Genomic DNA, 45110 nt, shown 5'->3' with positions numbered 1-45110 from the left:
GTTCGATTCCGTCCCGAGCCACCATTTATTTTAATAAAATACGCCGGCTTAGCTCAATTGGTAGAGCAACTGACTTGTAATCAGTAGGTTGGGGGTTCAAGTCCTCTAGCCGGCACCATGTAAGTTTCGGAGGGGTAGCGAAGTGGCTAAACGCGGCGGACTGTAAATCCGCTCCTTCGGGTTCGGCAGTTCGAATCTGCCCCCCTCCACCATTTACATAGGGGCATAGTTTAAAGGTAGAACTGAGGTCTCCAAAACCTCCAGTGTGGGTTCGATTCCTACTGCCCCTGCCAAATATATTTACACAACATGGCGGTTGTGGCGAAGTGGTTAACGCACCGGATTGTGGCTCCGGCATTCGTGGGTTCGATTCCCATCAGTCGCCCCATTTTTATTTTAAAAATTACAAATAATTTAATTGATACTTACATATAATTAAGTAAGAATTCGATGGGCTATAGCCAAGCGGTAAGGCAACGGACTTTGACTCCGTCATGCGCTGGTTCGAATCCAGCTAGCCCAGCCATTTTTGCGGAAGTAGTTCAGTGGTAGAATACAACCTTGCCAAGGTTGGGGTCGCGGGTTCGAATCCCGTCTTCCGCTCCAATAAAATTTAATATGGCGGCATAGCCAAGTGGTAAGGCAGAGGTCTGCAAAACCTTTATCACCGGTTCAAATCCGGTTGCCGCCTTTTCTTTTGTGCCGATGTGGCGGAATTGGCAGACGCGCACGACTCAAAATCGTGTTCCTTCGGGAGTGTCGGTTCGACCCCGACCATCGGTATCATGAACGGATTAAGAGAAGAGATGAGTAATCATCTCTTTTTTTGCGTTTGTAAGCGGACAATATGCGAGAATACTACGAAATATCAAGCGTTTCCTACTGCGGTGGGAGACGCTTTTTTTATGCCCTAAGCGCTCTATTTATGCTCTAATACTTCTCCGTCAATCGTGTACACTGATTATCCCGCAACGATAGGAGGATAGGCGTTTATGAGTAGACGTAAAAACGTATTAGATGATAGTGAACTAGCTATTCTGCGTCGGACAACAAAATCGTATGTAGAGACGTTTGAGGATGCGATATTGTTATTTTTAAAAGACTGCGAAATCCGTAACCTTAGACCATACACCATGAAATTTTATCGAAGTGAATTAAATACATTCCTTAATCAATTAAATGAGCAAGGTATAAATCCTAGCATTTTAAAACCAAGTCATGTAACAGAAGAGCATATTAAAGAGAATGTAATTTTATATCTTCGAAATTATAAGGGAGCGCGCATAGTTACAATTAATACACGACTAAGGGCTTTACGTGCGTTCTTTAATTTTCTATATAAGAACAAACATATACCGAAGAACCCATTTGAAAAAGTACAACTTTTAAAAGATCGTAAGCATGTAATTGCAACATTTACAAAAGAACAGTTAGACAAGCTATTTGGACAACCTGACTTAAAAACGTTCACAGGGGTTAGAGATTACACAATGATGATGTTATTACTGGAAACAGGGGTAAGGGCTAATGAATTAATAGGTCTGTCCTTAGCGGATATTCGATGGGAAGACAATTTACTATGCGTACGTAATGCGAAGAGTTATCGGGAGAGATTAGTTCCGTTTCAATCGAATATGAAGAATCAGTTAAAGAAATATATTGCGATTCGTGGTTACGTAGAAGAGGATGCATTGTTTGTAACAGTGGATAATTCACGTTTATCTAAACGAGCATTACAAAATCGTTTACAAAAGTACGGAGAAATGTCGGGTATAAAAGGCGTTAGATGTAGCCCGCATACTTTCCGACATACATTTGCGAAGCTATCTGTACAACAAGGAGCAAATATATTCGAGTTACAAGCGATCTTAGGTCATACGAGTATGGAGATTGTAAAAACGTATGTTAATTTATTCGGTAATGACGTAAGAGAAGCGCATAAAAAGTTTTCACCGTTAAAGGTTTTAGAAAAACGGTACGTTTAAAAAAGGTAACGAAAAAAGTCCCCTGACGGCAATCAGAGGACTCAAAACATTCAAAATTAAAATTAAAAACTAAATAACGGACATTCCGTACATTCAGTACCCCCATTATAAATTTTTTTAAAATATAATGCAAGGGGTTTGGTTTCTTATTGTCTTTTTTAGCTGATTAGAAGCGTTGGTGTGCGGTAATTCCGAACGTGGAATTGCCCGTAAACCACGCTAAAAACTGATTGGCTTGCTATCGGTCGTGCGGAGAGTCCTCGAAGGCTCTTACAAGGATAGCGCCCCGTAGTGTATTCCTATTCGTATGCTGCGGGAAGGTGAGAACTTACCTAGGCGTTTAGTCTAAAAGGTTCGGGAGGTTATCGTTAGCATTACGGTGCTAGGGAGCGCATTCAGCTTGTCGTGTAGGGACGATATTACAGGGACAAGCCTACGTTAAAGGGTGCGTGCGGTGAAAATCGCTGAGTGAATGGGGTCTACATACGGAACACTGACGAAGCAAGCCATGTTATTAACCGTAAAGTCGCTTATCTCTCTAGCTTTCTTAGTTTTTTAACTTCGAAATCTAGGGGATAAATCTGTCTGCCAGCCGTTTTCCTAACTTCGCTGCGCCATGATAAAAACCGAAAACCTTAAAGGTCAAGAGATTAAGGGAAAAAGAAAACTACCACTAACCACGGATAGAGGAAAATATAGAAGAGTACCACTAACCGCGAGACGAGAAAAGTGGATTTAAACAAAATATAGAGTAAGATCTATAAGAGAAAAAATAAAAAAGATAAAAGAGAAATAAGAGGATACAATTTAATTAGATGTTAGGGGAGACGTGCCCATAGCGGGAGGCGGCAAGGTTTTTCGCTTTTCCCTTTAAGATAAACGTAGATATGCGATAATTAAACGATAGAAAGGGGATTCGCAAGGATGAGGAATAGAAAGAACGATAACAACGGCGATAAGAAACGAGGAAACAAGCTAAGCGAACGAAATAAAAAGAGATTAGTATTACTAGTAACATTCGCTATGCTTTATATAACTAAGGCGATTACAATCGCAACGGGTAACGTTTATATCGGCGCGCTAGGCGTTGTTTTAGCTCTATCGGTTGGATTCGCGTTTTTAACTGAGATTATAGGCAAACGCATTCGAAAAAGGAAAGAATCGGAATAGAGTTGCTTATTATATCGCAGACTTGTCATGTTAACGGCGTTTCTATATAATGTTAACGACATCATGACGCGAAGGGGGTACAACATGTCAAAAAGAGACGAAGCATCGTTATTACAATGGATCTCGACCATTAAACGCGATCATACGATATTTATACCAACAACACGCGAAGAAGGTGGGTTATATACAATTGGTACGCCGCTAAATCTATACGAATATACGAAGATCGACGGTTTCAAACCTGACTACATTCACCTTTATATGGTAATAGCGAAATTGTATAACGAAAAATATGGCTGTTCAGTCGGAAAGCTAGACGAAATCGCCAATAATTCGGGGAAGAGCCTCCGATCTATCCAACGCGATATAATTATGTTGGAAAAGGTCGGCTTAATGTACTATACGAAGTCGGTCGATAATAAGAATTATTACATTTGTATAACGCCGAAAAGTGCCGATCAGGTTAGAACAATGAAAGATATTCTAAAATAGGACGTCCCTTGAAATTCTGCGTCAATTCAACTATACTTTTCATATACCTTTTCATAGAGGTAGATGGTTGAGCGTGGAAATGATCGGGACTAACTACCCCGACATATGTTTCCATGCTTTTATTATGTTATTTAATATAAATTTATATTTTTTTTGATAAATAAGTTGACGCCATTTTGGCGTATATGTTAAGATTAAGTCAGTTGATAGCGAAACAATAAATCAACGAGGTGAGCCTAGTTAACTCACTTTTATTTGAACAAGATTTAAAAACCATCTACTAATTATGAGAGAGGTAATCAATTATGTTAAAAAGTACAGGAATCGCACTATTTACAGGTTTTTCAATCGTAGCGGCTGCGTTTAGCCCTTTTGAAAATGGCGGAATCGCCTTAGGCTGCGCAACTTCTATCGATGAAAATGGAAATATCGAAGAGGTTACGACGATCGACGCAGCAAGCGACGTATTAAAAGCGTCATTTTACGAGGCTATCGATCAAGTTTGTGATAAAGTCGATGCACATTTGAATGTTAATAAGAAAGATCTACTTATCGCTAATCTATCAGCAGTTTCGGAAAAGAGCGATCGATACGAAAAAGAAATTTACGACGATCACGTTCTTATGACGAAGATTCCGATTGAGTTGCTATTTGATCGAGAATATTTAGAGGATTACATGTATAGCACGTATGAGTACGAGAATCAATGGAATGGTGGTCGTAACTAAATGAGCGCTATACCGTATGAACTAGAAAGCCCACGCATTAAGGGGGCGTTAAACCGTAAATTTGCCGCTACTACAATCGATCTATACGGCGACAGTAAGCGAGAGGACATTTTAACAGTTATCACGCTAAAAGCCGAATGGACTAGCGGAGAAATAGACGCGCTATTTGAAGAATACGACTATTGCTATAATGCGGGCGAAATTGACATAGCATTTGTGGAATGGCTCAAACTAGATAAGGGCGTCGAATTTATTACGCTATAATGACTAATGTACGTTGAAATATACGGCAGACTAACCAACTGCTATGAGGCGGACACCACACGCGGGCGTACAATAGAAAATCCTCACCACACGATATATAAATTTACTATAGAAGATATTACCTTTTGAAGAAATGGGCGGATCATTACGAATAATCTGCGGACACCACACGCGGAGAAGGTACGGCATAGGTCGGAAATGTCCAACGGGATTAACCACCTCAGCGACATAGAACGGAATCCGACGACACCACCTGCCGCATAAAATTGACGAGCGAAGGCACCATATAACAGGCGGGCTAACCAACCGCTATAAGGCGAACACTACGTGACAGGTAGACACCACACGCCGATATTATATAATTCACCACATACCTAATTATATAGATTCACATTAATGGCGCTAGGGCTAACCCTCCTAGCGTTTTTGTGAATACGTATTGTAGCAAATACGGAATGACTTACTATGCTTTAAAGCGTGGAAATGGTATAATAGTCTTCTAATACTTCTATTAGCGTCTGTACGTCTGACAGAAGCGGTCTACGTAGTTGTGGAAATTCTGCGTAGGCTATGGGGTTGTGCTCCGACGCTCTTACGTTGGATATAGCGCAGCTCCTTTTTATTTATATAATATATCGCATAATTTAAATATTGATGTAAACACGTGTAATAGTCCCAATGAAACGGCGATCCCTTGCGGCACTAGGGTTCCGTGTAACTAAAGCAGTTACACCCATTTACATATATACGACCTCATAGCGATCGGTACACTTCGCTACATTTCGGTATTGATCGCTAGTAATTTATGATAGATTGCGTATCGTGATCGTTGTACATCGATACATATATGTAGTACTTCGTATAGATCGATAGGATTATCTGCGCATTTTTCTTCGCTACATCAGCAGAATTCGATCGGAAGGGGCTATTTGAAATATCAGGGGGTTGCGATTTCCTGCGCATAATCTTAATTTATTTTACGATAGTCATACAATTAGCTGCGTCATAGAGATCTAAGGATTTCGGCGCATACAAAAAAGACAACGCCACTCAAAGCGCTGCCTCGTATTCTTTTACCTTCTTATAGAATGTCGCCTTCTTCATATTAACCGCTGCCATAAACTCGACTGCCATGATCTTCTTCGCTTTCCATTCGCCATATAAACGATCCCAGTCCGCAGGAAGTTCCATAACAGGGCGACCGATATGTTTTCCTTTTTCCTTCGCTGCGTCGATGCCCTCACGTTGACGCTCTTTGATCGTACGGCGTTCTTGCTCGGCAATTGACGTATAAACTTCGATGATAATGTTATTAATCATATCGATAACCCAGTCTTGACCTGCGGGAACGTCCGTCATTGTCGTAGGAAGGTCTATAATTTTAACGCGAATCTTCTCTCGTTTGAAGTATTCGAGGTACTCTTTAATCTGCGCTTTGTTCCGACCGAGACGATCGATCGATTTAATATATAATGTATCTCCTGCGCGCATCGCTTTAAGCATGTTCTGAAAGCCCTCACGATCCATATCCTTTCCGCTAGCCTTATCACTGTATATATATTTCTCCTCCGTTACATAAGGTTCTAGTGCCTTGTATTGTCGATCTAAGTTTTGATCCTTTGATGATACGCGTATATATGCAAAGCTGATTGCCATAATGAAAACCCCGTTTCTTTTTATCGTTAACTTAAATATACACGTATAGTCTATAAAGGTCAAATGTTTAATGTACGTACAAAAAGGTTTATGTTTCTCTATTAATAGACACGTATCTGATTGTTTTCTAGGCGTCTACAAACGTGTACCTTTTTAGACTGATAACCACGGGACGCATTGTATATCGAATAGGGCGCACCATATGTCGTATTTTCTAACGACCACACCGCAGTATGTATATTTCACAAGGGCGGTATATATCCGACCAATAGCCCGCACCATAACGCTAATCCCCCGATATGACCTACCGATATATAACAAGGCGCACATTTGTCCGCACACATAGTCGATATAGGTTGGTGCTCATTCTTTCTATATAATCGTTGCCGCTGCTCTTTCTGCGCTCACATCGGAAGACTACACGCTAATAGATCGATACGTCTACACGACTACACCGTACGCCACCACGACACCATATCATACCACCACACGGTCATAACGCCTCACGTAACGGCTGCTGCCTCTACTGTATGTATTTGTATTCGGATCTATTTAAAAGCTGCGAGAAAGAATTTAGAGAAGAATTATAAAAACGTTGTCTTCGTTCTTCTTTAATCGTTGTCTTCGGAGTGATTCGAGTATCTTCGTTCATCTTTCTTCTATTTAAAAGAATAAAAGAATTTAATTAAACTTCTTTCTTCGTTCTCTCTTCGATTAACAAGCGAATTAACAAAACTATTAACAAAGACTTGTAACAAGCGAATGAAAGAGTCGAAGTGTTTGTCGTGAATGTCTCGCAGCGATTCAGAAGGATCGAGAGCACGCCACGTCGCCGCCCATTCGAAAAAAAAATCTCGTGACCCCCATGCCGCCCCGTCGAAGCCTCTCAACAGTAGTATTCACCTAGCGCGTTTCATTTTTACCTTAGGGGGTTTATTCGCAGCAACTATCGATTTCACCAACGCCACCCGAAACCCAGCGATCACACTTCGTAAAAAATTCGCTCACATATTTTATACTCAAGGCGTCATATGCGTCATCTAGCGGCTTGTATACGGTTTCTGACGTGTTTCTTCCTATATGAGATATTCGAATTATTATCGCAGCCCTATCGACCTTTTAACGAGGTTTCACGTACCTATATAAATATAATCGCATAATTAACCTAAATTATAGAGAGTTCGCCTTTATTCGATTGTATGAGCGTTTATATAAGTGTCAGGGAAAACGAGCGAGACGGTAAAACGAAATTATCGACGTTAACCCAAAACGAGAAAGCACAAGCGTCAGCAACAAACGCATAACACGACGGCGGGGATATATTATATAAATTCTCTTCGCTATTAAATTACTTACTACCTTATATGCGTAACTGTAAGAATTCGGTTTTTGAATTCGAAGCAGAGATATATTTTAAAGTTCTATTTTAAAGATTTATTTAAAGATATATTACGTATTCGGAAAGATACCTAACTGGTATTCGGAAAGATACCTAGTAGTATTCGGCACGATACTTAGTAGTATTCGGAAAGATACCACGTCATAAGGAGAGATTAAGAATGCAGGACAACAAGAAAAAGAAAATCGAATCAGCATCGGAAATACTAAAAAAATACGCAGCGCAGCCGACATTCAACAAGGGAAATTTTGGCGACGGTATTCGTTGGACTCGTATCCCTAGTGATCTAAGAAATTACTTATTCTTATCGGACTACGGCGTCAGGGAAGCGACACTAATGCTTTATATGATCCTAATTGAATATTTCAACGAAGACGATGGATGCGCCTATCCTACGCAAAGTCAACTTGCATTACAAATGAATAAGAAGCCCAACGCGATAAAAGGTTACATCAAAACGTTAAAAGACGTCGGACTAATTAAAGTCACATCACGCGGAAAAGGTTTTTCTAATCGCTACCTTCCGTTACAACCGCTAGAAAAAAGTGTCCTATTATCTCGATTCACGTCAGCAAACGAGAGATATACGAAGCTATGTGCGGAATTAAAAGATCACGATATGCGCGATATGAAGCGAATGCCTGATCATATGAAGGCGAATAGAGAACGAAGAGAAGGCGAAGGCATAACGATTTAATCGAATTATATGAAGAAAGAGGGATCGATCATGGTTGAGTATGCGAATAGTAGACGACTAAAACAAAAATTCGGAGGTAAGAAAATGAGAAATAAAAAACAATGTTCATATTGCAGAAAAGTTAAATGCCTAGAGGATTTCCACAATCACGCGAGAACGCCCGACGGAAAACAAACACGATGTAAACCATGTAATGGAGCGACAAGGACTACATACGCATTTACAACGCTAATTCCAATCGAAGTTAACGGAGAACTTACATATCACCGCGAGTGTAGAGACTGCGGCGAAATACTACCGCTAGATCGGTTTCATAGGAATGGTCGTGGCGGTCACATCCCGCGATGCGCAATGTGCCAAAACACTAGGGTAGGAAAATCGAAGGCTATGCGTCAGGCGTTAAACGGCGAATAAAAATAATAAAAAATTAGATTGCTAGTACAATATTAGGTCAATTAGGGGTACATATAGTATGAAGGAGTAAAGACAATGATCGCTCTAAACGTACTAATTCTTCCGATTCCCGAATTAGAAATGATAAGGACATGTGAAGTTATTAGGTGACAGGAACTTTCCCCTTGTTACCTCTCTTTTGGGCGTTTGCCAGACGCCACCTTATGATAGTAATTCTTCGAAGATCTACCGTTACGTATTCGCCTTCCTGCACGATAGCGTAACGGCGGATCATTTTTTTTAAAAGTAAAACTAATCAATGACAGGGAGCTAAAAGAATGAATCCTAAAGTATTACTATTATTCCTGCAATTATCGAGAATCACACAACATCAACTAGCGAAGATGTTAAACGTATCGCAAGCGACTGTATTCAATTGGACAAGGGGAATACATGAAATGAAGTATACGCATTACGAATCACTCGTTGATCTCATCGGTGAGCATAACGTTTTCCTACTTGAAGCACAAGCGGGATCGAATGAAGTGATTGCAGCGGATCTCAAAAAACGATTAAAGGAGCGGTTATAATGAGCAATCACGAAAAACTTTTAGTTTCGAATTGCCACGAACTACATGGAAAGAAGTTCTTCCTAACAGTCTTATACGTCGATGGTCAACGCGTTAATGAGTACCTACAAGCCGAAGAGGATATCACGAACCTTAACGAAAGATATCGTGAGTATGTTACAGAAAGCGGCTATGAATGCGATAAAGTTATTGACGTTATGACATCTACGGAATACGTATATATATCGACATTGGGCGATAGTAGGTTATCAGGTCATATCACATCTGCCGAAGAAACATGCGAAACTAAGCGCTTATTCGAGACAAAGATGGTACGTGATACGTTAATCGACCTATATAACTTGGTAGATCCTGCGACACTACCAAAAAAGATTAAAGATCCGAACAGAGTGGAAAAGATATTAATAGCAGTTCTACTAAAGATCGCGAGCGGACTAAATAACTTATCGATGAAATTACAAACGAAACTAGGGGGGCGCAAAATATGAAGTGGGATCTATACAATAAATTCAGGGTTCAAGACAAGGAAGCGAACGAATTTATCGCAACATATCAAGAAAAGGTACAAGCTGCAAAAGAAAAAGTAACGGTTGCTACAAAGGCATACGAGACAACTCTACAACGAGAATTCTCGGGCGAGGACGTCAGCACCGAGAAGCAGAGAGCACTAGATAATATCGAAAAGGCACAAGCTGCGGTAAAAGTTGCCGAAGGGGAACACAGTAAGGCACATGAATACGCCATCGCGAATCTATCGGGAACAATTACCCTCGACGATCTCGTGGGTGACTGGCGTAACAATGTTGTACCAACGGTGCGTAGGGAGAAAGTGGATCCCCTTAGACAAAAAGCGCAACAAGGATTAGCGGATTACTATGATGCAATCCAAGAAATACTCCGTATAGAAGACGACCATATGTGGGTGCGTGAGCATCTGAATGAAAAACTTAGAAAACGTAAGGGCGAAACACACATCCTACTAGGCGTCACAGGTATTGGGGATATTCCCGAACACCCATCGGATCAGGACTGGTACAACATTGTAAAATATAGGCAAGTACCCGCAAGATTTAAAAATAAATAGTTTAAAATGTCAAGTCACCTATTAATCAGGTGACTTTTTCTAATTACAAGGAGGAAATAAAATGACAGAAACATATTCTAATAATCTTATCGGTGTAAAAGAATCCGTAACAGACGAGTTTTTATTATTAAATCCACTTCAAACACCTATGTTAAATCTGTTAGGTTTCGGACAAGCAGTTACGAACGTAGAGCACGTTTGGTTCGAAGATGAAATGTTCGATCAAGGAAGTACGTTAACGAGAGCTTTAACGGCTGGCATGAAATTTATCGATGTGGAAGAAACAGACGCATTCCGACCTAAACAAGTGATCCGAATCGGTGAGGAATTAATTCTAGTCACTAAAGTAGAAGGATCTAAAAAGTTAACGGTAGTTCGTGGATATGCGGGAACAGAGGCGGAAGCGCACGAGGCAGACGAAACTGTAGAATTCATGTTCGTAGAGGGTGCGGAAGGCGCGGACGCTCGCGACTCCCGTTACAAGCCACGTAAGCGTGTTTCTAATATCACGCAAATCTTCGACGATTCTGTAGAGTTGACGGGTACGGCGCAAGCGATCGCTCAATACGGTATCAATGATGCATACGAAATGGAGAAGCAAAAGAAGCAGCTAGAGTTAGCGTTACAACTAGAAAAAGCAGTCATTAACGGTGTTCGTTACGAGAGAGGCAATACACGTATGATGCGTGGTGTTCGTTCATTCATTCATTCAAACAAACGTAATTAAAGCCGACGGTGCGGCAATTTCAGACGAGCATTTAGTCGAAGCATTCCGTGCTATCTTCGAGAAAAGCGGTTCTACTGCTAGCGGTAACTATAAGATTATCGTAGGAGCTACGCAAAAGATCGCAATCTCGGCGTTTGACAATGCTCTAATTAGATTATCTCGCGAAGATAACGGACGCGGAAACGTAGTAGATCACTTCGTATCTGACTTCGGTAATGCGGAAATCGTTCTTAACAACAACTTACGAAGCGACGAGATCTTCGTGATCGATGCGAATCGCTTATCTATCCGCCCACTACAAACGCGTGAATTCGCTCACACGTTCTTAGGCAAGACAGGCGATTACATGCGCGGAATGTTAGTAGGCGAGTACACGCTAGAATTACTACAAGAAGCGGCACACGCTAAAATCATAGGGCTTGCGTCCTAGATTACCAACTAGGCTTACAAATAAGTATAACGAAACGGCGAAAGACGCTACTCAATTGAGTGGTGTCTTTTTGTCTTACATAAAAACGAAAAAAGGGTCGTGATCGAATGGCAAATGCAGGAGAAATAAAAGCGAAACTCGTCCTCGATAATGCGCAATTCAAACGAGGAATGCAAGAAGCACAAACACAAATGCAACAAACTTCAAAGAGTTCTAAAAATACATCGGATGGTATGTCAGCATTAGGTAAAGCATCAGCAGTAGCGGGGGTTGCTATCGTGGCGTCGGTCGGAGCTTCCGTAAAAGCTGCGGCAAACTTCGAACAAAGTATGGCGAAGGTTAAAGCGATCAGCGGCGCGACAGATTCCGAATTTAAACAATTAGAAAATACGGCGAAGCATTTAGGTGCTACGACGCAGTTTAGCGCCTCACAAGCGGCGGACGGACTCGCCTTCCTATCGTTAGCGGGATTTAAAGCACAAGACAGTATTAACGCGATGCCCGCAGTATTAAACCTAGCCGCAGCAGGTGCGATCGATTTAGGTACTGCCGCTGACATATCGAGTAATATAATGACGGGGTTTGGAATTGCCGCTACTGATACAGGAAAAGCGGCGGACGTTCTAACGAAAACCTTCACTACTGCGAACACTGATATGAGTCAACTGGGCATGGCTATGAAATATGTGGCGCCAGTAGCAAAGTCCTTAGGGTGGGATATTACCGATGCCGCGACGGCAGTAGCGAAAATGTCCGACGCGGGCATACAAGGAAGCCAAGCCGGCACTAGCTTACGTGCGGCGTTACTATCGTTAGCGAATCCGACAGGACAAACGCAAAAGGCATTCGAAAAACTAGGAATTTCCGTAGTAGATGCGAACGGGCAATTTAAACCACTTCCCGAATTAATCGGTCATATTAGTTCAAAAATGGACGGAATGACGGACGCACAAAAAACTGTTACTGCGGCTCAATTAGTAGGTACGGAAGCAAGCGCAGGTTTCCTCGCATTATTAGCACAAGGACAACCCGCATTACAACAATACAAAACAACGTTAGAAGAATCGGGCGGAACTGCGGAACGTGTCGCACGTATTCAACAAGAGACGTTATTAGGCGCATGGAATCAATTAAAGTCTGCGGCTGAAGGGCTGGCGATCAATCTAGGACAATCGCTATTACCTGCATTTACTGCGGTAGCACAAGGCGCAGCGGCGCTAGTTGGCGGACTGGCACAATTAGATCCTGCATTTTTAGCGGGTGGGCTAGCAGCAGCGGCATTCGCAGCGGGCGCAGTATTGGTTTATAACAACATAGGAAAAATAACGACTGCAATGCGATTACTAGGCGCTACGCTTATTTCAAATCCTGCTACGGCATGGATCGCGGGTGTATCATTAGCGGTTGGCGCATTAACGACTGTACTTATGAAGGCTTCAGGATCCGCACGAGAGTACAAAGAAGTATCGTTAGACGCTTATAAGTCATTGGGAGAGCAAGCCGACGGAATGTACCAATTAGCGGACAGACACGACGCGTTAAAGAAGAAAATTAATCTAACCACGGATGAAATGTTACGCTATCGCGATCTAACTACCGAGATTCACAAGGCGGAAGAAGGCGATTCTAAGCAAAAACTTATCAATGAGTACGAGCAGTTAGGTAAAAAATCAGGCGCTACAAAAGAGGAATTAAACGAATATCTAGAAGTTAACGCGGAGATCATAGCAAAAGCACCCGCGACAGAACAAGCCTTCGACAAAAAAGGAAATGCAATCGCTAAAACTTCTGACGAGGCTAGAAAGTTAGGCGATTCTTATAAAGAAATGCAGCGCATTGAACTAGAGTTACAACAAACTCAACTTATGATTAATCAGAAAAAAGATTTAGAAGATATGGTCGAGGCTTCGAAGAATTATAACGAAGCGTTAAAAGATCGCGCAGGACTTGTTAAAAATCAAGCGGACGCACAAAAAGGCTATGATAAAGCACGACGAGAGTATAATGACGCCGTAGAACGTGGGGACGAGCGACAGATAGAGAACGCGAGCCAATATCTAGCACGTAAGCGAGAAACGTTAACGGCAGCAAATACGGAATTAGCCGTAAATAAAGCTGCGGGAACAGAGCTAAAAGGTCAAATGAATGCAGCGCAGCAACGTTTACAACTAAGCGAGAAAACTACGAATGCAGTTATCGAAGAACATGCGGCAGCCGTAGGAATTACGGGCGCAGTTGGCGAATTGTCAGGGAAAGTTAACGAGAGACTAAGCGCCGAACAAAACGTACTATCTGAATTAGATAAACAGAAAAAATCAGGTGAAGGTTTAAGCAAAGAACAGGAACAACAATACGAATCTGCGTCGAAGCAAGTCGAGAAGCTAAAGGAAGCGAAGTCGGCAATCGATCAGGCTAAAGAGAATCACGCATCATATAAACAAGGTGTCGATGAAACTACGGAATCTATCGAATTAATGAATGACGCACTAGAAAAGCCGACCGATAAAAAGGTTAAAACGAATATCGACGAAGAGAAGAAGAAAGCCGACGAACTTCAAGAGAAGTCGGAAAAAGAAGCCGTTAAAAAGACGAAAGGCGACACGTCCGATTTCGATAAAAAGAATGCCGAAGCGGATAAAAAAGGATCTAAAGAAAATACGAAGAAGACGAAGGGTGATACGGAAGACTTCAAGAAGAAGAACGCCGAAGCCGATAAAGCAGCGCAGAAAGAAAACACGAAGAAGACAAAAGGTGATATTTCCGACGCGCAGAATAAAAACATGACAATCGAAGAGGAAATGCGACGAGAAGTACAAAAGAATCTTAACATGGACGCTTCACAAGCTAAACGAGAACTAGACGCAGTTAAGAAAGAGGCGACCAAAGCCGAAACAAAGCCGCTACATATTCGTGTAATGGAATCGGTAACGCGTACAGTATCGGAAATATTCTCTAGTAGGGAAAAACGTCATAACGGCGGTACATTATCGCAGACTATGAAAAAGCCGAAGTATCATAATGGCGGCTCTCCATACGGACTAGCTGCGCACCGACCGAAATTCGACGAAGTAGATGTGCGTCTACTCAAAAACGAAATGGTCTTAACACAAGCGCAGCAGGCGAATTTATTCAAAGCGCTAGAGACGGCGAGTCGTCCGAGCGTCGGTCATGATTTATTCGGCGCTAAAAGTAACAGAGGCACAGGCGGTAATACGACCGTGAATGTTAATTTAAGCGACGTTAGCATTCGCGATGATCGCGACATCGATACGTTAGCGGATCAACTAGTGGACAAAATCGACGTTAGACTTCGACATAAACAACGATCAATGGAGCGAGCACGAGGATATTAATAGTTATCGGAAGGACTGGCGATGCTTAAAAACGGCGTCGCCTTTTCTTTGTATTAACTATATTCGAAAACTACGATACCGAGAGACGCAATTCTAGGCGATTAGATTTAATGTGATGAACAGTTTTATACGCCCATATGCGTTATATGATGTTTAGTGTAGCGTAAGAAAGTAAACGAGCATGAAAATTATATCGCTATATAATAAGGAAGCTTTTTTTTCTAATTGCGATCTTTAGCGTGATATAGTACAATGAATTTAATAATAAATAATCGTGTGTAACGATTTGAACGGAAAAGCAACTGCGGTACAATTAGCGCTGAATACTTCGATAATATCCCGCATATTAGGCGGCTTACAAATACTTATCTACGACTCAAAATCGTGTTCCTTCGGGAGTGTCGGTTCGACCCCGACCATCGGTATCATGAACGTCGTAAAAAAACTCTATACAATTAGTATAGAGTTTTTTTGTGTTTTCTTTTCATTACATGACAAAATAAGCGCAAAAAGTGTACGGTGAGTAAACTGTGAAACATTAAAAGGATAAAAACAAACATTCAATTTTATCTTTTTAATTGCGGTATTCTACAATATTCCCTTCGAGCACTCTAGAGAGAATTTCTCCACCCCGGTGACATGAAGTTAAATCCGACACCACCAGTAGATATTAGTACATTATCAACGGTTAAGTTTGTAATTTCTAAAAACTTCTTTTTAAACTCTTCTCTGTTGTACTTATACATTGTTGAGTGGCACGCCCACATTTGCATTGAAGTACTTAACCAATCCCCTAATTCCTTCAATTCAGGAAACGCCTCAAATTGGATTGGTTCATCTAATTTCATGAATCTTACTTGATAGATAGTTGGGTTTAACTTTTCTCCTATTCCTTTAAGAGTATGTGTGTTTTTTTCGTTTGAATGTGTCATAATTCTCCCCCATTTCCCCTTCGAATTTTTTCCTATTTTAATTATACAACAATAGAAAGTAATTGTAGGAATATTATGGAAATTGTTATCAGCAATATAAAAAGACTCTAACAGAAATGTTAGAGTCTTTTTTGTTAAATTATATTATGTGATGCTAAAATTCGTAATAAACTTAGGAATTCATGTATAATATAACTTGTCGAAAGAACAAAATGATAGTGATTTATATTATGTCTGTAATATGAATCAAAAATGAACTTTTTATATTTCTTTTAAAAATGTGTTGAACACACATTATATTTCATATTAATATTTTTATGTAGATTTAAAACGAGAAAGAGAGTGGAAAGTATGGGCCGTAAATGGAACAATATTAAAGACAAAAAAGCATCAAAAGATGCAAATACAAGCCGTATATACGCGAAATTTGGACGTGAAATTTATGTGGCGGCAAAACAAGGCGAGCCAGATCCAGAATCAAACCAAGCGCTTAGAGTCGTATTAGAACGTGCGAAAACATACAATGTACCAAGAACAATTATTGATCGTGCAGTTGAAAAAGCAAAAGGCGGTTCAGAGGAAAATTATGACGAGCTTCGTTATGAAGGATTTGGACCAAATGGAGCTATGGTTATTGTAGATACACTTACAAATAACGTAAACCGTACTGCAGCAGATGTACGAGCTGCATTTAGCAAAAACAGTGGTAACATGGGTGTAAACGGTTCTGTAGCTTACATGTTTGATGCGACAGCTGTTATCGGCCTTGAAGGTAAAACATCAGATGAAGTTCTTGAAATTTTAATGGAGGCAGATGTAGATGCACGTGACATTCTAGAAGAAGAAGATGCTGTTATCGTGTATGCTGAACCAGATCAATTCCATTCAGTACAATCTGCACTTAAAGGTGCTGGCGTTGAAGAATTTACAGTTGCAGAATTAACAATGCTTGCACAAAGTGATGTTACACTTCCTGAAGATGCTCAAGTACAATTTGAGAAAATGGTTGATGCATTAGAAGATTTAGAAGATGTACAACAAGTTTACCACAACGTAGACTTAGGAGAGTAATACGATGAAAGCCCCTATTCGTTTAACGAATAGGGGCTTTTTTTATGAAGTTAATTAAGGTGATGAATTATTAAAGGTATTTTGTTGTAGATAGGGAATATGCTTATAGGGATATATGAAATAACCATTATTTCTAGGAGGCTTAGTATGGAACATAAGACACCAAAGCATATAGTTGCCGTAGCAGGTTATTTAACAAATGAAAAAAATGAAGTGTTATTAACAAAGGTACACTGGCGAGCTGATACGTGGGAAATGCCAGGAGGACAGGTAGAAGAAGGAGAAGCACTCGATCAAGCTGTCTGTAGGGAAATAAAAGAGGAAACAGGGTTAACGGTGAAGCCTATCGGAATTACCGGGGTTTATTATAATGCCTCTATGCACATTCTGGCTGTTGTTTTCAAAGTAGCATATGTGAGTGGCGAAATAACAATTCAACCTGAAGAAATACAAGAGGCTAAATTTGTTGCTTTAAATGAAGAGAACATAGATGAGTATATAACGCGTCCTCATATGAAATCTAGAACACTTGATGCAATGAGAGCAACACATTGTATTCCATATGAAACGTGGGAAGTGCAGCCATATAATTTAATAGGAAGAGTGTAAAGAAAAGAGTGGCTGATTTGAGATACATTCAAATCACTACTCTTTTTTGTATATTGTTTAAGAAAAAGGTCAAAATAATAATAGTGTTAGTATTGATTTCAAGAACGTTTGTTCTGTATAATGTATATGTTATATACATTAAGATTACTAGATACTCAAAAGTACATATATTTGTAGATGATATAATTAAAGTATAAAGTGAAAATATAATAGCCTTAAGGCTTACTCTGTGATTGGTTATTCGTGCATTAACATAATCTACATTCAATATTTCAGATGAATAGTAGATAAAAAAGGACTGTGATACAATACTTTTTTACCCCGCTATTTGCCGGGAACGTGATTGGTGAGGGCTGAGTAAAGTTTCACTTTATACCTTACAATGATGTAAGGTACGTGTAAGAGAAATCGATGGGATATTTTTTTACAACAAGGTATTCTTAAAGTAAGAGTTATACGCTGTGTGGAAAAGAGGTGTTCAAGATGAAAGAACGAGTATTATCTAGGGTGAACTATCATCAAAAAGTTGCATTAAATCCAATGACTAAACTTTTTTATAAAGCCATTATATTATTATTATTGTTAAGTTGTACGTTATTATTCATTGGAAATGTAATGATCGAGCAAAGTGATATTAGTAAATTACATGTACCGGCTAAGTTAGAGGTGCCAGAATCATTAACACATGCATTTATTGCGACAGAAGATAAAAGATTTTATCATCATAACGGTTTAGATTATATAGCAATTATTAGGGCCTCTGTTGAGAATATAAAGGCTGGTGGTGTCGTGCAAGGAGGAAGCACGATTACACAACAGCTATCTAAAAATGCTTTTTTAACGAATGAACGTACATTTTCTCGTAAGTGGAAAGAGATTTTTTATACGAAAAAAATTGAACGCACATTTACGAAGGATGAAATTTTAAAATTATATGTAAGTAACATTTATTATGGTGAAGGAGCATGGGGAATTGAAAAAGCAGCAAACCTTTACTTCGGTAAAAAGGTGAACCAATTAACGTTGGCTGAAAGTGCGATGATGGCTGCTGTAGTAAAAGCACCTGCTTATTACTCACCTGCCCAAAATTATGATAAAGCAGTAGAGAGACGAAATGTCGTTTTGAGATTAATGGAGAAAGAAGGCTATATAAGCCATGATGAGTATGTTCAAGCAGTTAGTGAGAAATTAGTAATTCGTCATGATATAAAAATAGAGCAGTCGATGTTAAATAGTGCGCGTAAAAAAGCAGTAAGTTAAGAGAAGTTCCTACAGAGGAGCTTCTTTTTTTGAATAATTTGTGACAATTTGTGACACAATATCGTCACAAATATTGTATTTTTGTAATTTATGTGAGCGTGTTCATTGCGTGACGTATATAAGTGTTGATATTATGTGTATTGTGTACAATGCTGTATACAGAATATGAATTTAAAGAGGAATGTATATGAAATCAAATAAACTCATGGCTCTTGGGGTAGTTTTTTCTATCGCAGTATTGATTGTAATCGGAACAATTGCGTATAGCATCATAAATGACAAAAAAGATAAAGGGAATGAGATGTTTGCTTATTCTACGCAACAATCTTTAGGGAAAGATGATGCTCCGGTTAAGGTAGTTGAATTTGGAGATTTCAAATGTCCTGCTTGCCGTACTTGGGATGTAACCGTATTACCTCGATTAAAGGAAGAGTATATTGATAAAGGTAAAGTGCAGTTATATTTTATTAACTTCCCATTTATCGGAAAAGACTCGGATTTAGGTGCAGCAGCTGGTGAAGCAATTTATAAACAAGATAAAGATTCATTCTGGATCTTCTATGATGAAATTTATCAAAATCAAAAGAAAGATACGGAAGAATGGATTACAGAAGATTTGCTTCTTAGCATTGTGAAAGAGAAACTTCCAAAAGTTGATGTAGCGCAATTTAAGAAAGATTTACACAGTAAAGAAATTACAGAAAAAGTACGTAAAGACTCAGATCGTGCTCAAAAATTAAAAGTTCAAGGTGCTCCTTCAGTATATGTAAACGGAAATCTTGCAAACCCTGATTTCGATAGTATGAAGAAGGCAATTGATAAGGAATTGAAAAAGTGATGAGGTCTCTCATCACTTTTTCGACTTTTTTCGATAAAATTCTTGCCTCTATTTTTTTAACATGCTATACTACTTTACATAAGTTATTCTAATATCTTATATGTAATTCATATTTGCGGGTGTAGTTTAGTGGTAAAACAAGAGCCTTCCAAGCTCTGGTCGAGAGTTCGATTCTCTTCACCCGCTCCAAATTTTATTAAATGTTTTTCTATAAATTGTGATCAACGCAGTGTTTCGTTTCCGAGATAAACGAGGCATTGCGTTTTTTAATGTTTGAAAAATATAATTACATGCGAAAATAGAAGTAAATAATAGTATTCCAAAAGTGAATTACTAACCAATAGAGTCGTTACATAAGGGATGGATTCATCTGAGGAGGCGATTAAGAGTGGATTTTGAACAATTAAAGCAAGATGTAATTGCGTATAGTAAAACAATTGGTATAGATAAAATAGGCTTTGCAAGTGCTTCTCCTTTTGAGGAATTAAAGCAGCGCTTAATCCAGCAACAACAATTAAATTATCAATCTGGATTTGAAGAGCCTGATATAGAGAAGAGAACGAATCCGCAACTTTTATTACCGGGTGCTAAATCAATTATTGCGATTGCTTTAGCATATCCTTCAAAATTAAAAAATGCACCATTAAGTAAGCGTGGAGAACGCCGTGGAATTTTTTGCCGTGCTTCTTGGGGACAAGATTATCATCTTGTTTTACGAGATCGTTTGCAAAAATTAGAAGCATATTTAATTGAAAAACTTCCAGATATAGAAGTGAAGTCCATGGTTGATACAGGTGAATTAAGTGATCGAGCTGTATCAGAGCGTGCAGGCATTGGCTGGAGTGGGAAAAACTGTGCTATTATTACACCTGAATTTGGTTCTTACGTATACTTAGGGGAAATGATTACAAATGTTCCATTCCCGCCAGATAAGCCGATAGAAGATCAATGCGGGGGCTGTACGAAATGTATCGATATTTGTCCTACAGGTGCTTTAATACAGGGGGGACAGTTAGATTCGAAGAAGTGCATTGCGTTTTTAACACAGACGAAAGGATTCCTACCTGAAGAATATCGCGATAAAATAGGAAATCGTATATATGGATGTGATACGTGTCAGACTGTTTGTCCGAAAAATAAAGGAATGGATTTTCATAATCATCCTGAGATGGAGCCGGATCCTGAGCTAGTTAAACCATTATTAACGCCACTTTTAACAATTAGTAATCGTGATTTTAAAGAGAAATATGGGATTATGTCAGGGTCATGGAGAGGGAAAAAGCCACTGCAAAGAAATGCGATTTTAGCATTAGCACATTTTAAAGAAGCATCGGCAATTCCTGATTTAATTGGTGTTATGAAAGATGACCCAAGACCGGTATTGCGTGGAACGGCAGCATGGGCACTTGGGAAAATTGGCGGAGATGGAGTAGGCGAAGCGATTGAAAAAGCGATGGAACGTGAGAAAGATGAAGAAGTGCTTCATGAAATGAATCGCGGGCTTGAATTGTTAGCACAGAAAAAAGAGTAGATAATATTTCCCTTTTTCATATTGTAATATGGGAGGGAAACGAAATGGCTGTAAAAATGAATATTGAAAAGCAAGTACAACAGTTTTTAGCATATATCACAGAGAAACGAACAGACGTGGATGGTATTGCTGAGGATTTACTACAAATGGCACAGAGAAAGAAACAATTGTTTCAAAGGCGTAGTGCACATATAGTGAAAGCAACTGCGGATGTTTCTTTCATTAGGCAATTAAATAGTAATGACCATCAAGAAATTGATTATCAAATACATTTTAAATATTTAATTAAGCATAAAGAATTATTTTATATTGAAGAGGAACAATTAAAACGAAGAGTTTGTTTAAATAATAGTCGGATTATAAGCGATTATGATATTGAAGTGTCAGAAGAAATTAGAATGGGTGAGACATTAGAAAGGGAAATTACGAAAGAGAAGTACGGTTCTTATCAATATAATCGTTTAGAGGCAGTGAAATATGCAGAGCGTTGGTGGGATGACCGAAATCCTATGTATCGTAATTTCCCTGATAATTGTACGAATTTCATTTCTCAATGTCTTCATACTGGAGAAGTACCTATGAACGGATATCCTAATATTCGTAAAGGATGGTGGCAAAGGGAGAATCAGTGGAGTTGGAGCTGGGCTGTTGCACATTCTTTTTATTGGTATTTGTCAGGTGCTACAACAGGACTTCGAGCAGAGGCGGTAGAGAGGCCAGAAGAACTTATTCTTGGAGATGTTATTGCTTATGATTTCGAGGATGACGGAAGATGGAATCATACGACGATTGTAGTAGCAAAAGATGCAGATGGTATGCCGCTTGTAAATGCACATTCAGCGAATAGCCGTCGACGTTATTGGAACTATGAAGACTCTAGTAAATATACACCACAAATGAAATATAAATTCTTTCATATTATTAATGGGTAGAGATTTTTCGCTCAAGTGGTATAATACGTAGTAGACAAAAAACAGAGGTGAATATCGCGTGGGAGTACATGTTGTTTTATATCAGCCAGAAATTCCAGCAAATACAGGGAATATTGCTCGTACTTGTGCAGCAACTGGAACAGAATTACATTTGATTAGACCGCTTGGATTTTCAACGGATGATAAAATGTTAAAGCGTGCCGGATTAGATTATTGGCAGCACGTGAAAATTACGTATTATGATTCAATTGAAGAATTTTATGAAAAAAATAAAGATGGTGAATTCTTCTATTTAACGAAGTATGGCGAGAAAGCTCATACAGCGTTTGACTATAGCAAGCGCGAGAAGGATTACTATTTTGTATTTGGAAGAGAAACAAACGGCTTACCAGCTAATGTAATCGAAGAAAACTTTGATCATTGTTTACGTATTCCAATGACAGATAAAGTACGTTCATTAAATTTATCTAATACAGCAGCAATTTTAATTTATGAAGCATTCCGTCAACAAAATTACCCTGGATTAGATTTAGAAATCGTTTATTAAAAGTCGCCATATGGCGACTTTTTTTTATAAAATAAAAATAATATGTAATCATACATTTAAAAGAGAGGACATAATCATATAGAATGGGATATATGATTAAAAATAGATAAGACGGGTTGAGATAAATATGAAGGAAGAATATAGTAATCAAAATACCTTTTTAAGTATGATAGATATGGATTTAATTAGACAAGGGTTATTACATGCTATTCAAGATTTAGTATTTATATTGAAAGTTATTGATGATGAAACGTTTAAATATATGTATGTGAATAAAATAGGAATGGATTATGCTAGGTTAAGCGAAGAGTGCTATGGAAAAACTTTTGCAGAAGTATTACCAAAAGATATAGCGGGGATATTGCAAAGGCAATATGAAAAAGTAGTGAGAGAAGCAAAAGCACACACTTTTTGTGATGTAGTCAAATTACCAAAAGGTGAGATACATTATGAATCTTCACTTAATCCTGTCTGCGATGAAGAAGGAATATGTCAATTTGTTATTTGTATTACAAGAGATATTACAGCTCAAATTGAGGAGAAGACAGAGATAGAGGAAAAACAAATGTTATTTAAGTCGTTACTGGAATATAATAATGACTCAATTATATCTATAGATTCTATAGGGAGAGTTACATATGCAAACCCGGCAACGTATGAAATATTTGGATACCGATATGAGGAATTAAATAATAAATTTATTTTTGAATTCATTAATAAAGAATATGAAAAAGATTTTCAAATTATATTTAAGGGATCAATGCAAGGAAAAGCAAAACAAATTGTTTCAAAGAAATATATTCATAAAGAAGGGTACGAGCTATATATTTCTTTGAGAACTATCCCGATTATTGTGAACGGTGAAATTGTTGGAGTTTATATTGTTACGAGAGATGTTACAAGGCAAGTATTAAACGAAATGCGAACAGAATATTTAGCTTACTATGACCAGTTAACGGGATTAATGAATAGAATTTCATGTGCAAATAAGTTAAATACTTTTTTAAATGAGAGTATAAATTTTGCGCTTGTATTTATAGATTTAGATGAGTTTCATCGTATTAATGATACATTTGGTCATAAAGAGGGAGATAAAGTATTACAAAAAGTTACAGAATGTTTAAGCAATCTAAAAATAGAAGGTATGCACTTATTTAGAGAACACGATGATCAATTTGTTATGTTAATAGAAAATATAACGAAAGAATGTGTAGAGGAAGTTGCAAAAAGCATACTGAAAAATATTAGTGAATATTTCGTAATCGAGGAAGAAGATGTATATTTAAGTGCGTCAATTGGAATTGTAATGGCTCCAGCAGATGGAGAAGATGAAAAAATACTATTTCAGAGGGTCGATGCTGCTTTAGAAAAAGCAAAAGAAAAAGGAAAAGGACATTATCATTTTTATTGTAGTGGATTAGACTGTGAGCGTGAACAAAGGTTTATAATAGAAAACCAGTTACATCGTGCTATAGAAAAAAACGAGTTTTTCTTATATTATCAGCCACAAATTAATATTGAAACGAAAAAAATAGCTAGTATGGAAGCTTTAATAAGGTGGGAGAATAAGGAATTAGGATTTGTTTCTCCAAACCAATTTATTCCGTTGGCAGAAAGAACAGGATTTATTATTAAGCTCGATGAATGGGTAGTAAATCAAGTGTGTCAGCAACTGCGCGAATGGTTAAATAAAGGATATGAAGTGGTCCCAATTGCAGTTAATATTTCAGCTAGACACTTTCGCTCTATTACATTAATAGAGATGATTACACGGGCTTTAAATAAGTACAATGTACCAGCTCATTTATTAGCGATAGAGGTTACAGAAGGAGCTCTTATACATAAAGATATATCGAAGAGAGTGTTACTACAATTAAAAGAACAAAATTTAAAGATTCATTTAGATGATTTTGGAACAGGCTATTCATCTTTAAGTTACTTAAAAACATATCCAATTGATACTTTAAAAATTGATCGTTCTTTTATGGAAGGTATACATATAGATGAACGTGATACGAATATTACAGCTGCAATTATTCATTTAGCTCATACTTTAGAATTGAATGTAATTGCAGAGGGAGTAGAAAAAAAGGAGCAAATACAGTTTTTGAAAGAAAAGAATGTGAAGCTTGTACAAGGTTATTATTATAGCCGACCACTATCCAAATATGATATAGAAAATATGTATTATAAATAATGCATAAAAAAATGATGTGCTAAAAGCACATCATTTTTTATGTGTACCTGGTTTGTCATTGTAACCGGATGTAAAAATAGCGGTAAGAAATGTGAGTGATACACCTAAAATTAATAATAATTTCATACTAATATCCTCCTTACTTTTTTCGGTTCACGAGTTTTATTTATTACCCAAAATGTATGTAAGGTTCTTAGAAGAAAAGAATTTATTTATAATGAATAGCAGTGTAAAAACGTTAATACCTATATTATACAGAATTTTCTTTGAATTTTGGAGAGAATTTTAGCGTGCTATTATATATTTCGTTTTGATTTAAAGAATGTTTAAGGACATCCTAGCATACCTTTTATAATAATCCGATTGAACAAGGAGATGGGGGAGGAGCTATAATGGATATTCTAAAAAAGATTGAACAGCATCGAGCAGCAGAAGAACGTTTACAATGGGAAGGTACGTTTGCGGAGTATTTGGAGCTTGTGAAAGAAAGACCATGGGTGGCTCAAACAGCACACTCTCGCATTTACAATATGATAAAAGATGCCGGAATTGAAGAAGTTGATGGTAGAAGAAAGTATAACTTCTTTAGTAATCAGCTCTTTGGATTAGAGGATGCTCTAGAACGTCTTGTAGAAGAATATTTTCATCCATCTGCAAAACGATTAGATGTTAGAAAAAGAATTTTATTATTAATGGGTCCTGTTAGTGGAGGGAAATCAACGTTAGTTACGATGTTGAAACGAGGATTAGAAACATATTCAAGAACAGATCGCGGAGCAATTTTTGCAATTAAAGGATGCCCAATGCATGAGGATCCACTGCATTTAATTCCACATCATTTACGAGATGATTTCTTTGATGAGTATGGAGTTAGAATTGAAGGGAATTTATCACCACTAAATGTCATGCGTTTAGAGCAAGAATACGGATCAAGAATTGAGGATGTAGTTGTAGAGCGTATTTTCTTCTCTGAAGATCGCCGTACAGGGATTGGTACATTTAGCCCGTCTGATCCAAAATCACAGGATATTGCAGATTTAACAGGTAGTCTGGACTTTTCTACGATTGCAGAATATGGTTCAGAATCAGATCCGCGTGCGTATCGATTTGATGGAGAATTAAATAAGGCAAACCGAGGAATGATGGAGTTCCAAGAGATGTTAAAATGCGATGAGAAGTTTTTATGGCACTTATTATCGCTTACGCAAGAAGGGAATTTCAAAGCGGGAAGATTTGCGCTTATTTCAGCAGATGAATTAATTGTAGCGCATACAAATGAAACAGAGTATCGCTCATTTATAGCAAATAAGAAAAATGAAGCATTGCACTCAAGAATTATTGTAATGCCAGTTCCTTATAATTTACGAGTAAGTGAAGAAGAACATATTTATGAAAAAATGATTCGTGAAAGTGATGTGTCGAATGTTCACATTGCACCACACACACTTCGCGTTGCAGCAATGTTCACTATTTTAACTCGTTTAAAAGATCCGAAGCGTCCGGATATTGATTTAATTAAAAAGATGCGTTTGTATGATGGAGAAACGGTAGAAGGTTATAATGCGATTGATGTAGAAGAATTACAACGCGAATATCAAGATGAAGGTATGAAGGGTATTGATCCTCGTTATGTCATTAACCGAATTTCGTCTACAATCATTCGAAAAGAGGTACCATCTATTAACGCGTTAGATGTACTTAGATCTTTAAAAGATGGGCTGGATCAGCATCCATCGATTAGTAATGAAGACCGTGAGCGTTATATGAATTTCATCTCATTGGCGAGAAAAGAATACGATGAAATCGCGAAGAAAGAAGTACAAAAAGCGTTTGTTTATTCATATGAAGAATCAGCTAAGACGCTTATGGATAATTACTTAGATAACGTCGAGGCGTACTGCAATAAATCGAAATTACGTGATCCGTTAACAGGGGAAGAAATGAGTCCAGATGAAAAATTAATGCGCTCAATTGAAGAGCAAATTGGAATTTCAGAAAATGCTAAGAAAGCATTCCGTGAAGAGATTTTAATTCGCATTTCTGCTTATGCCCGTAAAGGAAAACGCTTTGATTATAATTCACATGAACGTCTTCGTGAAGCGATTCAGAAAAAACTATTTGCTGATTTAAAAGATATAGTGAAAATTACAACATCAACGAAAACACCGGACGAAAATCAGCTTAAGAAAATCAATGATGTTGTTGCGCGTTTAATTGATGAGCATGGCTATAATTCTTCTTCAGCAAATGAATTACTACGCTATGTAGGTAGCTTGTTAAACCGATAGTTTGATAACAAAACGCTGTCTCTTGTATTTTGCGGGACAGCGTTTTATTATCCGTTCATATGTGTGTAAAGTGTCATACCTTGTCCAAATGTAATAAATTAAGATGCAATTTCATGAATTTATTGTCAATTATTTTTACAATATGCATATGATAGAGTAACCAACCATTCATACGAAAAAAGCCAACACAATACAATATGTTGCAAAGTAAAAATGTGTGCAACAATGCATTGTGTTTCTTTCTTATCAGTGGCTGAATATTTCTTTCTATTATGTGAGTGGCAAAATTTTGTTTAGGATGCTCGGGGTATTGTATGAAAAACGTTATAAATGTTTATGGGATGATTTTCTATGGGCAGTTACCTTTCAAATATTCTAGCTTGCACATTACAGAACAAAATTTGTAGCTTGCTGTTCATACAGGAAGACAATTACAGTAAGGAGGGAAAGGAATGGGCGAAGAAAATCAACCAAATTATACGATTTCACAGGAAAACTGGTCCCTCCATCGCAAAGGATATGACGACCAACAGCGCCATCAAGAAAAAGTACAAGAGGCAATTAAGAATAATTTACCCGATCTTGTAACAGAAGAAAGTATAGTTATGTCTAATGGCAAGGATGTTGTAAAAATACCAATTCGTTCTCTAGATGAATATAAGATTAGATACAATTATGATAAAAATAAACATGTTGGGCAAGGAAACGGTGACAGCAAAGTTGGTGATGTCGTTGCGAGAGATGGATCAGGTGGTCAAAAACAAAAAGGGCCAGGAAAAGGGCAAGGAGCAGGAGATGCAGCTGGGGAAGATTACTATGAAGCTGAAGTCTCTATTTTAGAATTAGAGCAGGCGTTTTTCAGAGAGTTAGAGCTGCCTAATTTAAAGAGAAAAGAAATAGATGAAAACCGGATTGAACATGTTGAATTTAATGACATTAGAAAAACAGGATTGTGGGGAAATATCGATAAGAAACGAACAATGATATCTGCATATAAACGAAATGCGATGCGTGGTAAAGCATCTTTCCATCCAATTCATCAAGAAGATTTAAAGTTCCGCACTTGGAATGAAGTATTAAAGCCAGATTCAAAGGCTGTTGTGTTAGCGATGATGGATACGAGTGGATCGATGGGAATGTGGGAGAAGTATATGGCACGTAGCTTCTTTTTCTGGATGACAAGATTTTTACGCACAAAGTATGAAACAGTTGATATTGAATTTATTGCTCATCATACAGAAGCGAAAGTCGTTACAGAAGAAGAATTCTTTTCAAAAGGAGAAAGTGGTGGAACAATCTGCTCCTCCGTATACAAAAAAGCACTCGAGCTAATCGATAATAAATATTCACCAGATCGCTATAATATTTATCCATTCCATTTTTCAGATGGTGATAATTTAACATCAGATAATGCTAGATGTGTAAAGCTTGTGGAAGAATTAATGAAGAAGTGTAATATGTTTGGGTATGGGGAAGTGAACCAGTACAACCGCCATAGTACACTCATGTCAGCCTATAAAAATATTAAAGATGAAAACTTTAGATACTATATTTTAAAGCAAAAAGCAGACGTATTTCATGCGATGAAAAGCTTTTTTAGAGAAGAATCAGGTGAGAAAATGGCATAACCTCTTTTAAAGAGGTTCTTTTTTTGTAAACTTTTTATTTTTTTAATTGACAATGATAATGAAAATCATTATCATTTATTCGAGAAATGATTACATTTCGAATTATATATTTCGGAGGAGATGTAAAGTTGAAACAAAATAAAAGAAAACGTATAAATGCAATGATTATAGCGGCGACGTTATCACTTCCGTTTGCTGTGTATTCGACACCTGCTTTAGCGGCAGTAGCAATTGAGACGAATAAAACGGGACAAGGTTTAGAAGATGGTACATATGACGCTGTTATTAAAGCGTATAAAGATAAAACGAATGAAGAGTCTATGGCAGCTGTTTATATAAAGGATCCGAAATTAACAATTGAGAATGGAAAGAAAATTGTAACAGCAACATTAAGTGATAGTGATTTCTTTCAATACTTGAAAACAGAGGATATTCATACTCCAGGTGTGTTTCATGATGTGAAAGTAATATCAGAAGATAAAAAGAAAAATGGAACGAAAGTGATTCAGTTTGAAGTAGGGGAATTAGGAAAAAGGTATAATATGCGAATGCATGTTTATATTCCAACAATGGCCTATGATAATAAGTACCAAGTACAGTTTGAAGTAAATACATTGAATTTAGAGAACAATGTTCCAGAAAAACAAAAGGAAAATAAAGAGGAGCGACAAGATGAAAACGGAAATGTAATATTAGATAAGCAATTACAAAAATATATTAATAAATATAACTTAAATAGAGATAATGTAGATGCGCCAATCACAAAGAAAGATTTATTACAAATTAAAACATTATCCATTTATTCAGGCAAAGGAATAACTGAAATAACTGGTTTAGAGTATATGACAAACTTAGAGAAGTTGACGTTACGAGAGTCTAATGTAAAAGACATATCAGCCATCTCGAAATTGAGAGGTTTGAAGTACGTTGATTTAACGTCTAATTCAATTGAAAGTATTCACCCAATTGAGCAGTTAGAGAATATTAATATGCTTTTTTTAAGAGATAATAAAATTTCTGATCTTACACCATTAAGTAAAATGAAAAAAATTAAAACATTAGATTTAATCGGTAATAACATTAAAGATATCCAGCCATTATTTACATTATCAACTATGAAACAATTATACTTAGCAAATAATCAAATCAGTGATCTTACGGGAATTGATCGATTAAATAATGTGGAACTATTATGGATAGGGAACAATAAAATTAATAATGTTGAATCTATTAGTAAAATGAGTAATCTTATTGAACTAGAAATTTCTGATAGTGAAATAAAAGATATATCATCACTATCTCAATTAGGAAATTTACAAGTGCTGAATTTAGAAGAGAATTATATCTCTGATATATCGCCGTTGAGCACTTTAACAAATTTACATGAGATAAATCTTGGAGCAAATGAAATTTTTGACGTAAGGCCTGTTGAGGAATTAGGTAAGCGAATTTCAATTGACATTCAAAGACAAAAAATCTTTTTAAATGAAGCAAGTGTAGATGAAGAAATAAAAATCCCAGTATACAACCTTAAAGGAGAGCCACTTCAAAATATTAATCTACAAAGTGAGGGGGCTACTCTGAATAACGGATTTATAAAATGGAATAGTCCTGGAGAAAAAATATATGAATTTAAACTAGATACTAATTCTACTGAAAGTAAAATAAGATTTAATGGCACGGTTATACAGAATATAGTTGAAAAACAAAAAGAAAGTCAAAATGTAATTCTCGATAAAACTTTACAACAACATATTAATAAAGAGAATTTAGGTAGAGAGAATGTAAACGCTCCTATCACAAAAGAAGATTTATTACAGATTAAAAAATTAGAGATATTTAAAGAAAAAGGAAATGAGATAAAAGATATAACAGGTTTAGAATACATGACGAACTTAGAAAAACTCACTTTAGAAGGAGTAGGTCTGAAAAATATTGAGTTCATCTCAAACTTGAAACAATTGAATAATGTGAATGTATCTCATAATCAAATTGAAGATATAACACCACTATCTTCATTGGAAAATTTACAGTGGTTAAATCTTGCGGACAATCATATTAAAGATGTAACGGTTATTGGTTCCATGCTAAACTTATTTAGCTTAAATTTAGCTGGAAATGAGATTCGTGATGTAAGGCCGTTAATACAATTAGGTCAGTGGTTTACAATTGACGTGGGAAGACAAAATATCATTTTAAATGATGTAAAAATAAACGAAGAAATTCAAGTTCCTGTATATGATTTAGAGGGAGAAAGTATTGAAAATATTCAATTGGCAAGTGAGGGAGGGACGTTTAATAACGGAGTAATAAAATGGAGTACCCCAGGTGAAAAGGTGTATAAATTTGATTTAGATTCTGATGAAATTAGCATAAGTTTTAACGGAACGGTAATCCAAAATATAGTTAAAAAAGAAGAAGTGACAGAACCAACAAAAGAAGTTGAAGAAGCGAAAGAAGAAGTAAAAGAGCCAACAAAAGAAGTTGAAGAAGCGAAAGAAGAAGTAAAAGAGCCAACAAAAGAAGTTGAAGAAACGAAAGAAGAAGTAAAAGAACCGGTAAAAGAAGTTGAAGAAACAAAAGAAGAAGTAAAAGAACCGGTAAAAGAAGTTGAAGAAACAAAAGAAGAAGTGAAAGAACCGGTAAAAGAAGTGAAAGAGGAAGTAAAAGAGCCAACGAAAGAAGTTGAAGAAGCGAAAGAGGAAGTGGACGAGCCAACAACAGGAGTTGAAGGATCGAAAGCGGAGGTAAAAGAAACAGGAAAAGAAATTGAAGGTTCAAAAGACGCGGTAAATCAATCAGCAGTAGTCCAAGAACAAAACGTGAATAATCAAGTTGTGAAAGAAAATAAACCAGCTGTTAATAAGCAAGAAGAAAGTAAGAAATCATTAGGAGCAACAGGTGGACAAGAGAATACATCAACATTACTTTCAGGCATAGCGTTAGTTCTTTCAGCACTGAGTATGTTTGTATTTAGAAAGAGATTATTTAAGAAATAAAAAAACGTTTTATCTTATTATAACGTAAGATGATTATACGAGTTTTTGAGAAGACATTATCATGGCGATTTCATTTTGAAATATGCTTATGGTGATGTCTTTTTTAGAAGGAGATAAATGTAAAAGGTGTGAATATATTAGTGAAGGAGGAGAGGTTATGTATATCAGTTCTATTTTGAAAATTGAAGAGGTGGCAGCATTTATTGCGAATATGAATAAAGATGCTACTCATCATGTTGGCTATTGTGGAGATGAGAAAGAGGAGTTGTTACAGACAATTATTCATGATTTTTCAGATATAGGCTGGGAACAATCTTTTGTTGCTACTTATGAGAATAATAATTTAATAGGTTTATTAGGATTTGATGTGGATGAAGTAAAGAAATGTGCAGAGATATGGGGACCGTTTATTATCGCAGAGAATTGGGAAGAAGTTGCTTTACATATGTGGAAGGAACTTATAGAAAAGGTGCCTTTTCATATTGAGAGATTTTATGGTTTTTATCATGTGGAAAATAATAATTGTGCCCGTTTAATGAGAAATTTACATGCAAAAGAACAAGGTCGACATAGTATTCTCGTTTTAAATAATATTGTGGAGCACCGTATTATATGTAATGTAGAAGAGGCTTTACCACAAGTGTTTGAGCAGTTTATCGCTTTACACAATCATGTGTTTTCTAATACGTATTATGACGGAAACGAAATTATTGAACGTTTAAGTAAGACGAATAAATTATTTGTAAGTATGAAGAATGATAAGTTAGAAGGTTATGTATATGTGGAAGTAAATCCAGAGTTTCAAGAAGCGAATATCGAATTTATTGCAACCGCTGAAAATAGTAGAAGAAAAGGTGTCGGAGAGCGGTTATTACAAAAGGCAATTCAGTATATTATTTCCTTCCAAGGAATGAAGGAGATAGAATTATGTTTGAATACGAATAATGATCGTGCGATGAAATTGTACAAGAAAGTAGGATTTGAGGAGAAGGCATGTTTACAACACTATATAATAGAGTGAAAACCCATTCGTATGAAAATTATATTTCATACGAATGGGTTTTATTAATCTACTTTTCCCTCAGTTGTTACGGATTCAGAAGTAATTTGAGGTGCTAATCGTTACATAACTTTTTTTACTTTTTGCGTAACTTCTTTCGTTTGCAAATTAACATCTTCTTTTCGTAGCTCTTTAAAGAGTGAAGTAACCATAAGAACGACTACAATAGAAAATGGTAGCGCAGCAATTATAGCTGCTATTTGCAGTGCATTTAATCCTCCAGCTTGTAATAAAATAGCGGCAATTATCGCGATTGTTAATCCCCATATAAGTTTTAAACTATTTTTCGGTGATAAGCTTCCGTTACTCGTTTGCATGGAAACAACAAATGTTGCTGAATCAGCAGAAGTAACGAAAAATGTGGCTACTAAAATTAACCCGATAATCGTTAAAAATGTAGAGAATGGTAGATGTGAAATAACAGCAAATAATCCAATCTCTGTACCATTTTTTGCAATTTCATCAGCTATTCCAAGCGATTGGAACATTTCCATATGAATTGCGGTACCACCAAATACTGCAAACCAAAATGTACAGATAAGAGTTGGGACTAATACAACTCCAAAAATAAATTCTTTTATTGTACGCCCTTTAGAAATACGTGCGATAAATGTGCCGACGAATGGAGACCAAGAAATCCACCATCCCCAATAGAAAATAGTCCAGTTTTCAATCCAAGAAGAAGATTTTTCATTAAATGCTCCTAAATTTAATCCCATACTAGGCAAAGCTCCAATATAAGAACCGAGTGTAGATGTGAAATATTTCATAATAAATACGGTTGGCCCTAAAAGTAAGAAAGAGATGAGTAAAATACCTGCAAGAGAGAAATTCAAGTTACTCAAATATTTAATCCCACGATCTAAGCCAGTTTGTGCACTTGTTAAATATAAAACAGCGAAGATAGCTATAAGTACGAGCTGGGTAAGTAAAGTGTTATGAATGGAAGGGAATAAATAGCTTAATCCTCCAGCAATTTGTTGAGCACCAATCCCAACAGATGGTACAATGCCAAACACTGTGGCTAAAACAGCTAAAATATCAACTGTTTTTCCGATACGAGAATTTTTCGATCGATTAAATAATGGAGTAACTGTAGCCCCGATAGTGCTACCTTTTTGTTTGCGGAATGTGAAATATGCAATTGTTAAAGCGACCATTGCGTATAGTGACCACGGAAAGAGTCCCCAGTGGAAAAATGAATATTGCATAGCGAGTTTGGCGCTTTCTTCTGTACCTGCTTTTCCTGTTAATGGATCTGTAAAATGTGAAATCGGTTCAGCGATTCCATAAAAGAGGAGTCCAATTCCCATTCCTGCCCCAAACAACATGGATAGCCAAGATGGATAATTATATTTTGGCTTTTCTCCATCTTTACCAAGACGAATAGAACCGTACTTAGAAAATGCTAAATAAGCAGCCAAAATAATCATTGTAGTCATAAGTAGAGAGTAAAACCACCCAAATTTATTGAGGATAAATGAGTTTAAAGAAGATGTAACACTTTGTAAATCGTAGCCTTGTATCCAACTTGCTGGGGTAATTCCCCATATAATGAATAATGTTGTTAGCAAGAAGGAGATATAAAATACACTGTTTTCTTTTTTTATCATAGAATCCCACCTTTATTTAATAAAGTTAACAATTATAATAATCATAACAATTAAGTTTTTAATTGTCAAAAAATTCCCTTTTTATAACGTGAAAGGATGTAATTTGTTTTAGGGAGGTAAAGAGCAATGCGTTCACGATATGTACAAATTATAGGAAGAAATAATATGAAATATTGCATTTTATATTGTTACATCCAGATTTTATGTTAAATTCTTGAATGGAATATTAAAATAGGGGGCAAGGATATGAACAAGAAATCAAAGATCAATAAAGTGATGCTTAGCATTAGTACAATGGCTTTATCGTTAGGGGCACTTCAAACTCATGCAGCAGCGGAAGAAAAAGTACCATATAACGTGTTGAAAACGAAACCGGTTGGAATTGAAAAGCCGGTAGATGAAGTTGGACATATTTCAAAAGTGGATGAAACTTTATCATTTCAAGAACGTTTAAAAGTAGGAGATTTTTCACAGCGACCAGCATCTATTACGAAGAAAGCTGCAGTAAAGCAAGTTAAAGACAGCTATTCAATGGCTGATTTAAACAAAATGAATGATCAAGAATTAGTTGAAACGTTAGGCAGTATTAAGTGGCACCAAATTACAGACTTATTCCAGTTTAATGAAGATGCAAAGGCTTTTTATAAAGATAAAGGAAAAATGCAAGTCATTATAGATGAATTAGCTCATAGAGGTAGTTCATTTACGAAAGATGATTCAAAAGGAATTCAAACGTTTACTGAAGTGTTGCGTTCAGCTTTTTATCTTGCATTTTATAATAGTGAATTAAGCGACTTAAATGAAAGAAGCTTCCAGGATAAATGTTTACCTGCTTTAAAAGCAATCGCAAAAAATCCAAACTTTAAGCTTGGTACAGTTGAACAAGATACAGTCGTATCTGCATACGGTAAATTAATTAGTAATGCTTCAAGCGATGTTGAAACGGTTCAATACGCATCGAATATTTTAAAGCAATACAATGATAATTATACTACTTATGTAAATGATCGAATGAAGGGACAAGCAATATACGATATTATGCAAGGTATTGACTATGATATACAGTCGTACTTAACTGAGGCTCGTAAAGAAGCGAATGAAACGATGTGGTATGGAAAAGTAGATGGGTTTATTAATGAAATAAATCGTATTGCTCTTCTAAATGAAGTAACGCCAGAAAATAAATGGCTCGTTAATAATGGCATTTATTTTGCTAGCCGTTTAGGGAAATTTCATAGCAATCCGAATAAAGAATTAGAGGTTGTTACACAAGCAATGCATATGTACCCGCGCTTAAGTGAACCGTATTTTGTTGCAGTAGAACAAATTACAACAAATTATAATGGTAAAGATTATAGCGGGAATACAGTAGATTTAGAGAAAATACGTAAAGAAGGAAAAGAGCAATACTTACCAAAAACGTACACATTCGACGATGGATCAATTGTGTTCAAAACAGGAGATAAAGTATCAGAAGAAAAAATTAAGAGACTATATTGGGCTGCGAAGGAAGTAAAGGCACAGTATCACCGTGTAATTGGAAATGACAAAGCGTTAGAGCCAGGAAATGCGGATGATGTATTAACGATCGTAATTTATAATAGTCCAGATGAATATCAGTTAAATAGACAATTGTATGGATATGAAACAAACAACGGTGGAATTTATATAGAAGAGACAGGTACATTCTTTACATATGAGCGTACACCAGAGCAAAGTATTTATAGTTTAGAAGAGTTATTCCGTCATGAATTTACTCATTATCTGCAAGGGAGATATGAAGTTCCTGGTTTATTTGGAAGAGGAGATATGTATCAAAATGAAAGGCTAACTTGGTTCCAAGAAGGAAATGCAGAGTTTTTCGCAGGATCTACTCGTACGAATAACGTTGTACCAAGAAAGAGTATAATTAGCGGATTATCATCTGATCCTGCAAGCCGTTATACAGCAGAGCGTACACTATTTGCTAAATACGGTTCTTGGGATTTCTATAATTACTCGTTCGCATTGCAGTCTTACTTATATACGCATCAGTTTGAAACATTTGATAAAATTCAAGATTTGATTCGTGCGAATGACGTAAAAAATTATGATGCATATCGTGAAAATCTAAGTAAAGATCCTAAGTTAAATAAAGAGTATCAAGAGTATATGCAGCAGTTAATTGATAAGCAAGATACATACACTGTACCAGAAGTAGCTGATGATTATTTAGCTGAACATGCAACGAAGTCGTTAGCAGCGGTGAAGAAAGAAATTAGTGATACGTTGCCTATGAAAGATACAAAAATGACAAAACATAATTCTCAATTCTTTAATACATTTACATTAGAAGGTACGTATACAGGTAGTGTCACAAAAGGTGAATCAGAAGATTGGAAAGCGATGAGTAAAAGAGTAAATGAATCTTTAGAACAATTGGCGCAAAAAGAATGGAGTGGCTACAAAACTGTTACAGCATACTTCGTCAATTATCGTGTGAATAGCTCAAATGAATTTGAATATGATGTAGTCTTCCATGGAATCGCAAAAGATGATGGAGAAAATAAAGCTCCAACGGTTAATATAAATGGCCCTTATAGTGGTCTTGTAAAAGAGGGAATTCAATTTAAAAGTGATGGCTCAAACGATGAAGATGGAAAAATTGCTTCTTATTTATGGGAATTTGGAGATGGAAGCACAAGTGCAGAAGTGAATCCAGTACATGTATATGAAAGAGAAGGTTCTTATAAAGTATCGTTAAGAGTAAAAGATGATAAGGGAAAAGAGAGCAGAAGCGAAACAACTGTTACGATTAAAGATGGAAGTTTAACAGAATCAGAACCAAATAATCGTCCAGAGGAAGCAAATCGTATCGGGCTAAATAGTACTATAAAAGGTAGTCTTATTGGCGGGGACCACACTGATGTTTATACATTTAATGTAGCATCAGCGAAAGATATCGACATTTCTGTTTTAAATGAGTATGGAATTGGGATGACATGGGTACTTCACCATGAATCAGATATGCAAAATTATGCGGCTTACGGTCAAGCTAATGGGAACCGTATAGAAGCAAAATTTAATGCAAAACCAGGTAAGTATTACTTGTATGTATATAAATATGATAATGGCGATGGAACATACGAATTGTCGGTAAAATAAGCTCTTTTCCAATGTATGTTTAACTTTACTTTTTGTGGAAAATAGTATATTATATAGATATATAATATATCGGTTATTTTCTAGGAGGAGCCTGTCACAATAGGTTTCTCCTGTTCTTTTTTAGAGGCCTGTCTTACAGGCTTTTCTTTAAAGGGTAAATAACTGAAAATTAAGAACGATAATCTTTGAAAGAGGTGGGGCATACACATAACAAAAAAGGGATTGTTTAAGAAAGGGGGATAAGAAATGGTCTTGTTTGGTTATCCACTTGAAACAATTTATTTATATGGATTTATTATTGCTACTATACTCACTGTTATTTATATCTTCTTTGGAGATATATTTGAATCGATATTTAGTTTTGGGGGCGGATCTGTATCCGTTGTTACTTTATTACTTAGTTTTTTCGCTATGTTATGTGGACTTAGTTATATAGGAGAATATTTATTTTCCTTTAATAGCATTCTTATTTTCGGGGCTGCATGTGCTATATCCTTTATTGGTGTATTTATAATGAAAATATTAATTTTAAAGCCGATTGCAGAAGCAGAACAAAATACCGTACAACGTATGGATGAATTTATCGGTTGCAAAGGAGAAGTCATTACGACAATTCCTACAGAAGGATTTGGTGAAGTATTAATTTCATCCCAATTTGGAAGTAATGCAATCCCAGCTAAAACAGTTGGAAAAAAAGACATTTCGCAAGGAACAGAGGTTATTATCGAGGGAGTCCAAGATGGTGTTTTACTTGTACAAAACATCGCTTATTCTTTAAAGAAACCAAAATTATAAGGGGGAATTTACATGACGATTCCATTAATTATCGGTGGAGTTTTACTCGCAATTTTAATTCTACTCATTTTAGTATTTATTACGAAGTATCGTACGGTTGGTCCGGATGAAGCGTTAATTGTTACAGGGAACTGGCTTGGTGGAGGAAAGAATGTAGTTACCACTGATGATGGAAAGAAGATTAAGATTATTCGTGGGGGCGGTACTTTCGTAGTTCCAATTATGCAAAGAGCAGAGCCTTTAAGCTTATTAAACTATAAATTAGAAGTTGGTACACGTGATACGTATACGAAACAAGGTGTACCGATCACAGTAAACGGTGTTTCTATTATTAAAGTGGGATCAACAATTGAAGAAGTTTCCACGGCAGCTGAACAATATTTAGGAAAAGAAACAGAAGAGTTAAAAATAGAAGCAAAAGAAGTTTTAGAAGGGCATCTCCGTGCTATCTTATCTTCTATGACAGTAGAAGATGCGTATAGTAATAGAGAGCAATTTGCTCAAAAGGTACATGAAGTAGCTTCTACAGATTTAAAGAAGATGGGACTTCGCATTGTTTCCTTCACAATTAAAGAAATAATGGATAAAAACGGATACTTAGATGCGCTTGGTCAGCCACAAATTGCGACAGTTAAGCGTGATGCAACAATTGCGAACGCAGAGCGTGAAAAAGAAGCACGTATTGAAAAAGCACGTGCAGAAAAAGAAGCAAAAGAAGCAGAATATCAACGTGATGCACAGATCGCTGAAGCTGAAAAACATAAAGAATTAAAAGTACAGTCCTATAAGAGGGAACAAGAGCAAGCACGTGCAGATGCGGATCTTTCTTACGAATTACAACAAGCGAAAGCACAACAAGGTGTTACAGAAGAGCAAATGCGCGTTAAAATCATTGAGCGTGAGAAACAAATTGAATTAGAAGAAAAAGAGATTGCGCGTCGTGAAAAGCAATATGATGCAGAAGTTAAGAAAAAAGCCGATGCAGATCGCTATGCTGTTGAGCAATCAGCGGAAGCAGAGAAAGTAAAACAAATTAAAAAAGCCGATGCGGATCAATATAAGATTGAAGCAGAAGCGAGAGCACGTGCAGAAGAAGTACGTGTAGAAGGTTTAGCGAAGGCGGAAATTGAAAAAGCACAAGGTCAAGCGAAAGCGGAAGTACAAAAAGCGCAAGGTACAGCAGAGGCTGATGTTATTAGGTTAAAAGGTTTAGCAGAGGCAGAAGCGAAACAAAAAATCGCAGAAGCATTTGAATTATATGGTCAAGCGGCAATTATGGATATGGTTCTTAAAATGCTTCCAAGTTATGCGAAGGAACTTGCAAGTCCGCTTAGTAATATTGATAAAATCACAGTTGTCGATACAGGCGGCGGTGGTAAAAATAGCGGGGCCGGAAAAGTCGCGGGTTATGCGACTGATTTAATGGCAACGATGCAAGAAACGTTAAAAGCTTCTTCTGGCATTGACTTAAAAGAGCTATTAGAAGGATTTGCAGGAAAAGGAGCGGTACAACAATTATCAAGCGATAAACCTGTTGTATCTGTAGTAGAAGATGGGAAAAAAGAAGTAGAAAAAGATAAAGATAAAGAATAATAAGGTGGAAAGAACCTCTAGTAATTGAAATACTAGAGGTTCTCCTATGAATTATAATATTTCGAATAATATACATTTTTATACATTGTTTTAATTATTTAATTTATATAGAATGAAAAAGATATGTATCAATTCTTTAGATCTATAAAAAGATAGAGAGTCTCATCGATACATTTAAATCGTATTATTTTCATAGAAAGATTAAATGTTAATTAATTACATTTAAAACGGTATGGAGGGGTAGAAGTATGTTTCAAGGGAAATTAAGGAGTAGTAGTTTAAAAACAAAGTTACTTGTATCATTTATTATTATTTTAATTCTTCCAAGTATTGTAATTGGTTGGACGTCTTATCAACAAGCGAAGAAGAATTTTAATGAAACAATTTTAAACTCGGCGAAAGATAATATAAAAATTTTGGATAATGTAATTAATAAGGAATTGGATAGTAAAAAAATAGATGCAACTTATTTTACGAAATTATTCACACAATCAAGTTACCAAGCAGATCAAATTCAAAACATACAAAATAAACTAGAAGAATACAACAAACTACATCCAGAAATGGAAGCAATCTATACAGGATCTAGTAATGGACAGTTCATTCAATCACCAGCTATTCAGATGCCAGATGGATATAATCCTACAGAAAGAGATTGGTATAAAGAGGCAGTGAAGAAAAGCGGAGAAGTAATTGTAACTGCTCCATATAAGTCAAAAACGACAGGGAATATTGTTATTACACTAGCAAAACAAAACGAGGATAAAAGTGGAGTTCTTGGGATTGACTTAATCATTAATGATATTGTTACTACTTCCAAGATGGTTAATATCGGTAAGGAAGGATATGTAGCGATATTTGATCAAGATAAAAATGTAGTAGCGCACCCGAAAATGAAGCCAGGAGAGAAATTAGAAGAGAAACTTAGTAAAGAATTGTATAAACAGGAAGCTGGGGATTTTCATTATTCATTAGATGGTGAAGATCGCAATATCACTTTTAAAACGAATAAGAAAACTGGATGGAAAATAGCAGGAATTATGCCTTCCAAAGAAATTATCGAAGCGGCTGAACCTATTTTCTATAAAACAATAACTGTTCTTGGAATTTCACTAATAATCGGTGGGATTGTAATTTACTTCATAATTGCGTCTATTATTAAACCGTTAAAACAACTTGTCATATCATCGAAGAAGATTAGTGAAGGTGATTTAACAGAATCAATTACAGTTCATTCTAAAGATGAAATTGGACAGCTAGGAGAAAGTTTTAACGAGATGGCTGCATCGTTACAAAGTGTCATTTCCAATATAAACACTTCAGCAAGTCATGTAGCGGCATCTTCAGAAGAATTAACAGCTAGTATGAAGCAGACAAGCGAAGCAACGGAACAAATTACACAGGCTATAGAGCAAGTATCAAGTGGTGCAGAAATACAAACGAAAGAAGTTGAAGAAGGAGCAACATTGTTAGAAGAAGTTACAGAAGGAATTCAGCGTGTTGCAGATAGTTCTTCATTAGTATCTACAGCCTCTATGTATACGAAGAAAAAAGCTGAAAATGGTGGGAAGTTAGTTGAACAAACTGTGAATCAAATGCAATTAATTCATGAGTCTGTTTCACAGTCAGACAAAATCATTGGTTTGTTAGATGATAAGTCGAAACAAATTGGAGCAATCCTTGAAGTAATTCAACATATTGCAGAACAGACAAATTTATTAGCGTTAAATGCGGCAATTGAGGCTGCAAGAGCTGGAGAGCAAGGTAGAGGATTTGCAATTGTAGCAGATGAAGTGCGAAAGCTAGCAGAACAATCAGGACAGTCTTCTACGGAAATTGGGAAACTAGTGAAAGAGATTCAATTTGATATAAAAGAAACAGTAAGCTCTATGAATCAAGTTGGAGCAGAAGTACAATCAGGACTTGTAGTTGCAAATGAAACGAAGCAAAGCTTTGTCGAAATATTGAAGTCTACAAATGATACAGTTGTACAAATTGATAGCATGGTAGATGTAGCAAAACAAATGACGGTAGATGCAAAACAAGTAAGTGCATCTATTAATGAAATTGCAGCTACGATTGAAGAAAATGCCGCAAGTGTTCAAAATATTGCTGGTTCCTCTGAGGAACAATTAGCTTCAGTAGATGAAATAAATGCAGCAGCAGTCCATTTATCACAAATGGCAGAAGAATTACAAGAGATGATTGGTAAGTTTAAAATATAATAATAAACTGTTAAGAAACGAAGTAGTACTTATGCTTCGTTTCTTTTTTTATGAAGATAAAAAAGAAAGAAATATATAGTAACCGTGTTATGATGATAAAAAACTGTATTTTCTTTAAATTCTATCTTTAATCATGTTAGGGGAATGGTTTTGAAATTTAAAAAATTAAAACTCCAACCGAGAATTACATTAACTATTAGTACACTTATTTTAGTTGTACTTATGCTAACGAGTTATTTATTTTATTACATATTATCTGAAACGGTAGAAGAGCAAATTGGTAAACGGGCCTTGCATGTTGCGAAAACAGTTGCCGCGATACCAGAAATTCAGGAAGCTTTTCAAAAAGAAAATCCAGCTTCTATTATTCAGCCAATCGCAGAAAAAATTCGAATTGATACAGAGGCTGACTTTATTGTAGTTGGAAATAAAGAGGGGATTCGATATGCACATCCTGAGCGAGATAAAATAGGAGAAGCGATGATTGGTGGAGATAACAAAGGCGTTTTATTAGAAGGAAAATCATATGTTTCGAAAGCAACTGGATCATTAGGCCCTTCATTACGCGGAAAAGTTCCAATCCGTAATCAGGAAAATGAAATCATTGGTGTGGTGTCTGTTGGATTTTCAATGGCTGATATTCATGGAGCAGTAGAAGTGTATGGAAAGCGGGTATTTTGGATTACAATAATAGGTCTTTTAATTGGGATAATCGGCTCTATATATTTAGCGGCAAGTATAAAAAGAATGATGTTCGGGATGGAACCAGAAGAAATTTCATCTTTATATGAAGAGCATAGTACAGTGATTCAATCTGTACGTGAAGGGATTATTGTAATCGATAAAAATGGCAGGATTAGTTTAGTAAATCAAGCAGCTTATGATATTCTTTCGCTAGATAAACAACAAAATATTATTGGGGAATTTATTTTAAATGTAATTCCTAATTCAACGATATTAGATGTACTTCAAACTGGTGAAGAACAGTTTGATCGCCAATTAAATATAAAAGGACAGGCTGTTATTGCGAACCGTCTACCTATTAAAGTAAAGAATAAAGTAACTGGCGTTGTATCGAGCTTACGTTTGAAATCTGAAATGGATCAGTTAACAGCAGAATTATCTCAGACGAAGCAATATACAGAGGCATTACGAGCGCAAACGCACGAATATAACAATTTAATGTATACGCTTTCAGGTCTTATCCAATTAGAATCATACGAAGATGCTTTAGAGCTTATTCATAAGGAAACAGCGGTATATCAAGATTTTGTTCAATTTATTATGAAGCGGATTCAAAATCCATGGCTAGGTGGAATTTTAATTGGATTTTATAATAGAGCACGAGAGTTGAAGATTGATTTTATGCTAGATAGAGAAAGTGGTTTAGACAAATTAAGTCCACATATTGAGAGTAATTATGTCGTTTCTATTTTAGGAAATTTAATTACGAATGCATTTGAAGCAATTGAAAAAAATGAAGAGAATGATAAGAAAGTAAGGATGTTTGTAACTGATATTGGAGAAGAAATATTAATTGAAGTGGAAGATTCAGGGCAAGGGATTCATGATGAAATAATTACTAGCATATTCTATAAAGGCTTTTCGACGAAAGAAGGAGGAGAGCGAGGATATGGATTAGCAAAAGTGAAAGAGTTAGTAGAAGATTTAAATGGAAGTATTGCAATTGAAAAAGGGGATTTAGGTGGTGCGTTATTTATTATTGCACTACCGAAAGAGAGAGGCGAATAGTAATGGGTGAGGAGATTGAAGTATTAATTGTAGAAGATGATATTCGGATTGCTGACATTCATCGTCGTTTTACTGAAAAAATTGAGGGATTTAAAGTAATTGGAACGGCAACGACTGGAGAACAAGCGAAAGAATGGCTAGAGCTTGTGAAGCCACAGCTTGTTTTATTAGATGTGTACTTACCTGATATGCAAGGAACGGAACTTGTCACATATATTAGGCATCATTTGCACGATACAGATATTATTATGATTACAGCGGCATCGGAAACAGATGTAGTGAGGCACGCCCTGCGGGGCGGAGTAACAGATTATATCGTAAAGCCACTAATGTTTGATCGATTTAAAGCAAGTCTAGAAGGCTATCAAAAAAAGATTATACAGTTAAAGAAGAACAATCAATTATCTACGGAACAAATTGAATATTTATGGTCTCAAAGAGGTGTGAAGGGAGATCAAATAGAATATGCCCCGAAAGGGATAGATCCTTATACTTTAGCGAAAGTAAAAAAGCATATGTTAACAGTTAATGAAGAAGGGATTACAGCAGAAATGTTAAGCTCAATGATTGGAGTAAGCCGATCAACGGCAAGGCGCTATTTAGAGTATTTGATATCTGGGAAGAAAGTCCACGCAGAGCTAATATATGGAAGTGTTGGGAGACCGGAGAGACGTTATTTTCTTGCTTCTTCATAATAAAAAACAGTAGAGGATTTTATTTCTTCTACTGTTTTTTTGCATCTTATATTGGAATAATCCCAATTACAATTCCGGTAATTAACATAACCATTGTCGTTCCAACGGCCCACAATAAAGTGAAGCGTTGATGTTCACCGAAATCAACTTTGGCCATTCCAACCAATAAATAAGTGGAAGCGACAAGCGGACTTAATAAGTGAACGGGTTGCCCAAGTAAGGAAGCGCGTCCCATTTCAGCTGCACTAATTCCGTAAGTAGCAGCAGCTTTCGTCAAGATAGGTAATACCCCGAAGTAAAATGCATCATTAGACATGAAAAATGTGAATGGCATACTGAGAAGTGCTGTAATAATTGGTAGTTGTGGTCCAAGTGCATCTGGTATAAGAGTTACTACACTGTTAGCCATTGCATCTACCATTTTTGTTCCAGA

At 36.5% G+C, this 45110-nt stretch carries 35 protein-coding genes and 9 tRNA genes (1 of these 44 only partly in view); 40 read left to right on the top strand and 4 right to left on the bottom strand.

Annotated elements, in window-relative coordinates; translation table 11 throughout:
• Window positions 1–42: 42 nt before the first annotated feature.
• From RT27_RS06460 to RT27_RS06400, 13 genes are all read left to right on the top strand, one after another.
• Window positions 43–118 (top strand) — tRNA-Thr (locus RT27_RS06460).
• Between the two features lie 10 nt (window positions 119–128).
• Window positions 129–212, top strand: a tRNA-Tyr gene (locus RT27_RS06455).
• A 7-nt stretch (window positions 213–219) separates the two neighbouring features.
• A tRNA-Trp gene (locus tag RT27_RS06450) sits at window positions 220–293 on the top strand.
• A 19-nt stretch (window positions 294–312) separates the two neighbouring features.
• Window positions 313–388: transfer RNA gene (locus tag RT27_RS06445), tRNA-His, on the top strand.
• 63 nt (window positions 389–451) lie between these two features.
• Window positions 452–526: transfer RNA gene (locus RT27_RS06440), tRNA-Gln, on the top strand.
• Window positions 527–531: 5 nt separating this feature from the next.
• Window positions 532–606 (top strand) — tRNA-Gly (locus RT27_RS06435).
• A gap of 14 nt (window positions 607–620) precedes the next feature.
• Window positions 621–691 (top strand) — tRNA-Cys (locus RT27_RS06430).
• A gap of 10 nt (window positions 692–701) precedes the next feature.
• Window positions 702–783 (top strand) — tRNA-Leu (locus RT27_RS06425).
• Window positions 784–992: 209 nt separating this feature from the next.
• On the top strand, window positions 993–1985 hold the full coding sequence (locus tag RT27_RS06420) for a tyrosine-type recombinase/integrase (protein ID WP_043935576.1): 993 nt from the start codon (window positions 993–995) through the stop codon (window positions 1983–1985).
• A 924-nt stretch (window positions 1986–2909) separates the two neighbouring features.
• On the top strand, window positions 2910–3155 hold the full coding sequence (locus tag RT27_RS06415; protein WP_043935575.1) for a hypothetical protein: 246 nt from the start codon (window positions 2910–2912) through the stop codon (window positions 3153–3155).
• Window positions 3156–3239: 84 nt separating this feature from the next.
• Window positions 3240–3647 (top strand): hypothetical protein, encoded by a 408-nt coding sequence (locus RT27_RS06410; RefSeq protein ID WP_043935574.1) that lies wholly within the window; start codon window positions 3240–3242, stop codon window positions 3645–3647.
• Window positions 3648–3952: 305 nt separating this feature from the next.
• Complete coding sequence (locus RT27_RS06405) at window positions 3953–4375, top strand: hypothetical protein (RefSeq protein WP_043935572.1); 423 nt, start codon at window positions 3953–3955, stop codon at window positions 4373–4375.
• Entirely contained in the window at window positions 4376–4639 is a 264-nt protein-coding gene (locus tag RT27_RS06400; protein ID WP_043935570.1) for a hypothetical protein, read from the top strand.
• A gap of 1050 nt (window positions 4640–5689) precedes the next feature.
• Here RT27_RS06400 and RT27_RS06395 read toward each other — a convergent pair.
• Entirely contained in the window at window positions 5690–6295 is a 606-nt protein-coding gene (locus RT27_RS06395) for a recombinase family protein (protein WP_043935569.1), read from the bottom strand.
• A 1736-nt stretch (window positions 6296–8031) separates the two neighbouring features.
• On the opposite strand from RT27_RS06395, the gene RT27_RS06385 reads away from it, so the two are divergent.
• From RT27_RS06385 to RT27_RS06355, 8 genes are all read left to right on the top strand, one after another.
• Complete coding sequence (locus tag RT27_RS06385) at window positions 8032–8391, top strand: helix-turn-helix domain-containing protein (RefSeq protein ID WP_231583602.1); 360 nt, start codon at window positions 8032–8034, stop codon at window positions 8389–8391.
• A 30-nt stretch (window positions 8392–8421) separates the two neighbouring features.
• Window positions 8422–8805 (top strand): hypothetical protein, encoded by a 384-nt coding sequence (locus tag RT27_RS06380; protein ID WP_052497689.1) that lies wholly within the window; start codon window positions 8422–8424, stop codon window positions 8803–8805.
• 317 nt (window positions 8806–9122) lie between these two features.
• Window positions 9123–9374: a helix-turn-helix domain-containing protein gene (locus RT27_RS06375; RefSeq protein WP_043935563.1), complete on the top strand. Its 252-nt coding sequence runs from the start codon at window positions 9123–9125 to the stop codon at window positions 9372–9374.
• Window positions 9375–9571: 197 nt separating this feature from the next.
• The gene (locus RT27_RS35705; protein ID WP_231577674.1) at window positions 9572–9862 is read left to right on the top strand and encodes a hypothetical protein; all 291 of its coding nucleotides are present in this window, start codon (window positions 9572–9574) and stop codon (window positions 9860–9862) included.
• Window positions 9859–10458 (top strand): hypothetical protein, encoded by a 600-nt coding sequence (locus RT27_RS06365; RefSeq protein WP_043935561.1) that lies wholly within the window; start codon window positions 9859–9861, stop codon window positions 10456–10458. Before RT27_RS35705 ends, RT27_RS06365 begins: the two co-directional genes overlap by 4 nt.
• Before the next feature lie 61 nt (window positions 10459–10519).
• Window positions 10520–11185 carry a DUF5309 family protein gene (locus tag RT27_RS35700; protein WP_231583601.1) on the top strand — a complete coding sequence of 222 codons (666 nt, stop codon included), beginning with the start codon at window positions 10520–10522 and terminating at the stop codon, window positions 11183–11185.
• The gene (locus RT27_RS35695; protein ID WP_346725542.1) at window positions 11145–11615 is read left to right on the top strand and encodes a DUF5309 family protein; all 471 of its coding nucleotides are present in this window, start codon (window positions 11145–11147) and stop codon (window positions 11613–11615) included. Before RT27_RS35700 ends, RT27_RS35695 begins: the two co-directional genes overlap by 41 nt.
• A gap of 107 nt (window positions 11616–11722) precedes the next feature.
• Window positions 11723–14968, top strand: coding sequence for a phage tail tape measure protein (locus RT27_RS06355; RefSeq protein ID WP_043935560.1), 3246 nt, complete (start codon window positions 11723–11725; stop codon window positions 14966–14968).
• Window positions 14969–15579: 611 nt separating this feature from the next.
• Here RT27_RS06355 and RT27_RS06350 read toward each other — a convergent pair.
• On the bottom strand, window positions 15580–15900 hold the full coding sequence (locus RT27_RS06350) for a DUF3884 family protein (RefSeq protein WP_043935559.1): 321 nt from the start codon (window positions 15898–15900) through the stop codon (window positions 15580–15582).
• 351 nt (window positions 15901–16251) lie between these two features.
• On the opposite strand from RT27_RS06350, the gene RT27_RS06345 reads away from it, so the two are divergent.
• The 13 genes from RT27_RS06345 (at window position 16252) to RT27_RS06285 (ending at window position 32821) form a co-directional block, all read left to right on the top strand.
• Window positions 16252–16971 carry a YebC/PmpR family DNA-binding transcriptional regulator gene (locus tag RT27_RS06345; protein WP_000532949.1) on the top strand — a complete coding sequence of 240 codons (720 nt, stop codon included), beginning with the start codon at window positions 16252–16254 and terminating at the stop codon, window positions 16969–16971.
• A 147-nt stretch (window positions 16972–17118) separates the two neighbouring features.
• Window positions 17119–17580, top strand: coding sequence for an NUDIX hydrolase (locus RT27_RS06340; protein WP_043935558.1), 462 nt, complete (start codon window positions 17119–17121; stop codon window positions 17578–17580).
• Between the two features lie 483 nt (window positions 17581–18063).
• Entirely contained in the window at window positions 18064–18840 is a 777-nt protein-coding gene (locus RT27_RS06335) for a transglycosylase domain-containing protein (RefSeq protein WP_000664718.1), read from the top strand.
• A 187-nt stretch (window positions 18841–19027) separates the two neighbouring features.
• The gene (locus RT27_RS06330; protein ID WP_016083611.1) at window positions 19028–19678 is read left to right on the top strand and encodes a thioredoxin domain-containing protein; all 651 of its coding nucleotides are present in this window, start codon (window positions 19028–19030) and stop codon (window positions 19676–19678) included.
• Between the two features lie 115 nt (window positions 19679–19793).
• Window positions 19794–19867 (top strand) — tRNA-Gly (locus RT27_RS06325).
• Window positions 19868–20066: 199 nt separating this feature from the next.
• Entirely contained in the window at window positions 20067–21209 is a 1143-nt protein-coding gene (gene queG, locus RT27_RS06320; RefSeq protein ID WP_000345209.1) for a tRNA epoxyqueuosine(34) reductase QueG, read from the top strand.
• 44 nt (window positions 21210–21253) lie between these two features.
• A complete protein-coding gene (locus RT27_RS06315; protein WP_016083610.1) occupies window positions 21254–22141 on the top strand; it encodes an amidase domain-containing protein in 888 nt (295 codons plus the stop codon).
• Window positions 22142–22199: 58 nt separating this feature from the next.
• Entirely contained in the window at window positions 22200–22688 is a 489-nt protein-coding gene (gene trmL, locus RT27_RS06310) for a tRNA (uridine(34)/cytosine(34)/5-carboxymethylaminomethyluridine(34)-2'-O)-methyltransferase TrmL (protein WP_000538147.1), read from the top strand.
• Between the two features lie 127 nt (window positions 22689–22815).
• A complete protein-coding gene (locus tag RT27_RS06305) occupies window positions 22816–24885 on the top strand; it encodes a GGDEF domain-containing phosphodiesterase (protein ID WP_043935555.1) in 2070 nt (689 codons plus the stop codon).
• A gap of 392 nt (window positions 24886–25277) precedes the next feature.
• Window positions 25278–27173 carry a PrkA family serine protein kinase gene (locus RT27_RS06300; protein ID WP_000353273.1) on the top strand — a complete coding sequence of 632 codons (1896 nt, stop codon included), beginning with the start codon at window positions 25278–25280 and terminating at the stop codon, window positions 27171–27173.
• A 452-nt stretch (window positions 27174–27625) separates the two neighbouring features.
• Complete coding sequence (gene yhbH / locus RT27_RS06295; RefSeq protein ID WP_000503516.1) at window positions 27626–28801, top strand: sporulation protein YhbH; 1176 nt, start codon at window positions 27626–27628, stop codon at window positions 28799–28801.
• A 128-nt stretch (window positions 28802–28929) separates the two neighbouring features.
• A complete protein-coding gene (locus RT27_RS06290; protein WP_043935554.1) occupies window positions 28930–31800 on the top strand; it encodes a leucine-rich repeat domain-containing protein in 2871 nt (956 codons plus the stop codon).
• A gap of 157 nt (window positions 31801–31957) precedes the next feature.
• Window positions 31958–32821, top strand: coding sequence for a GNAT family N-acetyltransferase (locus tag RT27_RS06285; RefSeq protein WP_043935553.1), 864 nt, complete (start codon window positions 31958–31960; stop codon window positions 32819–32821).
• Between the two features lie 101 nt (window positions 32822–32922).
• On the opposite strand, the gene opuD is transcribed toward RT27_RS06285, so the two are convergent.
• Entirely contained in the window at window positions 32923–34473 is a 1551-nt protein-coding gene (gene opuD, locus RT27_RS06280) for a glycine betaine transporter OpuD (RefSeq protein ID WP_043935552.1), read from the bottom strand.
• 246 nt (window positions 34474–34719) lie between these two features.
• Between opuD and colA the strand changes: the two genes are divergently transcribed.
• The 6 genes from colA to RT27_RS06250 all read left to right on the top strand — a co-directional run bounded on the left by colA (window position 34720) and on the right by RT27_RS06250 (window position 44677).
• Complete coding sequence (gene colA, locus RT27_RS06275; RefSeq protein ID WP_043935551.1) at window positions 34720–37617, top strand: collagenase ColA; 2898 nt, start codon at window positions 34720–34722, stop codon at window positions 37615–37617.
• A 246-nt stretch (window positions 37618–37863) separates the two neighbouring features.
• Window positions 37864–38412: an NfeD family protein gene (locus RT27_RS06270; protein ID WP_016083604.1), complete on the top strand. Its 549-nt coding sequence runs from the start codon at window positions 37864–37866 to the stop codon at window positions 38410–38412.
• 12 nt (window positions 38413–38424) lie between these two features.
• Complete coding sequence (locus RT27_RS06265) at window positions 38425–40005, top strand: flotillin family protein (protein WP_016083603.1); 1581 nt, start codon at window positions 38425–38427, stop codon at window positions 40003–40005.
• A 248-nt stretch (window positions 40006–40253) separates the two neighbouring features.
• Window positions 40254–42230 carry a methyl-accepting chemotaxis protein gene (locus tag RT27_RS06260; RefSeq protein ID WP_016083602.1) on the top strand — a complete coding sequence of 659 codons (1977 nt, stop codon included), beginning with the start codon at window positions 40254–40256 and terminating at the stop codon, window positions 42228–42230.
• A gap of 144 nt (window positions 42231–42374) precedes the next feature.
• Window positions 42375–43982: a sensor histidine kinase gene (locus RT27_RS06255; RefSeq protein WP_043935549.1), complete on the top strand. Its 1608-nt coding sequence runs from the start codon at window positions 42375–42377 to the stop codon at window positions 43980–43982.
• A gap of 2 nt (window positions 43983–43984) precedes the next feature.
• The gene (locus tag RT27_RS06250; RefSeq protein WP_016083600.1) at window positions 43985–44677 is read left to right on the top strand and encodes a response regulator; all 693 of its coding nucleotides are present in this window, start codon (window positions 43985–43987) and stop codon (window positions 44675–44677) included.
• 46 nt (window positions 44678–44723) lie between these two features.
• Here RT27_RS06250 and RT27_RS06245 read toward each other — a convergent pair whose 3' ends face one another.
• Window positions 44724–45110 carry the end of a CitMHS family transporter gene (locus tag RT27_RS06245; protein WP_016083599.1) on the bottom strand. It continues 918 nt past the right edge of the window, so only the last 387 of its 1305 coding nucleotides appear in the window; its start codon lies off the right edge, out of view; it ends in the stop codon at window positions 44724–44726.

Source organism: Bacillus sp. L_1B0_5, from assembly GCF_000836715.1.
In the GTDB taxonomy this organism is placed as follows: Bacteria; Bacillota; Bacilli; order Bacillales; family Bacillaceae_G; genus Bacillus_A; species Bacillus_A thuringiensis_S.
This window is presented reverse-complemented; position numbering and strand designations above follow the sequence as displayed.

Coding starts and splice junctions, on each gene's coding strand:
- RT27_RS06420 (WP_043935576.1), top strand. CDS start 993: ATGAGTAGACGTAAAAACGTATTAGATGATAGTGAACTAGCTATTCTG.
- RT27_RS06415 (WP_043935575.1), top strand. CDS start 2,910: ATGAGGAATAGAAAGAACGATAACAACGGCGATAAGAAACGAGGAAAC.
- RT27_RS06410 (WP_043935574.1), top strand. CDS start 3,240: ATGTCAAAAAGAGACGAAGCATCGTTATTACAATGGATCTCGACCATT.
- RT27_RS06405 (WP_043935572.1), top strand. CDS start 3,953: ATGTTAAAAAGTACAGGAATCGCACTATTTACAGGTTTTTCAATCGTA.
- RT27_RS06400 (WP_043935570.1), top strand. CDS start 4,376: ATGAGCGCTATACCGTATGAACTAGAAAGCCCACGCATTAAGGGGGCG.
- RT27_RS06395 (WP_043935569.1), bottom strand. CDS start 6,295: ATGGCAATCAGCTTTGCATATATACGCGTATCATCAAAGGATCAAAAC.
- RT27_RS06385 (WP_231583602.1), top strand. CDS start 8,032: ATGCTTTATATGATCCTAATTGAATATTTCAACGAAGACGATGGATGC.
- RT27_RS06380 (WP_052497689.1), top strand. CDS start 8,422: ATGGTTGAGTATGCGAATAGTAGACGACTAAAACAAAAATTCGGAGGT.
- RT27_RS06375 (WP_043935563.1), top strand. CDS start 9,123: ATGAATCCTAAAGTATTACTATTATTCCTGCAATTATCGAGAATCACA.
- RT27_RS35705 (WP_231577674.1), top strand. CDS start 9,572: ATGACATCTACGGAATACGTATATATATCGACATTGGGCGATAGTAGG.
- RT27_RS06365 (WP_043935561.1), top strand. CDS start 9,859: ATGAAGTGGGATCTATACAATAAATTCAGGGTTCAAGACAAGGAAGCG.
- RT27_RS35700 (WP_231583601.1), top strand. CDS start 10,520: ATGACAGAAACATATTCTAATAATCTTATCGGTGTAAAAGAATCCGTA.
- RT27_RS06355 (WP_043935560.1), top strand. CDS start 11,723: ATGGCAAATGCAGGAGAAATAAAAGCGAAACTCGTCCTCGATAATGCG.
- RT27_RS06350 (WP_043935559.1), bottom strand. CDS start 15,900: ATGACACATTCAAACGAAAAAAACACACATACTCTTAAAGGAATAGGA.
- RT27_RS06345 (WP_000532949.1), top strand. CDS start 16,252: ATGGGCCGTAAATGGAACAATATTAAAGACAAAAAAGCATCAAAAGAT.
- RT27_RS06340 (WP_043935558.1), top strand. CDS start 17,119: ATGGAACATAAGACACCAAAGCATATAGTTGCCGTAGCAGGTTATTTA.
- RT27_RS06335 (WP_000664718.1), top strand. CDS start 18,064: ATGAAAGAACGAGTATTATCTAGGGTGAACTATCATCAAAAAGTTGCA.
- RT27_RS06330 (WP_016083611.1), top strand. CDS start 19,028: ATGAAATCAAATAAACTCATGGCTCTTGGGGTAGTTTTTTCTATCGCA.
- RT27_RS06315 (WP_016083610.1), top strand. CDS start 21,254: ATGGCTGTAAAAATGAATATTGAAAAGCAAGTACAACAGTTTTTAGCA.
- RT27_RS06305 (WP_043935555.1), top strand. CDS start 22,816: ATGAAGGAAGAATATAGTAATCAAAATACCTTTTTAAGTATGATAGAT.
- RT27_RS06300 (WP_000353273.1), top strand. CDS start 25,278: ATGGATATTCTAAAAAAGATTGAACAGCATCGAGCAGCAGAAGAACGT.
- yhbH (WP_000503516.1), top strand. CDS start 27,626: ATGGGCGAAGAAAATCAACCAAATTATACGATTTCACAGGAAAACTGG.
- RT27_RS06285 (WP_043935553.1), top strand. CDS start 31,958: ATGTATATCAGTTCTATTTTGAAAATTGAAGAGGTGGCAGCATTTATT.
- opuD (WP_043935552.1), bottom strand. CDS start 34,473: ATGATAAAAAAAGAAAACAGTGTATTTTATATCTCCTTCTTGCTAACA.
- colA (WP_043935551.1), top strand. CDS start 34,720: ATGAACAAGAAATCAAAGATCAATAAAGTGATGCTTAGCATTAGTACA.
- RT27_RS06270 (WP_016083604.1), top strand. CDS start 37,864: ATGGTCTTGTTTGGTTATCCACTTGAAACAATTTATTTATATGGATTT.
- RT27_RS06265 (WP_016083603.1), top strand. CDS start 38,425: ATGACGATTCCATTAATTATCGGTGGAGTTTTACTCGCAATTTTAATT.
- RT27_RS06260 (WP_016083602.1), top strand. CDS start 40,254: ATGTTTCAAGGGAAATTAAGGAGTAGTAGTTTAAAAACAAAGTTACTT.
- RT27_RS06255 (WP_043935549.1), top strand. CDS start 42,375: ATGGTTTTGAAATTTAAAAAATTAAAACTCCAACCGAGAATTACATTA.
- RT27_RS06250 (WP_016083600.1), top strand. CDS start 43,985: ATGGGTGAGGAGATTGAAGTATTAATTGTAGAAGATGATATTCGGATT.